A 57671-nucleotide genomic window follows, 5' to 3' on the forward strand; every position below is an offset into this window, starting at 1 on the left:
TCGCAGAGCGACGTCGAGGCGAACGATCCAACCGGCATGACAGCTATTTTCCGATCTTCCGGCCCTTCATGTCGAACGCCTCCGCACACCCGTCCGCGATCATGTAGATGCGCCCCTCTTCGAACTCGCCGCGCACAGCGGGATTCGCACCGTCCGTCGGCGGAGTGTCCTGCGTATCGAAGAGCGTGTCGAGCACATAAATTCCCGCTCGATAATACCCCGCATCGTAGCGGCAGGGAACGATCAACCGGCCGCGTCGATCCAGTACGCCCCATTTTCCATCTTTACGCACGAAGGCGAAACGATCGAACAGGGGATAGGCCAGCTCGTACTCGCAGGCGACGACCAACCGACCCCGACGATCGACACAGCCCCATTTCCCGTCGGAAGCGAGCAGGTCCCGCCCGACGCCGTGGAACTTCCGTCCGTCGTTGACGAACGACACCCCGCCAACAATCGGGGTCATGAAACCGTAGACGGGTGTGATCCGTTCGCCGTCGCGATCGATCAACGCCGTGGGACACGGCGTGTAGAGGGGAATCCGATCCCGATCCGTCCCCGTCTTCACCATCGCCACCTCCTCGTCGAAACCGTATTGGCCGAAACTTCCGGCCCAATCGTACCGGAACGGGACGACCGTTTCGCCGCTCCGGTCGATATACCCCCATTTGCCGTCCCGTTCGACGACGGCACGATCGCCGACGAACTGACCGGCCCAGTCGTAAAACTCGCGGAAGGCGAGTTCGCCGTAACGATCCGTAAAATAAAACGGTTGATGACTGCCGCCGTTACGCATGGCATAGAGCTCAGGGCGCTGCGCCGCGCAAGCCGACAGAAGCGCCGGAAGAAGAGCGGCAGAAAGGATTCGCAGAAAATGTTTCCGATTCATTCGATCCGACAATTATGGGTTCGACAGGTTTTCAATATCCGATGCACGTTTCGAAATCGCGGACACTCTCCCATTGGACAAGAATCCAACAATTACTGCCTTCGGAATTCGTATCGTATTGGTACCTCTTTCCGACGGGAACTTTTCTTCCGTCCCGCTCCTCATAGACGACCTCTCCGATTTCGGGCTTCTCCCCCGCCGAATAAATCTGCACATCCCTCACGACTTGTCCCGCGTATATGCCGAATTTCACGCGGTCCGCCGTCACGGGACCGGCAATACCGACATCGATTCCGCGAAAATGAATCGTAAATCCGCTATACCACACCTCAAAAGGCTCGTTATACTGGATATAATCGCGAGGAAGGAAATGAAGTACATCCCATGTATAAAAAAACGGCGTTTTTTTCAAAAAATGCGTAGCGAATTCGATTGCCTGCGATTCGCTCAAATTATCCTTCGTAAATAAAAGCGAGACTTCATTATCTCCTGCCCGGGTCTGCGAAACGGGGGTCGCAGTAATTTCCGCCTTCGAACAGGAGCAGAATACGGAACCCGCAAAAATCACGAAAAAAATCGCTGTACTTTTCATAACGATACGAATTAGAAGGTCAGACTGAAAGCTCGTACGAACGTATTACGAATTTACAGCAATGAGAAACGACGTACAATACCGTTTTTTAGGTATTTACGACAATCCCCCGTATGAAGGCGTGTTCCGCGAAGATACCGTGCAAACGGAGAGGAGTTCCATCACAGCTTCGCTCTCTTCGGAGGAATGCGAGTTCGGTTCCCGTCCAAAAAAAGCGGCGGCAGATAGTACATCTGCCGCCGCTATCGTCATCCCCCTCCGCAAAGCACCGTCCGCAACAAGGCGAACCTTTTCGTTAAACCGAGTGCAGAGTGGAACTTGTCCGAGCTATGCCGAAGCGAGAAAAGGCGCACGAAAATGCACCGAAACCCTGCCCCGCGGGAAGGAAAGGCTAATAGTATTTGACCGGCTCGCCGACGATCGCCGACAACAGGGCGTTGGCTACCGACGACGCACCGATACGGAAGAACTGCGGCGTGAGCCACCGCTCGCCCAGAATCTCCCGAACGACCGTATAGTAGAGCACCGCGTCGGCCGCCGAACGCACGCCGCCGGCAGGCTTGAAGCCGACCATGCGGCCCGTCTTGTCGTAGTAGTCTCGAATGGCACGGCACATCACCACCGCCGCTTCGGGAGTCGCCGCCACGTCGATCTTGCCCGTCGACGTCTTGACGAAATCGGCGCCGGCGAACATCGCCAACAACGCGGCGCGGCGGATCAGCTCGGGCGTCTTCAACGCACCCGTTTCCAGAATCACCTTCAACACCACGTCTTCGCCGGCCTCGCCGCGCAACACTTCGACTTCGTTGGCCACCTCGTCGTAATGTCCTTCGAGCATCTTGCCGACGTTGATGACGATGTCGATCTCGTCGGCTCCGTTCTCGACGGCCATCGCCGTTTCGAGCATCTTCACTTCCAGAAAGGTCTGCGACGAAGGAAATCCGCCCGCGACGCTCGTAATGCGCATCGGCGTATCGTCCACGGCGAGCCCGACCGTTTCGACGAACGGCGGATAGATACAGATGGACGCGACATTGGCGATCGCGGGATAATTCGTATAGAACTCCACGGCCTTCCGTGCAAAAGCCGTCACCGACTCCACCGAATCGCTGCACGAAAGGGTCGTCAGGTCGATGGCCGAATAGCAAAGCCTGTAAACCTCGTCCGTTTCGTATCCCTTCGCGGCTGCCCGAATGCGTGCGACCTCTTCGGCCACCTGCGCTTCGCTCGGGGCCGGAGCATATTCCGATAGATGATTTGCGTACTCCATAACAAGACAGTTTTCTCCACTATACAAATATAACCATTTTTCCGCTACACACGCAGAATTCCGACCAAAATATCAAAAAAATTCCGGGCTCGAACCGAACCCGGAATTCGTAATCCGTACATCTCCGCTTATCGGAGAGCAGCGTATTCTCAGAACTTGAAACCGCTCTTGAACAGGGGCTTGAGGTTGACATCCTTCGACGCCTTCTTCGCCAGGGCGGAATCCTTGGCGACGGCAGCCTTCAACTGGGCGCCGGCAGTCTTCATATCGCCCTCCTTGGTTGCGATCACGGCGCGCAGGTAATCCGCATCGGCCGAGTTCTCGCCGGCCAGCGCCTTCTTGGCAGCCGACAGGTCGTTGTTCATCACGGCAGCCACGGCAGCATTGTAGCCTTTGAGCTTGGCAGCGGCGTCGCCGTACTGGCCCTGAGCGGCAGCGATCAGGCTCTTGGTCTGAGCGTCTGCGGCAGCGGCGTACTTCTTCGCCTCGTCCACGTTACCGGCAGCCAGGTTGGCCAGTGCCAGGTTCGAGTTCAGCTCCTGCGTGTTGCCGCCGAGCTTCACGGCCTGCGTCAATGCGGCCAGCGCCTTGTCGGCGTCGTCCATTTGGAGATAGGCGGCACCGAGGTTGGTGTAGGCGCGCGAATCGTCGTACTTCTTGGCGGCGTACTCCAGCACCTTCGCCTTCAAGGCATTATCCTCAATCAGCGTGGCGACGTGGAGCAGTTCCTCGTTGTTCAGCTCATCGAGCTTGCCGCTGTTGACCAGCGCCTGCATCTCGGCGTCGCTCTTACCGGTGATCTCCATGTTGTTGACCAGCTGGGCGCGGCGCAGTTTCGGCAGCACGTCCTCTTTGAGTTCGCCGTAAACCGACGACATGTTCTTGATCTGGTTCTCGCGCTCGGCCGACGAATCGTACATGCTCAGCACCTGAAGAATCAGATCCTTGTCCTGGATGTTCGACTTCTCGACCATCTCCTTGAAACCTTCCCAGTCCTCGCCGTAACCGGCAGCGTCGATATTGAAACCGTACTCGGCCAGGATCTTCTCGACGGCCTTGCGACCGGTTTCGCTACGTGCGCTGGCCAGCTTGTCGTTGAACTTCTCAGGACCGTCGGGCGAAGCGTAGCCGTTCACATAGAGGCTCTGCGCGATGCGGTCGTTCTCCTTGTTGGCCACAGCGGTCTTCTCGAACTCGGAGAGCTGTTCGTTCTCTTTGAGCGCCTTCTGGTTCACCACCGAGCTGTTGATCTTGTAGAGGATCTCGGCCTTGTCTACCTGATTCGTCGTACGCTTGTAGTTGTTGGCAGCCGTAGCGGCAGCGTCGCCGAAGTTGAAATCCCTCTGCATCGTGTTGACGCCCTCGGCGATGAACACGCCGCACTGAGCGCGCAGCGCCATGGCCTCGGCCGACTTCGGATTGGCCAGCACGGCCGCTTCCTCCTTCGTCACGGGTTTGCCCGTAGCGGCGTTGAACATCACGTACTCGCTGGCGCCGTTGCACTTGCTCTCGATCAAAACGCGCAACTCGCTCTGCTCCATACGGTCGTCGTAGGGGAATTCGACATGCTGCGTGTAGGTACCGCCGTTGTCAGCCGAAATAACGGTATAGTTGTCATTCACCTTCTCGCCCTGGACGTATTTCGGAGTACCGGCCACTTCGCCGCCCTCGAACACGATCACCGGCGTCAGACGCAACGTAGCTTTCTTGTTGAAGTAAGCTGCCGGGAAGTTCACCGTAATGTCGGCGCTCACGACGCCGTTGTTGAGCGTCAGCACCTTCGGCGTGCACGAGTAAGTAACCTCATCCTGTTTCTTACCCATCTTCTTGAAACAGTTGCAACCCGACAAGGTCAAGGCAGCTGCGGCAAGAACCAAGCTAATTTTTACTAAGTTCTTCATAATTAATTAGTTATTAAAAATTGTTATGCATTGATTTCGTCTCTTTCCGTTTGCCTCCGCTCCACGTACCCCATTCCCGAGGCCGTTTGCAGCAGAATACATGCAAATATATAAAACCCATGCAGATTATGCAACTTTTTCCGTAAAAAAACCACCTCGAACTTTCGTTCGAAGCGGTTTTCGATCGCCGGCGCACGAAAACGCCGTCTATTTCGCGTCGGAACGCATCCGACGGATCAGTCGCGGTGCCGGTCGTCGCGGCGACGCTCGCGGTCGCCCCGCGGACGGCGTTCACGCTCGACATATCCTTCGGGCTTCGGAAGAAGCGCGCGGTGCGAGAGTTTCAGCTTGCCGGTCTTCTCGTCGACGCCGATGAGTTTCACGTCGATCATCTCGCCCTCTTTCAGGCCGCTCTCCTCCATCGTCTCGAACCGTTTCCAGTCGATCTCCGAGATATGGAGCAGCGCCTCCTTGCCGGGCATGATCTCGACGAACGCGCCGAACGGCACGATCGACTTGATCTTACCGTGGTAGGTCTCGCCGATTTCGGGCACGGCAACGATCTCCTTGATACGCTGCAACGCAGCGTCGATCGCCGATTTCTCCACACCGAAGACGTCGACGATACCCTTCTGGTCGTCCTCCGTAATGGTAATGGTGGTACCGGTCTGCTTCTGAATCTCCTGGATCACCTTTCCGCCCGGGCCGATCACGGCGCCGATCGAATCCTTCGGGATGTGGATCTGCACCAGACGCGGCACGAACGGCTTGTAGTCGGCGCGCGGCGCGGCGATGCAGTCGGTCAGGATGTCCAGAATATGCAGACGCCCCTTGCGCGCCTGCTCCAACGCGGCGGCCAGCACCTCGTAGGAGAGGCCGTCGACCTTGATATCCATTTGCGTGGCGGTGATACCGTCGCGGGTACCCGTCACCTTGAAGTCCATGTCGCCCAGATGATCCTCGTCGCCCAGGATGTCCGACAGCACGGCCCACTTGCCGCTCTCGGAATCCGAGATCAGACCCATGGCGATGCCCGACACGGGCTTGCGCAGTTTCACGCCGGCATCCATGAGGGCCAGCGTACCGGCGCAAACGGTGGCCATCGACGACGAACCGTTCGATTCCAGAATGTCCGACACGACGCGCACGGCGTAGGGATTCTCCTCGCCCAGCGGAATCATCGGTTTGAGGGCGCGCCATGCCAGGTGGCCGTGGCCGATCTCACGACGGCTCAGACCGCGGGCGGCCTTCGCCTCGCCCGTCGAGAAGGGCGGGAAATTATAGTGGAGCACGAACTGCTCGGTACCCTGCACGAGCACCTCGTCCTTGACCTTCTCGTCCATCTTCGTGCCGAGCGTAACAGTGGCCAGCGCCTGCGTCTCGCCTCGTGTGAAGAGGCCCGAACCATGGGCTGCGGGCAGGTAGTCGGTCTCGCACCAGATCGGACGGATCTCGTCCGTGCGACGGCCGTCGAGACGCTTGCCCTCGTCGAGAATCATGTTGCGCATCGCCTTCTTCTGCACGTAGTCGTGGAAATAGCGGTGGATGAGCGGGGCCTTCTCCACCAGCTCCTCCTCCGTGTAGCGGGCGGCGAACTCGGCCTCCAATGCATTGAACATATCCTCGCGCTCGTGCTTCATCGTGCCGCTCGTGGCGATGGCGTAGGCCTTGTCGTAGAGTTCGGCGATGATCGTCTGTTTGAGCTCCTCGTCGTTGACCTCGTGGCAGTAGGTACGCTTCACGTCCTTGCCCAGCTCCTTCGAAAGTTCGATCTGTACGGCGCAGTGCTTCTTGATCTCCTCGTGCGCGAACTTGATCGCTCCGAGCATCACCTCCTCCGAAACCTCTTTCATCTCGCCCTCGACCATCAGGATGTTGTCGATCGTACCGCCGACCATGATGTCCAGGTCGACGTCGGGCATCTGCGAGAAGGTCGGGTTGATGCAGTACTCGCCGTTGATGCGCGCCACGCGCACCTCCGAAATCGGGCCGCCGAAGGGGATGTCCGACACGGCCAGTGCGGCCGAGGCGGCCAGACCGGCCAGCGCGTCGGGCTGGATGTCCTTGTCGGCCGAGATGAGGTTGACCGTCACGTAGACCTCGGCGTGGTAGTCCGACGGGAAGAGCGGGCGCAGCGCACGGTCGATCAGACGCGCTACGAGCACCTCGCTGTCGTTGGCCTTGCCCTCACGCTTCATGAAACCGCCCGGATAGCGGCCGCATGCGGCGTATTTCTCCTTGTATTCCACCTGCAACGGCATGAAGTCCGTGTCGGGTTTTGCATCTTTGGCGGCCACGACCGTCGCAAGGAGCATCGTATCGCCCTGTTTCACGACAACCGAGCCGTCGGCCTGCTTGGCCAGTTTGCCGGTCTCGATCATGATCTCGCGTCCGTCGGCGAGCGTGATGAACTTCTGAACGGCGTTGTACAGCTTCTTTTCTTCCATAACGTCAAATAATATACTTCGAATCTTGAATTTTCATGCAAAATGGAGCGGCCACCCGCAGTGACTGCCCCATTTTCCGGCACCCGTACTATTTACGGAGATTGAGCGTCTTGATGATGGCGCGATAGCGCTCGATGTCGATCTCCTTGAGGTACTCGAGCAACTGGCGGCGCTTGCCGACCAAACGCAGCAGCGCGCGCTGCGTACCGAAGTCGTGACGGTTGCTCTTCATGTGCTCCGTAAGGTGGCTGATACGGTAAGAGAACAACGCGATCTGGCTCTCAGGCGAACCCGTGTCGGTGTTGGACTTTCCGTACTGACCGAAAAGCTCCTGCTTTTTTTCTGCTGTTAAATAAGCCATTTTGAAAGATTTATTCGTTCCACTCTACGACGCATTCCCCTTACTATGAAATCACGCCAGAGCGTGGTGCAAAGGTACACTAAATTTATTTAGAAACCAATTGTTTGGCCGAAAAAAAAGCATACTCCGCCCGCGCTTCGTGCGTCGATTCCCGCGAAATTCGCCATATTCTGCTTGCGCCTTGGATACTCCCGCCCGGCAAAATGCAAACGAGTTTGCTTTTGCCCTCGCTTATCCGTATCTTTGGCTGCGTCTTAATACTTCGTCTCGGCATAATCAAGCTGACGCTTGCTTCTGCGCTCGACTTTCCGTATCTTTGACTTCGTCGAAGACACTCCCGTTCGGCAATGTTCAAATAAATTTGACATTGCTCTCACTTATCCGTATCTTTGCCGCGGATTCAACTTTTCCATACGATGAAATTCTCCGCATACCGCCTCGTCCTGCTCCTCGCAGCGCTGCTCTGCATGGCCGGCTGCCGCCCGTCGACGCACTACGTCACGGTCGAGGGTTCCGTACTCGGAACGACCTTCCGCATCAAAGCCCGGACGACCCTGCCGGCCGACGAAATCTACACCGAAGTCATGGCGCTCGACGAAGAGATGAAACATTCGATGTCGATCTTCGACGAGACGTCGCTGCTGAGCCGCATCAACCGCGGCGAGAGCGACTCGCTCGACAGCCACCTGATCTACAACATTCTGGCCGCCGACTCCGTGAGCCGTCTGAGCGACGGCATGTACGACATCACCGTCAAACCGCTCGTCGAAGCGTGGGGTTTCGCCGGAAAAGAGGGACAGAAAACACCGAACATCGATTCGATCCTGCCGCTGGTGGGCTACCGCAAAATCCGCATCGAAGGGAACCGGCTCGTCAAGGACGATCCGCGCATCCAGCTCGACTTCAACTCGATCGGCAAGGGCTACATGGTCGACCTGATCGCCCGCATGCTCGAACGAAACGGCTCGGAGAACTACCTGGTGACGATCGCAGGCAGCGGCCGCTGCCGGGGTGTGAACGAGCAGGGCGGAAAATGGCGCATCGGCATCGAAACCCCTTACGACAACAATTTCTCGGACCGGGATCTGCAACGTATCGCGGAGGTGACCGACATCAGCTACACCACTTCGGGCAACTACCGCCGCTTCTACTATACCCCCGACGGCCGCAAGATCGCACACACGATCGACCCCGTCACAGGCCGGAGCGCCGTCTCGCGGCTGCTCTCGGCCACGGTCTTCTGCGACAATGCCGCACGCGCCGACGCGCTGGGGACGATGTTCATGTCGCTCGGCTCGGAACGCGCCGTGGCGAAGGCCCGCGAACTGGAACGCGAAGGGGTGATGGCCTACTTCATCTTCGCTACCGAGAAGGCCGACGGGCGACAGCGCGACGAATCCCCCGACGATTACGAAACATGGGCTTCGCCGGCCCTCGAAAAACTGTTGAAACGTTAACCTATCCATGCAAAAAGCGCTCTTTCTCTACAATCCCGCCGCAGGACGCGGCCGCATCGCCCGCAACGTCGGGGGCATCGTGGACATCTTCTCCGAAAACGGGTGGGAACTCACGCCCGAAAAGATCGACTTCGGACGCAACCCGTTCGACGCGCATCCCGACATCCGTATGGTCGTCGCCGCCGGCGGCGACGGCACGGTCAATTACGTCGTCAACCGGATGCGCGAACGGGGGCTGTCGCTCGAACTGGGCATCATCCCCGCAGGCACGGCCAACGATTTCGCCGGCATCGTCGGCATGGCCAAGAACCCGCTCGAAGCGGCCCGACAGATCGTCACGGGCGAGGTGCAGGCGCTCGATTGCGGCGTGGTCAACGGACTGCATTTCGTCAACATCTTCTCGTTCGGCATCTTCACCACCACTTCGCAGCGCACGCCCGACGAACGCAAGCACCGTCTGGGCAAGCTGGCCTATATCATGGAGGGCATCAAGGAGCTGCGCCATATGCACGCCATTCCGCTGCATGTGCGCACCGAGAGCGGGGAGTTCGATTTCAACGCACTCATGGCACTCGTCTTCAACGGCGAGACGGCCGGCGGGTTCCGGCTGGCCAACACGTCGAGCGTGCGCGACGGAATGTTCGACTGCCTGCTGCTCGAAAAGCGCAACTTCCTCGTATCCTGCTTCGCCATGGTACGCTACCTCTGCGGCGGCCATCCCCGCAGCGTCCGGCACCTGCGCGCAGCGACGTTGCAGATCTCCTCGCCCATCGACGAACCCACCGACGTCGACGGCCAGCGGGGCGCCCGCTTCCCGCTCGACGTGCGCTGCCTGCCCGGCCTGCTGCGCGTGGTATGCCCGCGCGACGGCAGAAGATAATCCGGCCCGGCCTCTCCCGTACCGAACGGATTCGGAGACGATTTCCGGTGAATAAATTCCGAATTCGTTCGTTAATCGCCGTTTTTTGTTACCTTTGCCGTCGATTCAGACAATCGATGAGACGAAAAACGGGCTATAAGATCCTGCTTGCCGCGATGATGGCGCTGGCCATTGCCAACGTTTACGTGGGCAAGGCGCTCGACGTGCACGCCAACGACCCGCTTTCGCGGGCCGAATGCGCCGCTTCGGGCAGCGACGCCACCGTCGAAGAGTACTGCCTGATCTGCCATTTCCACCTGGCGGCCTGTACCGAGGCGGAGTCCTTCCTGCCGACGCTCGTCACCCTCTTCGAAGAGCGTCTCTACCGATGCTATCTCGCCGGAGGCTCTTCGCCCGTCCTCCACGGGTACGGCCTGCGCGCACCTCCTGCCGCGGTCTGACATTCCGACGCCGGATGTACGCATCCGGCCCGTACAACCGATCCCGCGATCGGTATCCGGACATTCCTTATCCATCAAATCCATCGCATGAAATCATATATTCTGCTGCTGGGCCTGCTGCTCGGCGGCTTTACGGCATATGCAGACTCCACTGCCAAAAAGGAGACCGAAGCCATCCTGATCGGCCACGTCGTCGACAGCCGCAGCGGCGAACACCTCCCCTTCATCACCATCACCGTCAAGGGAACGACGATCGGCACCACGACCGACGTCTCGGGCCACTACCTGCTGGGCAACCTGCCGGTAGGACGACCGCTCACCGTCGTGGCGCAGTCGGTCGGCTACAAATCCGCCGAACGGAGCGTCACGCTCGGCGCCCACTCCACCACGGAACTGAATTTCGAACTGGAAGAGCAGGCCGTCGACGTCGGCGAAGTGGTGGTCGAGATCGACCGCAACTCGGTCATCCGCAAGGAGACGCCGTCGCTGGTCAACATTCTAAACAGCAAGCTGTTCGAACGAACAAACGCCGCCACGCTGGCCGACGGTCTGAGTTTCCAGCCGGGCGTGCGCGTCGAGGACGGATGTCAGAACTGCGGCTTCGCGCAGGTACGCATCAACGGTCTGGACGGCCACTATTCGCAAATCCTGCTCGACTCGCGGCCGCTCTTCTCGGCCCTCAACGGCGTCTACGGTCTCGAACAGATTCCCGCCAACATGATCGAGCGCGTGGAGGTGATCCGCGGCGGCGGATCGGCGCTCTTCGGCGCGTCGGCCATCGGCGGCACGATCAACATCATCACCAAGGAGCCGCTGCGCGACTGGGCCGAGATCGGCCATACGCTCATGTCCGTGGGATGCAGCGGCGCCTACGACAACAACACGACGATCAACGCCTCGCTGGTAAGCAACAACCGCAAGGCGGGCATCTACGTCTACGGGCAGAACCGCTACCGTTCGGGCTACGACCACGACGGCGACGGCTACACCGAACTGCCCAACCTGCGCAACCAGATGTTCGGCATGCGCTCCTACCTGCGCACGGGCGACCACTCGAAGCTGACGCTCGAATACCACGGCATCAACGAGTTCCGCCGCGGCGGAAACCGGCTCGACCTGCCGGCGCACGAAGCCAACATCACCGAGCAGACCGATCACAACATCAACGGCGCGTCGGTGGCCTTCGACCTCTTCTCGCGCGACGACCGTACGCGCCACCTGAGCGTCTACTCGGCCGTGCAGCAGACCACGCGCAAGAGTTACTACGGCGGCACGGGCGAAGGCGCGACCGACGAAGAGCTCGAAAACGCCCGCAAAGCCTACGGCCGCACCGACGGACTGACGGTCATCAGCGGCGCGCAGTTCCTGCAACGGTTCGAACGGCTGCTGTTTCTCCCCTCCGAACTGACGCTCGGCGTGGAGCACAGCTACGACCACATCGACGACGTGACGATCGGCTACGACATGCGCACGAATCAGAAGGTACACATCCTCAGCGGCGTGATCCAGAACGAGTGGAAGGCCCGCAAATGGAGTTTTCTGCTCGGCGGCCGGTTCGATCACCACAACATGGTCGACCACGTGATCTTCTCGCCGCGCATCAACCTGCGCTACAACCCCACCGAACAGATCAACCTGCGGCTGAACTACGCCGGCGGCTTCCGCGCACCGCAGACCTTCGACGAAGACCTGCACATCGCCCTCGTGGGCGGCGAACGCGTGGTCACGCAGCTCGACCCCGACCTGCGCGAGGAGCGTTCGAACAGCCTCAGCGCCTCGATCGACCTCTATCGCTCCTTCGGCAGCGTGGAGACCAACCTGCTCGTCGAAGGCTTCTACACCGCACTCGACCATATCTTCGCCACGCGCTACCTGCCCGAACCCAACGAAAAGGGCGAAACGGTGCTCGAACGCTACAACGGCGGCGGAGCGACCGTGGCAGGCGTCAACGTCGAGGCGAAGGCGGCCTTCTCCCGCTGGTTCGACTTGCAAGCCGGCATCACATGGCAGCGCAGCCGCTACGAACACGCCCAGCATTGGAGCGACGACGCGCCCGACGAACGCCGCATGTTCCGTTCGCCCGACTGGTACGGCTACCTGACGGCCAACTTCGTCCCCGTGCGGCGGTTCGACATCTCGCTGTCGGGCACCTACACCGGAGAGATGCTCGTCCAGCACGCCGCAGGTTCGGGCACGCCGGTCGACGTGGCGGTCACCACGCCCGACTTCTTCGCGCTGAACGTCAAACTGGCCTACGAATTCCCGATCCTCCGAACGCTCACCCTGCAACTCAACGCCGGCGTGCAGAATCTCTTCGACTCCTACCAGTCGGATTTCGACCAGGGCTGGGAGCGCGATTCCGGTTACGTCTACGGGCCGTCGCTGCCGCGCAGCTGGTTCGTCGGGGCGAAAATCCGCTTCTGAGAACCGTTGCGGCGACACACGAAAAAAGGGAGACGTGCGTACGACACGTCTCCCTTATCGTTCGCCGCCGGCGAACCCGACTTACTCCCACACCGAGAAACGGCGCACGCAGGCTTTCCGCGCAGCCTGCTGGCAGGCCGCGGCGCTCTCGTCCGTCACGGGAATATGTCCCTTCGGATCGGGACGGAACGTATTGCCTCCGATATCGGTGCGCAGACAGGGCGCCACGAGCGCCTGGAACCACGTGCAGGCCGCCGTATAACGACCGCAGCCGAAATCGAGATGGTAGCCGTCGCGCGTGAAATCCGACGGCGGATTGTTGAACTCGCCCGCCCGCAGGTTCTGGATCGCCGTACCGGTGGGAATCACCGTTTCGATCCCGCACTCCTCCGTCACGCGCCGCGCGACGTCGACGACGGCCGCATACATCTGCTGCGGATCGTTGTCGTACTTCGGGAACGCACCGTGGTCGGAGCCCGAGCCGTAGGCCCAAGTCATCTGCCACGCCACGCAGGCGCCGGCATTGGGGCAGTAGAAACGCACCCGTTCGATAAGTCGTTCGAGCCACGGATGATAAGACGTATAGATTCCCGAATAAGCCGAGGATTGCTGCACGACGAGTACGTCCCACCGCTCGTCGCCGACCGCTTCGCGCAGGGTGGCCGCCTCGGAGACCGTCGTCCAGCGGTTGCGCTCCGACTTATAATAGGTATATTTCGGTGCGTCGGCGGCATCGAACTCGCAATGCTGCCGCAGCGAACAGCCCGGGTAATAGAGCCGTCCCAGCACGACGTTGCGGATGCCGGCCGCTTCGAGCAGCTCGGGCAGGTACATCATGCCGTCGTCGGTAAAACTGTTGCCCACGCCCAGGATACGGAGCGTATCGGGCCGGACGGGCAACGGAAAGTTGGGTGCTTCGGACTGCGCGCGCAGCGTCAGCACCGCCAGCAGAGCGAATGCGCAAAGCGCGAAACGAAACAGTTTTTTCATGCCGTTGTCTGATTTAGAGGTGAAAAAGCCGTCCTTCCGCAGGGAGGACGGCCCGTAAAATCCGTTGAGAGCGGCCGCTACTCTTCGTCGGCCTCCTTCATGTTGTGGTAGACGTTCACCACGTCGTCGTCCTCTTCGAGCTTCTCGACCAGCTTCTCGATCGATTCGCGCCCCTCGGCGTCCAGCTCCTTGGTGTCGGTAGGCACCCGCAGCGATTCGCCCGATACGATCTCGAAACCATTGTCCTCCAACCATTTCTGGATCGTACCGAACTGTTCGTAGGGCGCTTCGACCGTGACCGTCGTCTCGTCCTCGGGACAGAAATCGTCCACCCCCGTATCGATCATGTTCAGCTCCAGCTCCTCGAAATCGGTGCCGGCCGGTACGCGGAACTTGAACGAGCACTTGTGCTCGAACATGAAAGCCACGCTGCCCGACGTGCCCAGCGCACCGCCGCACTTGTTGAAATACATGCGCATGCTGGCCACCGTGCGGTTGGTGTTGTCCGTGGCGGTCTCCACCAGGAAAGCGATGCCGTGAGGGCCGTATCCCTCATAGACCACCTCCTTGTAGTCGGACGTATCCTTCGAGATGGCGCGTTTGATCGCCCGCTCGACATTCTCCTTGGGCATGTTCTCGGCCTTGGCGTTCTGGATCAGAATACGCAGGCGGACGTTGGCCGTCGGATCGGGGCCGCCGGACTTGACGGCGATTTCGATCTCCTTGCCGATTTTGGTAAAAGTGCGGGCCATGTTGCCCCACCGTTTCAGTTTGCGCGCCTTGCGGTACTCAAATGCTCGTCCCATGACAGTTATCTTTTCGTTATTATCTTCAACAGTGGTGCAAAATTACGACATTTCACCGAAAAAGGAAAAAAATCGCCGGCAAAAAACGACCGCCTGCCGGCAGCGGCTCGCTCTCAGGGTTCACTCCCGACGAAGACCGGTGCGCATGCACGCCCCGACCGCACCCGGATGCAACCCCGGATCGGTCCGGCGTCGCCGGCCGCACGCAGGCGGATGTCGGGAAAACGGCCGTCGGGCGTCACGTCGATCGCCGCCCGCGGCCTGCACGAGCATCCACTCCTCGACCTCGTCGGGCAGGTAAAGCCGCACGGTGCCCGACACGTAAGGCCAGCGCAGCCGGTCGCTGCCCCCTTCCAATACGAGCTCGGCTCTTCGTGCAGACGACGGTCGACTGACCCTGATCGGCGGGAGGAATCACCTCGCCTACGTTCTCCTCCTTTTCGCAGGGACAAAGCCCGAGCAAAAGCGAGAGCAACAGCACTCCCGAATAATCAGTTCGATACGGGTACAAATACAGCGAAAAAGTTCTCGAGACAATACTTCGCCGAGCACCGACGAAACGGTCACTCCTCGCCGAAGTCGAAGCGCAACTGCACGCAGTCGGCACAGGCTTCGGGCGTGTTGCCCACCGTGAGGCCGATGAGCCGCACCTTGCGGCCGTGGAAATCGACGCCCGCGAGCAGCTCCTCCGATACGCGGCAGAGCGCTTCGTCGGAGTCGATGGCCGTGAAGAGCGTCTTCGATCGGGTGATCTGGCGGAAGTCGTCGTATTTGAGTTTCAGCACGGCGGTCTTGCCCCGGAACTCGTGACGCTGAATGCGGTTCCACACCTCCTCGCGCACGGCCGCCAGCTCCATACTCAGCCGTGTGCGGTCGTCGGTATCTTCGGCGAAGGTCGTCTCGGCGCCGACCGACTTGCGCACGCGGTGGGGCTCGACCTCCCGCTCGTCGACGCCGCGCGCATAGCCGTAGTAGGCGTGCCCGGCCTTGCCGAAGCGCTGCACGAGCGCCGCCTCGTCCCACTGCCGCAGATCGGCGCCCGTATGGATGCCCATGCGGTGCATCCGCTCGGCCGTCACGGCGCCGATGCCGAAGAAGCGCTCGACGGGCAGCGCGGCGACGAACGCCTCGACCTCGGAGGGCGCGATCGTGAAGAGCCCGTCGGGCTTGCGGTAGTCCGAGGCGATCTTGGCCAGCATCTTGTTGACCGACACGCCGGCCGAAGCCGTCAGCTCCGTCTGCCGGCGTATGCGGGCCTTGATCTCGCGGGCGACGAGCGTCGCCGAACGTTCATGCGTCACGTCCAGAAAGGCTTCGTCGAGCGACAGCGGCTCCACCAGCTCGGTATATTCGCGGAAGATGTCGCGAACCTGCTGCGAGACAGCCTTGTAGACGTCGAAACGCGCCGGAACGAAGATCAGGTCGGGGCACAGCCGCCGCGCCGTCACGGAGGGAAGGGCCGAGCGCACGCCGTAGGGACGCGCCTCGTAGCTGGCCGTCGAGACCACGCCGCGCGGCCCGTCGTGCCCCACGGCGATCGGACGGCCCTGCAGGGAGGGGTCGTCGCGCTGCTCGACCGAGGCGTAGAAGGCGTCCATGTCGATGTGTATGATCTTCCGTTGCGGCATAGTCTCCGAAGACAAAGATACGAATACGTGAGGGCAGAAGCAAGCGCCAGCCTGATTATACCGAACAGAAGTATCTAAGGCGTCAGCCAAAGATACGAATAAGCCGAGTGCAAAAGCAAACATTTCCCCCCATTTGGATCGAACCAAAAGCACAAGAAAAAGAATTTTAAGCAAAGAACAATTTCCCGATCGATTCTTCGGGAAGTATCCCCTCACCTTCGATTCGGTTTTTCCTGCGAGGAGCGGGTTTACCACCTTTTGACACCAAAAGGTGGCGCCAAAAGTGTCCGCAGGGTGAAAAACTCGGGGACCGGCCGACGGCTTGCGCCTAAAACGCTACGCGGACGAGCTCGCGCCCGCGTTTTCGACGGCGCATCCGCCGCCCGTTCTTCTTCCCGACTTTCCGCAATGCGGAGTCTGTTGTGCGCTTCGCGCAACAATGATTTATTGCGATTTGAATTCCTCTCTTCTCATTTAGCAGGCTTTCGGCCTGCGGGATCGCACTGCGAAAAGAGCGGAAAGAGTGACGACACTTGTGCGAGCGCCCGGAGCGGGTGTGCAAAACAGCGCAATCTTTTGTGCCCGCTCAGCGAGCGCGGGTGGCGGCACCCGCTGCTTTTCGCAGTGCTTGATCTTTTGGTGCTTTTGGATCAAGCCAAAAGCACAGAAGAAAAAAATACACGACAGAAGAAATCGGTTCTTCGGGAAGAATTCCGATGCGAAGATCGGCCGCACCGTATCTGCGGGTCGAAATCTGCGGAGCACGCCCACAGCGGCGGGCCTCCGCGGGCGGAGGCTTCGGCCCGCGCGGGGCAAAGGCGCCGCAACGCCCGACTCCGGCCGCGCGGCAGACCGGACAGAGGAGACATCGGCCGGAAAGCGGCGCGAAAGATGATGCGTTTCCGGTATTTTTTTCGTACATTTGTTGCTATGAACGAACGATTGATTTTTTTGACCAACGACGACGGTTTCGATTCACGCGGCATGGAGGCCCTTATCGACATCGCCCGCCGATTCGGACGGGTGGTCGTCGTCGCTCCCGAAAGGCCGCAGAGCGGCATGAGCCACGCATTCACGATGCTCTCGCCCCTCTTCATCCGCAAGGTGCGCGAGGAGGAGGGATTGGAAGTTTACGCGCTCAGCGGCACGCCGGTCGACTGCGTGAAGGTCGCTTTCGACTACCTGCTCCGCGAGCGCAAGGTCGACCTGGTGCTTTCAGGCATCAACCACGGCTCCAATTCGGCCGTGGCGCTGCTCTATTCGGGCACGATGGGCGCTGCGATCGAAGGAAGCTTCTACGACTGTCCCTCGATCGGGCTATCGCTTACCGACCATCGCCCCGACGCCGATTTCACGGCGGCCAGGATCTGGGGCGAACGCATCGTCCGCGACGTGCTGGAACACCCTGCCCCGCTGCCGCTCTGCCTCAACGTGAACATTCCGGCCGGAGCGCCCGAGACGATCCGAGGCATCCGCGTCTGCCGGCAGGCGCAGGGGTTGTGGCGCGAACAGTTCGTCTGCCGACAGGACCCGCACGGGCGCGACTACCTGTGGCTCACGGGCGAGTTCGTCAACGACGAGCACGGAGCGGAGGAAACCGACGAATGGGCGCTCACGCACGGTTACGTCTCGGTACAGCCCGTACAGGCAGACCAGACGGACTACCGGCGCATGGAGGAAATGCGGCGGCTCTTCGACCGATAGCGGGCGAACGGCGGACAGTGCCGCGAAGGCGCACCGCGCACGAAGGAGGGAACACGCCCGTCGAATACAACGTATGAAATTCGGGAAATTATGATAAAAGTCTTTCTGATCATCGCCGTCATCATCCAGACCGTCGCGACGGTCTACGCCCTGCGGCTGGTGCGCGCCACGAAGTACAATGCCGTATGGATCCTCTTCATCATCGGCTTCTCGCTGCTCTCGGTCGAACGCATCGTGCAGGTCATGGTGGTCAACGGCGGCGTGGGCATCCCGCACGACACCTTCTCGTGGCTGGGCGTGGTGATCTCGATCTGCATGTCGATCGGCGTGATGTACGCCCACAAGCTGATCCGCTACATCGACCGCCTCAACCGCCAGCGACAATTGATGCAGAAGCGCATCCTCACGGCCGTGCTGCGTACCGAGGAGAAGTCGCGTTCGCAGTTCTCCAAGGAGCTGCACGACGGCCTGGGGCCGCTGCTCTCTTCGGCCAAGATGTCGCTCACGGCGCTGTCGCGCGAAGAGCGTACGCCGGCCCAGCGCGAGATCATCGACAACACGACCTACGTCATCGACGAGGCGATCCGCTCGCTGCGCGAAATTTCGAACAACCTTTCGCCGCAGGTGCTCAACGATTTCGGACTGGCGCGCGGCATCCAGAACTTCATCTCGCGCAGCGCGGCGCTGCACAGCGTGCGCATCCGCTTCACGACCAACCTGCGCGCGGAACGGTTCGACACCGACATCGAGGTGATCCTCTACCGCGTGGTGTGCGAACTGATAAACAACTCGCTCAAACACTCGGGTTGCAGCGAGATCAACCTGTCGCTCTCGTCGGGCGGCGACACGCTGACGCTCGACTACTCGGACAACGGCTGCGGCTTCAACCCCGCGGCGGTGATGGATTGCGGCATGGGGCTTTCGAACATCGTTTCGCGCGTCCACTCCATCAACGGGCACTGCAACGTAGAGGGAGCCAAGGGCAAGGGGATGCACGCCGCCATCCGCGTCAACGTACGGGGCGAAGCCTCCGCCGCAGCCGGTGCGAGACGCCGCACCGCCGCACGCCGCAGAAAAAGACGCTGAACGGAGAACATGGAAAAAACGTGCAAAATCATACTGGTCGACGACCATTCGCTCTTCCGCAACGGGCTGCGCGGACTGCTGGCTGCACACCCGGGATACGAGGTGGTCGGCGAGGCCGCTTCGGGCGAGGAGTTCCTGACGATGCTGCCGGCGCTCGCGGCCGATGTCGCATTCATGGATATCGCCATGCCCGGAATGGCGGGCGACGAGGCGACCGTGCAGGCGTTGGGGCTGCAACCCGATCTGAAAATCATCACGCTGTCGATGTACGGCGAAGAGGTCTACTACACGCGTATGATGACCGCCGGAGCCAAAGGTTTCCTGTTGAAGGACAGCGACTTCTCGGAGGTGATCGAAGCGATCGACACCGTCTCGGCCGGGGGCAGCTACATCTGCCACGAGCTGCTCGTGCAGCTCACCGGCAGACTGCACACGCCGCAGCGTGCGCAATCGCTGCTCGACGGCGGCGAAGAGTTGTCGTCGCGCGAGCAGGAGATTCTGGTCATGGTTTGCAGGGGGCTGTCGAACCAGGAGATCGCCGATGAACTCTTCATCTCGAAGCGCACGGTAGACAAGCACCGCGCCAACATCCTCGAAAAGACGGGATGCAAGAACACGGCCAACCTGGTCGTCTACGCCATCAAGCGGGGATTGGTGGAGATTTAACCGTCCTCAGCAGCGGGATGCCGGAATTGGTCAGGCAGCCGCATTCCATTTTACATCGCCCTCCTTCAAAGCCCAGCTATCCCGGCGGAACGTGTCCGCGCCAAGGCTGGGGGGGGGCCACGGCGCAGCCGCGGGTTCGCCGACAGGCGGGACGTATACAGCGACGTGAAAACTGACGAGGTGTAAAGTTGTATATAGCTGCTATTATTTATATATTTGCACACACAACATACCGTTCCCGACGGCAGGCGGCATCGTCCCGACGGCGGGGAACGGGGATAAAAAGGAATACGATGAGCATTTTTCGATGGACGGCGCTGCTGGCGTTCTGCTGCATCTGCACGGCATGCGGCGGCAGCGACGATACGCCGGCGCCCGTACTGAGCACCGAACAGGTGGCGGGCATCTGGAAGTTGAAGAGCTGGACGGGAGAAGCGCAAAACCCAGACGGCACGAGCTATACCTTCTCCGACGTGGTCTACGTCTATGTCGAACTGCACGAGGACAATACCTATGCGCTCTACCAGAACGTCAGCGCCGTGGGCGCCGTGAAATTCACGGGCAGCTACTCGCTCGAAGCCTCGACCATCCGGGGCTTTTACAGCACCTCGGCCGGATCGAAGGCGTGGTCGGACTCCTACGAGATCGGCAACCTGTCGGGCAGTGCGATGACATGGACCGCCAGCCACGCCGCGGGCGACGTGCAACAGTTCGTCCGCGTCGAGACCGTGCCGCAGGAGGTGCTCGACGCCTCGGCCGAAGTGCGCTCCGCCGCCGTACCGGCGGCGGGAGGCATCTGGTAGGTGACAACGGCCGTTTCGGAAAGACGGGGTCGGGACTTTCGGATTCCGGCCCCGTTCATTTGCTTAGGCATACAACGGAGAGACTCTTTCTCAGAACAATCGGGCAGGCCTCTGGCCTGCCATGTGCGGACGCAAACGAATAATCGTCGTTACGCGCAGCGCACCATCGCTCCGCCTTGCGAAAAAGCGGGAAGAAGAACGGACAGCGGCTGCGCCGTTGAAAATGCGGGCGCGAGCTTGTCCGCACAGCATTTTAGGCACGGCCGTCGGCGGTTCCCTGACGTTTCGCCTGGCAGATGCTTTTGGCACCACCTTTTGCCCCTAAAATCACAACGGCTATCTACAAAAAGTATATTAAAGCATATTATCTGATATTCAGATTGTTATTCATCATATCAGTAGAAATATCGAGAGGCCGGACGACTCTGCCGAAATTATTTTTGTCCACCTTAAAAAAGCAAAGTCTATGCACAGTACTTTCAAGGTCTTGTTCTACCTCAAACGAACAAAGAACACCCCGCGTGCAGTCTATCCGGTTATGGGCCGCAGCACGATCAACGGTACGATTTCACAGTTCAGTGCCAAGATCAACGTTCCGGAACAACTGGGGAAGGTTCGTTAAAGGAGGGACGGGTCGAAGGCTAATGCGTCGAGTCGGAACGCATCAACCGTCATCCGGACAATATCCGCATTCAGATCGGCAAACATTATCGGTCGATTTGCGATCACGATGCCTACGTCACGGCCGAAAAAGGTCAAGAACGTCTGGCTGGGTATGGGCGAACGATACCGCGGACTCTTGCGGATGTTTTCGAACATTACACGAATGATCTTTTCAAACGTATCGGCGTAGATCGCTCGGAAAGTACCTGGTGGTGCTATCGGGCGGTGCTGGGTCATCTCCGAGCCTTTCTGAAACACGAGTACAACCTCCACCATATTCCGCTGCTCGAATTGGAACAGTCGTTCATCGAGCAATATCACGTCTATTTGAAAACTGTCTGCCGTTCGAAGGCGGGAAGCGTATGCCGCTACATAGATTGTTTGAACAACGTGGTGAGAATTTCGTTCAACAACGGTCTTATGCCGCGGAATCCGTTCGCACTTTACCGCTATTCCGCTCCGACGGAACCGAGAACCTTTCTCAGCGAGGAGGTACTGCGGATTTTTCAGACGTCGCGATTGAAGAGTGCCAAACACGAATACCACCGCGGCCTGTCTCTCTTTTCCTGTTTTACGGAAATCTGCTACAAAGACATGCGCTATCTGACCTGTGAACAAATCATACCGGACACGAAGGGGCACCTGCGGATGCACGGTAACCGTTGCAAGACGGGTGGAGAATATATGGTCAAATTTCTACCCGCAGATTTGCGTCTTCTGGAAAAATATCGCGGAACAGCTCCTCGTCGCTTGCATTCGATATGCCGGGACTTACCGAAAAGCGGAAATGAAGAGTGCGATTTTACGCTTTGGACCACCTGTAAGGAAAATGTAAGATTTTTATTTTTCAACAAATTGATTAGAAGCAGTTTGCGAAAATTCTGTCATTGCTATTTCATCCTCTTTTTCCGAAAAGATTTCCTATCTTTGTTCAAGGCGCATCTTCCGGTTTACGAACCGAACTCCATACACATACACATACACATTCTCATTCTAACCTAAATTCCTTCGGCTATGAAGCATCCGGCCTTTGTATGTTGCGCCGTGTCGTTCCTGTTTCTCGGAGCGACGTCCGTACAGGCGCAGGAGACGTCCGATCTGACGGACGTCCATTTCTATCCGCCGTCGGCGGTGTCGATGATGAAGTACATCGACTATCCCGTTTCGCACCGCACGGGAATTCCCGAAATCTCGATCCCGCTCTACACCGTCAGATCGGGATCGCTGGAGCTGCCCGTGAACCTGAGTTTCCACCTCGACGACTTCACGCGCGTGAACCAGCTCGCCGGCGCGGCCGGCGCAGGATGGTCGCTGAGCTGCGACTTGCAGGTCTCGCGCATCATCAACGGCCGTGATGATTTTCACGCCTCGGGTTATCTGTCTACGGGCACATCCTACACCAATATCGACAAGAATACTCCCGAAATCGTTCCTTCGGATCAACATCTCTTTTCGATGTGGATTAAGAATATAGACGAAGAGCCCGACAAGTTTTACTATAAGCTTCTCGGTAGCAGCGGTGCATTCTACATCGAGAAAGAGCTGGGGCCGACGACCGTACCGATGAACGGCGATAGGATCGATTATGCGAACCGCAACGGGAATACAGATTTTAGTATCGTGGGTAGTGACGGAACAAAATACAGTTTCTCATCGCAGTACGTCGATTGGGTGCGAGATTTCAACGCGATGGAGGCTCCGGCACCGACTGCATGGAAATGCACTCGTATCGAGAGTGCCGACGGCAGCGATGCGATCACCTTCTCGTACCTACCTTATGAATCCAATCTGGTTCGACAATTGGAGGGATCGCACGATTTGTACGACGATGCCGAGATTTCAGGTTCCGGCTCTTCAATGTTTGAATCGCTGGCTCGAGCGCCCCGACAGGAGCTGCATTACGGAATGAATACTTCGTGCGATTATTTTCTGAGAGGAGACAATGAAATTGCCGACGGTTGGGAGATGGAAACTGCGCCCGAACAGGATGAAAGCGCACAATTTGCCCGCAAAGTCCTCAATACGATACACACCCATTACATCGACAGAATCGAATTCCGCGGCGGTTCCCTGCAATTCGTCTACGAACAATACAACTCCAATCGCACAGCGATTCGCAGGCCCATTCTGACACGTATCGAGGTTTACGATCTGCAAGGCGTGCTGCGCAAGACGATCCTGCTGACACAATCCATCGATACGGGGTATTACCTCGACGAAAATTTGGCCATGATGTACGGCCGTTACCTGAACGCACTGACGATCGACGCTCAACGTTATCGATTCGAGTATGGAGCGATGCACTACGGAGATTCTTTCTCGGATTTCTGGGGACATGCGCGTATGGGCAGCTACGACCGCGGAATTCCTGCTATTGCACGCCATTATACGACGATCGAGAAAGGCAGCTCACCCCGAGACCGTCACGGTAACAGATTGATCGATACGCCTCTTTCGGAATATGAGAAATATATTCCGTCGTACTATACATCCGAGATTTATCTCTATACGGCATCCCCTAAAAAACTGCTTACGATTACCTATCCCACAGGCGGCTATACGGAGTTCCACTGCGACCACAACCAGTTCTGCGATCGTTCAGGCACAAACCGTTATATCTCGAGTTACCGCATTCGGGACATCCGTGCGTTCGATCGTGACAGTATGTTGCTCAAACAGACACACTACGAATACGGAGCCAATGAAAGCGGCAACGGCATCATTCGTCATGAACCCGATACGAGCGAGGAACAGGGTAATTGCCATACCTTACAGACGATCGTCTATTATGAGACGTACAATGGAGCGACAACGAACACCCTGCGGTTACGTTGCAGGACATATTATCCTCATACGACGTATCGCACCAACTACAACGACGGGAGCCATGTCCAGTACGACGAGGTGGCCGAATACCAAAGCGAAGGTGGAGTTCTGTCCGGAAAAACCGTCTACAAATATACGCTCGATCCGCCGCTCGAGGGCTCGCTGAATCGCCCCGCAATAGCACTCCCCGGAAGTCCCTATCCCATGGAAATGGAATCTTGGCATCAAGGAAGTCTCGATTCCGTCATCCAATACAAGTATGTCGACGGTCGTTTCGAATGGCTCGTCCGCAGAGATTATACCTATATGCCGTATCTCTCGGCTAAGAAAATTTTCAGAGGACGTGTCTGGCCAACTACCCGGCATGTACAGATCGAAGCGAATGGCTCCTTACGGGAACAACCTCGGTTGACAACTTCACCCTACGACGACAATAAAAATACATATAGTTACTCCTACAATGCCATCGACGTGGGTTGTATGCAGCTTTCGGAGGAGGTTATCGAGCAGCGCGAAGACGACGGACGCATTCTGCGCCGACGGACGAACTATTATTACGACACGAATCCCTATACCGCCAGCCGCAAGGAGACGACCTACGCCGACGGACGAACCGTCACCGAGCGGACGCTCTACGCCGAAGACTACCTGCCGTCGAGCGTGCAGACGATGCTCGATCGCAACCTTCTCTCGCTCCCGCTCGAACGGGTCGTCTATACCGACGAGACCGTCACGCACGGCGATACGTTCCGCTACGATCTCTACGGGCGTCCCGACAGCCTCTCGACGCTGGCTTCGCTCGACCTCTCGCCCGCATCGTTCCGCTTCTCGAACCGCAGCTCTACGGGCGGGAAAGGCGCCTATACGCCCGACACGCATTACATCGGACGGGCGTCGCTGCGCTACGACGCCGACGGCAACATCTGCGAGGTGCAGGCCGTGGGACAGCCTCCGATCTGTTATCTGTGGGGCTACAAGGGTCAGTACCTCGTGGCCGAAATCCGCAACGCCGCATACGACGAGGTGACGACCGCCTTGGGTGCGGCGACCGTCGAGCATATCCGTACCTCGGTCGTGCTGTCGGAGGGCGATCTTGCGGCGCTCGACGGCCTGCGAACCAGCCGCAAGGAGTGGCACGTCACCACGGCGACATACATCCCGCTGGTGGGGATGGCCTCGATGACCGATCCTTCGGGACGTGAAACCACCTACGAGTACGATGCGTTCGGCCGCCTGATCTCGGTCAAAGACGGTAAGGGCGAACAAGTCCAATCTTATGATTATCATTTTGCTACGGAAAACCGGTAAATCTGAATCACTCATGAAAAAGCTATATCTGTTGCTTGCTCTCGCAGTAGCGGGCATGCACGTATCCTTCGCCCAGTTGATCTGGCATCCGAATCTCGGGACATCGCCCTCGGAGCAGGTCTCGCTGTCCTGGAACGATACGTCCTATACGATCGTTGCCGAAGACGGCGACGAGTTCTCGCCGGGCAACGCCGTCGAGGAGATGAACCGCCAACTTCTGGATAATGGGATCCGCTGGGTTCGCGTCCTGTATATCGACAACGCCGAAACAGGAACCTATCTGGTCGAACTTCAACTCGATCCCAATACCACGAGCGGCGAACGCACGGTGGCTTTCGGCACTTATGCCAGTCACGTCTATATCAAGCAAAAACCCCAGTATTCGTATCCGTCCGTCGACTGGCCGGCCGACCGCTGTTTCTACATCTGTCCGGGGCAGTCCGCAGAAATTCATCTGCACGACACGGAGATCGACAAGAGCTATTTCCTATGGCGGACCTACGAGGACGATTCCGAGGAGGAGACTGACTTCTTCCTCGGTACGGGCGGCGACTATACCTATCGCATCTCTACTCCGGGCACGTACCGGTTCGACTTCCCAGATTCGGATTTTACGGTCAAATACTACGAAGCCTTTTCTTATGAATATCCCGCCAGCGAGGAGGCCGCTTTGATCGATGCCAACGGCGGCATCTATCGAATCTTCATGGAGGCATACCTCGACGCCGCAGGCCAGCGGCATCCGATCAATAGTATCAGCGATCTGGCATTCCTCGAAGAACCGTTCGCGGTCTACAACTCCGGCGGTTCAATAAACTGGAATCCTCATATCCGCATCTCCTACGGATTCGCTGCCGAAGGTATCGACCAGGGATACATCCAGATTACCTGTCCGCCCAATCTCTCTTCGACGAGTATCTACAACCACAGCGAGCTACGCATCAGCGACAGCATTGTTTTCTCGGTCGATCAATCCGGCGGAGGTTCGGTAGTGGCATGCCCCGTCTCCTATCGTTACAATAAATCGTCCTCCAACGTCGAAGCATGGATCAGCACGTCGCAACCCGACGTGGTCTATACGCTCTATCGCGACGGAATCGAACAGGAGACCGTGCTCGGCAACGGAGAGACCATCACGCTGTACGCTCCGAAAGCCACCGGGTATTACCACGTCACGGCGGCCTACGAAGAAAACGGACTCCGCGACGAAAAGGAACTCGACGGCGCCCGGTATGACGACGGCATACTGGCTCTCGACAAAGACGAGAACTGGATTCTGACCAGAACCTTCAACGGCGACAAGCCGGCGGCGTCCGATGTCGCCTATTACAATGGGCTGGGATTGCCCGAACAGTCGATTCAGATCGCGGCATCGCCTGACGGTCGGGATCTGGTAACGCCGATCGGTTATGACGCGCTGCTGCGTGAAGACGCCAAAAGTTACCTCTCTTATGCGGCTCGGTCGAGTGGCGGACGGAAACAGGCGTCGGCCCTGACGAACCAGCAGGCATTTTACGGCACATTGTATGGACAGGCCGATGCGCAGCGCTCCTTCACGGAGAAGGTCTACGAGGCGTCGCCGCTCGGGCGCGTACGCAAGCAGGCGTTGCCCGGTTACATGAAAGACTTCGAGGTCGTCTACACCGAGTTCGATTACCGGACAAACGACACCGACGAGGTGCGATGGCTCGCAGTGGGCGTCGACGGCGAACTGGTCTGCGAGGGGTGCCACGACGCCGGAACGCTCTCATGCACCGTGACGACCGATCCCGACGGCCATGTCGTGCAGAGCTTCACCGACGGACTGGGGCGGACGCTACTGAGCCGCACGTTCGATGACGACGAACCGATCGACACCTACTCCGTCTACGACGACTACGGCCGGCTGCGGTGGGTCGTCACGCCCGAAGGCAGTTACCTGCTCAGCGATTCGCAGACATTCCCCGTCGACGACGATTTCGCCGAAAAGTATTGCTACGTCTACACCTACAACGATCGCGGCCTCATGGTCGAGAAACGGATGCCCGGACGCGAGGCGGAGTATATGCGCTACGACGAAGGAGACCGTCTTCGAGTGTCGCAGGACGGCAATCTACGCGCGAAGAAGCAGTGGATAAGCTATTCGTACGATGCATTGGGACGGGTGCAGGAGCAGAGCCTTGCCACCGAAATCGAATGGACGCCCGTACGCCCGCTCGTCGAAATAATCGGTGAGCCGATCGAATTTCTCGAACCTCCCTATTTGGGCGCTTCGGTACCGTTGCGGAAATATGTTTACGACACCTATCCATCGGAGGTGCAGGCGGCGGGGATCGGGTTTCAGCCGATCGAAGGTCTGACGGCCACGGACGGTGAATCGCTGCGCTACGACAATGCCACGGGTTCGCTGACCTACGAGAAACTTGCTGTGCTGGCCAACGATACGATCACGGGCTATCACCAGCGCGCCTACTATTACGACTACAAAGGACGTTTGATCCAGACCGTCGAGCGCGACACCGAGGATGGCATCCTCTGCACCTCGCAGCGCTACGATTTCGTGGGAAACCTCATCGCACAACGCGAAAGCTATACCCGCGCGGGCAAGACCGACGACATCGACCGCACCTTCACCTACGACGATCGCAGCCGCTTGTTGCGCGAAACAACTCAGGTGAACGGCGGCGAATTGGCCGTGGTCGATTATGAGTACGATGAGTTAGGACGATTGTCTGGGCGTATGTTGGGCACAGTTGAAGAACAGTCGGATTACGACATCCGAAGCTGGCTGACCGAGAAAAGCAGCGAGTTGTTCTCTATGTCGCTCGGACACTCCTATACGGGAAATATCACCTCGTGGCAGTGGCAGCACAAGGGCGATCCGTCCGGCGACGGCCCGCAGAACCGGTATGAATTCACCTACGACGACCTGTCGCGGCTGACGCACACCGATCAGTATGTAAACGGCGAGAGGGTTCGTCAGAATGTCGAACGTCACCTCTCTTATGACCGTAACGGGAATTTGCTGAGCATGATCCGTTATGAGAATGGCGAGGAACAATGCAACATGAAATATCAATATCAGGGGAATCACCTTTATCGATACATGGAGGACGAGCTTGTCGACGTGGATTTCGGTGCGGATACCGTAACGATGCTCCCCTCGGTGCTGCGGTTCGAAAGCCTGAAGCCTTGGTTGGCTCTGCATGAATACGATGCGAACGGGAATGTAACAAAAGACCGGGAGCGAGGACTGGATATGTCATATAATTGTCTGAATTTGCTCGAATATGCCTCGGACAACGATGCGAATGCCATAAATTATTGTTATCTTGCAGACGGTACGAAACTTTCAGCGACGACTGGTGACGACTGCGGTTTCTCGTATCGAGGTTCTTTTACATATCGTACGGATGCCGGAGGCGACCGTGTATTCGAGAGTACGCCGTTCGGCGGCGGCAGGATCGTGGGGACGGTCGACGATGAAACCGAGGTTCGTTATTTCCTGACCGATCATCTGGGAAGCGTGCGTGTCGTGGCGACAGACAAGAACAACGTGCTCGAACGCAACGACTACCAGCCTTTCGGCAAACGTTGGGTAACGCCTTCGTTGCCTGTTTCGGACAACCGAGACCGCTTCAATGGAAAGGAGGATCAATCGTTCGCCGGCCTGCCGTTCTCGGACTACGGCGCTCGTATGTACGACCGAGAACGAGGACGTTGGCTCTCGCAGGATCCCTTGCAGCAATACCATAGTCCGTATGTTTTCTGCGGGAACAATCCGATCCGGTTGATCGATCTCGATGGAATGGAGGCCCGTGATTCAACGAGTGTGATGATTCCTCCGGTTATCGTTTATCCTTCCGAAGATGGTGAAGGAGGTGGGCACAGCAACTCTTTCTGGTGGTCTCTCATACCCGGTTATTCACTTTATGAGGCTTATGAAGCTTTTAGCGATGGGGAATATAAATCAGGCTTTAAGAATGGATTGTATGGAACAATAGATATTGGCCTTTGTTTTATCCCTGTTAGTAAGTTGAGCAACTTATACAAAGTTGGAAAGAATCTGAAAAAGGCTACCTCTATTTCAAGAATATTACCTCAATTCTCGAATAGTACAATTGAACGTGCAGTTCAAAAAATGATGCGAAATAAAGATAAAATAGATTTTCATATTTTTGTTCCCAAGCATAAATTAGAGAATGTCGTTAACACGTTAGGAGGTAAAGAAAATACGATACGTCAAGCATTAATCGAGTTAAATGGGAAATTGCCTGTTAGCGGAAAATTTGAAGCGACAATTGAGTTGGGAGGATCACAGGTGACGGTTCGAGGATATGTAGTTGATGGGCTTCCCGATATAGGAACGATGTTTGTACCAAAATGATGATAAATTTATGAGTTGGAAAGATGATTTATTGGAATTGAAGCGTCAAGAGCGCTGGATGGATATTATAGTTTCATGCGAGCAACAGATACAAAAAGATAACAATTCTGCAGATTCATATATCCAGACAATCTATTTAACCCACGACATATTGTTGGAAGAGTATCCGACACCGCAAGAAGAGCAGGAAGCACAACGATTGTTGATTCACACGTTTTCGGATGGACAACAACGCCATTGGGATAATGCGGAATATTTGTTTTTTATTGGAAGCCTGGTCCCTATTGCTGAATGGTTGTTTGGGCTAAAAGAAAGCAGTAAGCCCCTTGAAAAACGGATAGGATATGAAATGGTAAAAAAAGCGACTCTGCTGGATCCTCATAATTTATTATATAGATGGAGTTACCAAGATTATAATAGAGATACTCAATCCAAACAGCTGGCTCAGGATATATTATCGGATCAGGTTGTCGTATCCTATCTCCGTCGTCAGGGCTACGCGGGAGAGTATATGCTCGATATTCTTGGTGTTGCCAGCACTTGGGTGGATGATTGATTTGCAAAATTTATTTTAAATAAAATAATCATAAATATTTCAGTGTAAGAAAATAGGGAATATGAATAGTCTAAAAGGTTTCTATCCAACCTTTTAGGCTGTTCATATTTTATTCTTCCCATTTATCTTGGGAAGCGAATTATATCCACTTTGTAAACGGCTCATCGGGATGTAATCTGTTATAATTACTGATAAGGCTATCCCATAATGTAGGATCAGAGGCATATCCGATCCGCTTTTCGAAATCTGGCGAGGGTTACGGAGGACAATGGAACTGCCGCGTTGGATGCCGGAATCTCCATCGATACGAGTGCGGTCATACGTCCTGTCGACCCGGGGATTATCTTGCATTCACGTTATGCGCACGACCGCAACGGCAATCTGACATACGACATGGAACTGCAAACGAATTTTGCATACAACAGTCTGAATCTGTTAGAAAAAGCCATGCGGAACGATACGATTGTCGCGAAATATTCGTACCTTGCAGATGGTACGAAACTCTCTGCGGTGAATGCCGACGACTGCGGTTTTGCGTATCGGGGTTCTTTTACATACCGTGCGGATGCCGGAGGCGACCGTGTATTCGAGAGTACGCCGTTCGGCGGCGGACGAATCGTGGGGACGGTCGACGATGAAACCGAGGTTCGTTATTTCCTGACCGATCATTTGGGAAGCGTGCGTGTCGTGGCGACAGACCAAAACAACCTCCTCGAACGCAACGACTACCAGCCTTTCGGCAAACGCTGGGTAACGCCTTCGTTGCCTGTTTCGGACAACCGAGACCGGTTCAACGGCAAGGAAGATCAGGCATTCGCAGGCTTGCCGTTCTCGGACTACGGCGCCCGAATGTACGACCGAGAACGAGGACGATGGCTCTCGCAAGATCCTTTGCAGCAATACCATAGTCCGTATGTTTTCTGCGGGAACAATCCGATCCGGTTGATCGATCTCGATGGAATGGAGGCCCGTGATTCGACGAGTGTGATGATCCCTCCGGTTATCGTTTATCCTTCCGAAGATGGTGAAGGAGGTGGGCACAGCGACTCTTTCTGGTGGTCTCTCATACCCGGTTATTCACTTTATGAGATTTATGAAGCCTTTAAATCAAGTTTTAAATAGATTGATTGTCGGGAACCGTCTTTATAAACTACATAAATCTTATATCAGATACGATTATTCTCATTGAAGTTAGTAAATTTGTCAAAGCATATTGAATTTGTATAATTAAGAAGAGTCCCTACCAGGTATTAAAACATCTTTCAGATATTGCAGTAGATTTGTCAAATCAGTTTATCAGTGTCCTGATTTTAATGAAATACTGATGACATCAAATATAAACTCCTAAGATATGAAGCTCGGTATGTCGTCAGCACAAACAAGATTCTTTCACGTAGTTTTGCTGATATGTTTATCCGGACTTTCAGGTTGTTACGGTGAAAAGCCGGACGAACTGACCGATTGCCTGGATCATGCTATCGACAACAAGGTATCATTCATCCGGGAAAAAGACCGAACGATCGAAGAGGCAAAACGGATGCTTCGAGCGGATTCGCTCTCCGCAGAACATGAGTACGATATAAATCTGAAACTCTATGAGGAGTACCGAAAATACATCCTCGATTCGGCGGTGCGCTACGTCGAGCGGAATCTCGAAATCGCTCGCGAACTCAAATCCTCTCGAAAAATATATCAATCGCTGCTGCAACTGGCGCCGTTATACTCTTTCTCCGGCCGGTATATCGACTCCCAGGCGGTTCTGAAATCGATCGATCCTTCGCAGCTCCCCGAAGAGATGCTCAGCAGGTATTACGAAGTCTGCATCCAATTTTACGACCATTACGGTCTGGCCAGCTCGAACAAATACCATGATATCAAGACGGCGCTGCGCGATTCGCTAATGAAAACAGCTGCTCCCCGATCCAGAACGTATCGTTCGAATCGCGTGACACAGCTTATGAACAGCGGCGATCCGTCGAACTACGCTCTTGCCGAAAGGATACTTGCGGACCTTCTCGCTCAAACGCCGAGAGACACTCCCGATTATGCCAGTTCGAATCATCAGCTGGCCAAACTCTACCAACGGATGAACCGACTCGATCTGGCCAAGAAATACTACACGATTTCTGCCATAACGGACATCCGGTGCGCTATCAAGGAGACCTCCGCCCTTCAAAATCTAGCACTTATCTATTTCGACGCAGGCGATGAGAAACGGGCTTTCAAATATGCCCAGTCTGCCATCGAGGATGCCGTATTCGGCGGTGCGCAGGTTCGTACCACGCAAATGGCGGAGTTTTATACGATGGTCAACGCCGCATTTCGCGATAAAGAGGCCGCTGCAAAACACAACCTTCAGTGGTCGCTACTACTCATCAGTTTGTTGTCCCTATCTCTTATTTTGCTTATCGCTCAGATCCTCAAACAGATGAAAAATATATCCAAGATCAAGGAGCGACTCTCCGAGAGCAATGTCCGACTGACGGAGCAAAACCGGGAAATCATCGAAACGAATAGTCTGCTTACCGAATCGAATATGGTCAAGGAACAGTATATCACTCAATTCTTCGACCTGCATTCGAACTACATCGACAAATTCGAAACCTACCGTAAATCGTTGAACAGGCTGGCTGTAAACCGGCAAATGGAGGAACTTTTCAAGCAATTGAAATCGAACCGGTTGATCGAACATGAAATAGACGAACTGTATACCCATTTCGACAACATATTTTTGGGGATGTATCCCAATTTCGTCTCCGATTTCAATGCCCTGTTGAAAAAAGATGAACAGATCGTTCCCAAATCCGGGCATCTTTTGAACAGGGAACTTCGCATTTACGCGTTACTGCGGCTGGGTATTACCGATAGTGCCAAGATCGCTTCGTTCCTGCGCTGCTCGATCTCTACCGTATATAATTATCGCACGAAAGTGCGCAATTGCGCACTCGTCTCACGCGATGATTTCGAAATCCGGGTGCGAAAGATCGGCGGAGAACGTGTCGGCACGAGCAAGTGATCCGAACGGGAAAAGGGAATGCTGCGGGATATTTCAGAATCGAACGGCCGTATGAGCGTTCTTTACCTTCGGGCAAAGAAAAAGCGGTGCGGAGGATTCTCCGTACCGCTTTCGGGCAGACGCGTGTAGGGTTGGTGCGATCACGGGAATCGAGGCCGATCCAACCGGATCTCGATGTGTCGCCGTCCTGTCTCGTCCGCCGCGATGAAATGATTCGCGGATTTCCGGCCGTCGACCCGGAAATCGACGATTCGGTAACCTTGTCCCTGCAAGTCGATGTCGAGTGTCATCTTCCCGAATTTTAGTCCTTTGATAGACAGCCGATTGATTCCTCTCGGCAGATAGGGCCGTATCTCTATGCCGTCCGGATTTGGACGAAGGCCGCAGATACCCTGACAGACCATAGTCATGTATCCTGTCGCCGACCAAGTCTGGTGGCGGCGGGAGTGCCATACGGCGCGGCCGGCCTGATTTCCACCTTCCGGTTTCCCTGTTTCGGGATCGAATATCTCATAGAAATTGTAATTTCCATTATCTTCATCCAACGCCAAGGCCGCCATCGCCCTGAATTCGTGTTCGAAAATATCCCAGTCACCGGTCACCAAGGCGGCTTCTGCATAAAAGGCATTGACGAAGGGCCAGATCAAACGGTTGTGCCGTCCGGGACGCTCTTTGGAAAATCGCTTGAATGTCGGCGTGATCGAAGGGACTCCGTACTCGGTCGTTTCGTTTCGAATCAGCGTCAAGTGTCCTTCCAGAGGGGTTACGATACCGGAGAGAATGGCAAAGGCATTTCCCAATGCCTCCTGATGCTTATGAACTCCGCCTTGCTCGTCGATAGCATAATAGAGTTTTCCCCGCGGACTGAAGAAATTTCGGCGGATATTTTCCTTCAATGTTTCAGCTTTGCCTGCATACTCGACATGCTCGGTTTCTCCTAATATCCGGTGCATCTCGTTCAAAGCCCGATACGCCATATAATAAACACAGTTCGTGCTCAGACACTTTATATTCTGCGTATTATGCCGCATGACGCCCGAAAGGTCCGGTTTGGATGCATCGTAAATGGGTTCTTCGAATGCCGATATGCCGTCGTTGAACACCGAGGGTCCCGTGAACAGGCCGTAGCTCGGATCGTAAGCCACCGTCTCGAGCTGTTTCATCGTATTGCGCGAGCAGATATAGGCTTCTTTCAGGAAATTCGTATCGCGGGTAAGCAGATAGTGATAATAGGCTCCCTGCACCCAAATGATCTTATCCCAATATTGATGTCCGACGGTTCGTCGCCCGTCGGTTACATGCCACAGGGAGCGTTCCATCACCTCGGGGATGAACAGATCCGTCCCGTTCCATGTATTGATGGCCACATCGCGGGTCCACTCTCCGCCATAGTCGGCACCTGCCGCCAGAATGCTGTCGCGAATATTGTAACGGACCGTCTTCACGGCCAATTCCCACGCTTCGTTTACTTTTGGACAATCTGTTTCGAACATCATCCCCGAGCCGGTACGATGAGGCCTGCACGAAACCAGCACGAGGAGTGTCAAAAGAGTTGTAATGGCATTTTTCATATTTTCATGATATCGTTAAAAGTTCATAGGGGATTGTCGATCGGAACATCTGCCGTGAATTTCTCGTGGGAACCGGATGTGAGTTACGGAATCGTTAGGTATACGCTGACGGGATAGTGGTCCGACGGCAGGCGGGCTTCCCGATTTCCCGCGCAGTCCACCGACCAATAGGGGTTCGTTAGCAAACCGTAGCGGAGGACTTCGATGCCTCGAGTGACCAGAACGTGGTCGATACGCTGGCCGGTCCATCTCTGCGGGTCGAATCCGTTGACCGTTCCGGTGGCAGCCATGCGAATGGGTGCCGCTTCGAAAGAGTCCGTCAGGAATCCAGTCTTTACGAGTTCCCGGTAGCTTTCGCTGCGTTGATCCACATTGAAGTCTCCGACCAGAATCGTCTCTCCGCAGTCCGAATGCCTGCGGATCCACTTCACGATCATGCAGGCGCTCTCCTTCCGAGCCTGCTTTCCGACGTGATCGAAATGCGTATTCAGGAAGTACAGGGTATTTCCGGTGTTTCGGTCCTGCAATTGTGCCCAACTGCAAATACGCGGATATTTCGCATCCCATCCCACGCTCGGCTTATCGGGAGTTTCCGACAACCAGAAACAGCCGGAATCCAGCAGGATGAAGCGATCTTTTTTATAGAATATCGGAGCGTACTCGCCGGACGTTTTGCCGTCGTTGCGGCCGACTCCGATACAACCGTAGTCACGAGACAAACGGTTCGACAAGTCGTCGAACTGGGATTTAAGAACCTCCTGCATGCCGACCAGGTCGAACGACTCGTAGGCGATCTGATTGCAGATGACCGGACATCGCTGGCTCCACCCATTGCCTCGTTGTTCATCGGCCGGGTTCGCATACCGGACATTATAGGATGCCACATGAAGCTGCTGTCCATACGTGAACAACGTCGTGAAGACAAAGAATAAGGATGCAAGTAACTTTTTCATTGCGGGTGAGATTTGGGTCGAAGTCCGGTTCTTTTTCGAAATCATGCCGGATGGAACGATCAGGGATAGCGGGGTTTATCAATTTATCAGTTTGCAAATTTATTCCATAAAGCGCTTCGAATTCAATCTCAAGAGAAAAATAGAGTTCTTGTTACGTTGCAAAATATTAGAAGGCAGCGGATTCCTCTTTCGGCCGGCTTCGAATAAAGTAGATTCCCGCCTTCGTTTCCGCAGGCTTGCCAAACAAGGGACCGACCGGAGTTCGGACAAAAAGTCGCGAGCGTATCGCACGACAAATCGGAATTCCATCTACTATTTTACGGACGGAACAGAATATCATATCGCTTATTTTGAACAGATTAAGTCTCCTGCACGACTACTTTCCCGAACGATACCGTTATTTATGTCGTTTTATGGGATAATTTTGAATTCCGAAACACCTAGTGTAAACAACCGAATGAACCCTCTCTCTTTCTTTCGAAAAAGCGCGCCGTCGGCACCCTTCGCGGGAGACGACGCGGCGCGCATGAAACTGTATCGGAAACTCCGCTTCCAGAGTTTCATCGCCGGTACGGTCGGTTACAGTCTCTATTACGTCTGCCGCACGAGTCTCAACGTGGTCAAGAAACCGATTCTCGAAAGCGGGGCGCTCGACGCCACGCAGCTGGGTATCATCGGTTCGGCGCTGCTGTTCGCCTATGCCATAGGCAAATTCGTCAACGGCTTTCTCTCCGACCACAGCAACATCAAGCGCTTCATGGCGGCCGGACTGTGCGTCTCGGCCGTCGCCAACCTGCTGGTCGGGGTGCTGGGATTCGCGGGCGGCGCGGGCTTGGCGGGCAACATGACGCTGTTCGTCGCCTTCGCCGTGATGTGGGGCGTCAACGGATGGGCGCAATCGATGGGCGCACCACCTGCGATCATCGCGCTGTCGCGGTGGTATCCCCTGAGCAAACGCGGCACTTACTACGGTTTTTTCAGCGCCAGCCACAACCTCGGCGAATTCCTGTCGTTCCTCTTCGTCGGGGCCGTCGTCGGCATCTTCGGCTGGCAATGGGGCTTCGTCGGCTCGTCGGTGGCGGGCGTGTTGGGCGTAGCGGTGATCGTCTTCCTGCTTCACGACACCCCTGAATCCAAAGGATTGCCTCCGATCGAGGTGCTGACCGGCGAGGAGTCACCCGGACAGAGCCATGACCACGGTTCGACCTCCGACTTGCAGCGTTCGGTCATCCGCAATCCCTTCGTCTGGGTGCTGGCCCTGTCGAGCGCCTTCATGTATGTCTCGCGCTATGCCGTCAACGGTTGGGGCGTGCTGTTCTTGCAGGAGGTCAAGGGCTACTCGCTGGCTCTGGCCACACAGGTCATTTCGGTCAACGCGCTGCTGGGCATCGTCGGGACGGTCTTTTCGGGCTGGTTGTCCGATACGCTGTTTCACGGACGCCGCAATGTGCTGGCCTTCGGTTTCGGCGTGCTGAATACCGTCGCGCTGTGTCTGTTCCTCTATTCGGGCGACGGCATACTCGTCAACATGCTGAGCATGGTGCTCTTCGGTATGGCAATCGGCGTGCTGATCTGCTTCCTCGGAGGTTTGATGGCCATCGACATCGTACCCCGCGAGGCAACCGGCGCGGCCCTGGGCATCGTCGGCATGGCCAGCTACATCGGCGCGGGGTTGCAGGACATCGTGAGCGGGTGGCTCATCAACGAGGGAAAAACGGTCGTCGACGGCGTCGCTCGCTACGATTTCGAGGCCGCAGCCCTCTTCTGGATCGCGGCCTCGGCCCTTTCGTTCATCCTCGCGCTATGCGTGTCGAAGCGCTCGCATATCTGAAAATTTCCAACTTAAAATATTAACCGAAATAATTGATTGAATGGCAAATTTAGACAAGTCGAAAAATCATTCGATTTTTGGGCGGCCGTTTTCTCGCCTTGGCTTAGTCCGAGTAAGTCAGGCTCTGCACTCGACTTTACGAAAACGCTGCTCCTCATTCCGCCGCTTTACAGCCGGCGTGTTGGCAACGTTGGCTTTGGCGACGGCCGACACGGCTTTCGCCTTCAACGCCCTGTCGAAACCGCAACTCCCGCCAAAACCTTCGACGGCGAAGTCCGGGTCCGGTACGGCTGCTCCGGCACCCTCCGCACAGCGTTCGCAACCCTCCGCATCGTCGGACAAGACGGTAACCGTAACGGGTATCGTCCGCGACGAGGCTGGCAAACCGATGTCCGGTGTGGGTGTTATCGTCAAGGGCATGCTCACGGGCACGGTGACGGGTACCGACGGCTCCTATGCACTCAAGGCGCGTCCCAACGACGAGCTGTCGTTCAGCTTTCTCGGCTATAAGACGCAGGAGGTCTTCGTGGGCAGCAAATCGACCATCGACATCACACTCGTGGACGAGGCGCAGGCCATCGACGGGGTCGTCGTCACGGCTTTGGGCCTCAAACGCGACGAGAAATCGCTCGGCTACGCCGCCTCCAAGGTCGACGGTGACGTCCTCGCATCATCCGCGACATCCACCAACTGGCTCTCGGGTTTGACGGGACAGGTTGCCGGACTGACATTGCAGCAGACAGGTGCCGGCGCGGGCGGTTCGATGCGCGTCACGCTTCGCGGCGAGTCATCGCTCGACCTGAGCAACAACGGAGCGCTGTTCGTCATCGACGGCGTGCCGATGTTCAACACCTCGTCGGGCATGGGCGAGTCGGCGTATGCCATCGACTACGGCAACGGTACGGGCGACATCAACCCCGACGATATTGACAACATCACGGTGTTGAAGGGCCCTGCGGCCACGGCTCTCTACGGTTCGGAGGCCGCCAACGGTGCTATAGTCATCACCACCAAGTCGGGTGACAAGGAGGACGGCAACGTCAGCGTGACCTTCTCGTCGGATTTCGTCGCCGAGGTCGTCAATACGTCGCCTGATTTGCAGTACGTCTATGGCCAGGGCGGTACCAAAGGACACGATACGTTCCATTACGGCGAGCCGGTCGACGGCAACGAGGTTACGACCACCGACGCTACATCGTGGGGTCCCAAGATGGACGGTACGCCTTACTACCAGTTCTACGATGAGAAGCGCGGTATCGGCCTCGATCAGAACGGTCTGCGCGTCAAGACGCCGTTCGTCAGCTACGGCAACTGGTTCAAGGACTATTTCAAAACGGGTTGGACAACGACCAACTCGCTGTCGCTGTCGGCCAAGCTCAACCGCAATAACTCGATGCGGCTCTCGATATCCGACACGCGCAGCGAGTCGATTACACCCAACTCACCCGCCATGCGACAATCGATAAAGCTCAATTCGCATAACAAGGTCAACAATTGGCTGTCGATGAATACGTCGATCACTTACTATCGCCGCGATTGCGACAACCTGCCGCAAATGGGTTACGGCCAAGCGTCGGTCATGTACTCGCTGTGGTGCATGGCGCCCAACATCAACATGGACTGGGCACGCGATTACTGGATCGATCCGGGCGTGCAACAGAATGCCAACCTGACGGGCGCCAAGAACAATCCCTATTTCGTGGCCTACGAATGCCTCAATACGCTCGACCGCGACCGCATCTTCGGAAACACGTCGCTCGACCTGCATCTCTACAAAGGTCTCGACCTGATGCTGCGCGGCGGTATCGATTTTTCGCGCGACCACCGCACCATGCGCCAGCCCAAAAGCTCCTATTCGCAGCGTTACGGCATGTATCGTGAGGGAAATGTCAGTTCGTTGCAATTGAGCACGGACTTTCTGCTCAAGTACGGCCGCAAGTTGGGCGCCGGATTCGACATGAAGCTCAATTTCGGCGGCAGCATCATCAACCGCATGTTCCGCGAAACAACCCAAACGGCCGAGCAGCTCAAACAACCCGGCGTTTACTCGCTGGCAAACTCCGTAGAGCGCGTCAAGCCGAACAACTATGACTACGAACGCCAGACCAACAGCCTCTACGGTCTGATTCAAATCTCGTGGCGCGATGCCGTGTTCCTGGACATTACGGGTCGTAACGACTGGTCGAGTACGCTGCCCGTGAACAACAATTCCTATTTCTATCCGTCGGTATCGGCGAGCGTACTGCTCAACGAACTCATCGACTTCGGTGCGGCGCGCAACGTCGTCAATTTGGTGAAACTGCGCGGCAGCTTCGCACAAGTGGGACACGACACCCAACCCTACCGTACGACCGACTATCTTTCGTCGTCGGATTTCGCCGGCAATTATCAGATACCGGGTACGATGAACAATGCCAACCTCCGTCCCGAGATCGTATCGTCGTGGGAGGTGGGTCTCGACCTGCGCATGTTCCGCAACCGATTGGGTGTCGATCTGGCGTATTACAACAACACCTCGAAAGACCTCATCGTGAACATGCCGGTCAGCTCGGCTTCGGGTGTGACCAAGCGTTTCGCCAATGCCGGAACCATTCGTAACTACGGCTGGGAGCTTCAGATCAACGGTACGTTCGTCAAGACGCGCGACGTGCAGTGGAAGGCGTATGTCAACTGGTCGAAGAACCGCAACGAAGTAGTCGATCTGGGCGAAGGCGTCGATTCGTGGATCGTGGCTTCCTACTCGTCGCACGCTTACATGACCGCCTACAAGGGCGGTTCGCTCTCGGCGATGTACGGACTGGGGTACAAACGCGCTCCCGAAGGAGCGTACATCGTCGAGAAGGACGGCAGCATCACGAACGTATCGGGACAGATCATCGTCGATGAGAACGGTTATCCCCAGTACAGCGATGAATTGCAGTACATCGGCGAGTGTACGCCCGACTGGAAGGGCGGTTTCGGCACGAGTGTCAAGTGGAAGGGGTTGACCGTGTCGGTTGCTTTCGACGGCCAGCACGGCGGAAACGTCTACTCTTATACCAACGCCGTTCTCGGCACACGGGGCAAAGGCAGCTTTACGCTCGCCGGACGTTACGACGGACTGGTTCTCGACGGAGTGAACCAGTTGCCCGACGGCAACTTCATTCGCAATACCCACAAGACGGCCGACATCGTCGAGTACTACGGTCTGGCATATGCTTTCCAGAACTGCGAGCAGAACTTTGTCAGCACCGAATTCCTCAAACTGCGCGAGATTCGCATCGCATACGAGTTTCCGCGCCAGCTGTTGGCAAGGAGCAAGTTCATCAAGGGACTGTCGCTCTCCGTCTACGGCCGTAACCTCTATTGTTGGTCGAAGTTCCCGGGGTGGGATCCCGAGGGCGCCTTCATGCGCGGTGCGTCGGTAGTTCCCGGATTCGAGATGTTGCAGATGCCCGGAACAGCGACGTTCGGCGGCAACGTAAGGATAACTTTCTAACAGAGCAGCGTGATGATTATGAGAACAAAACAGATAAAATATTCGATAGCCGCACTGGTTGCATCGGTGACCGTCACAACCTCGTGTTCGCGTTTCGAAGAGATGAACATAAACCGAAACGCCGTGCAGAATACGACGGCCACTACGTTCGTGCAGCCGACCGTCTTTAACTACGAGTACCGCATGATCAACCGGTCGTTCACACTGACCTCGCAACTCATGCAGTATACGGTCGGCCACCAGCAGAATGCCGACAAAATCAGTAACTATCGCATTCAAAACAGCGTTGCGGCGGGCTATTGGAACGATTTCTATTCGGTCGGCGGCAATGCGCAGGCAATGCTCGAGCAAGCCAAGAAGGACAAGAACGATGCGGCGCTGGCCGTCGCCTCCATCATCAAGGTCATCGCCATGTCCACTCTGACCGACGCCTACGGCGATGTGCCCTATTTCGAGGCGTTGCAGGGATATACTTCGGGCGGTACGGAATTCACGCCCCGCTACGACAGCCAAAAGGAGATCTACCGCGATATGTTCCGGCTACTCGAGGAGGCCAATACGCTGCTGGCGCAGTCGAAGGAGAACTTCGACGCTTCGGAGGACTACATGTACAAGGGAGACATCAAGAAATGGCGCAAGCTGGGTAACTCGATCTATCTGCGTCTGTTGATGCGTGCGGCGCTCAAAGACGAGGTCGATGTCGAGACCGAGAGCCTCTTCGCCGTGTCGAAACTCAACCAGATTTTCTCCTATCCGGCGGACTATCCTGTTTTCGAGAGCCGCGAAGACGCTGCCGATGTGCCTTTCAACGATGCGGTAGCCGCCCAGCAGACGCCGTTCTTCTCGTGGCGTGCCGGCAGCTGGAACAGCAATATGATCTGCGAACGGCTGATGAACGAGATGTACGTGCTCGACTCCGATGAAAACGTGATCTTGTCCGATCCGCGTCTGAACTTCTATTTCGACAACAAACGCGTGGGTGCGCCCACGCAGGTTACCTATCAGGAGCTGGTCCCCTATGTGGATATCGTGGCCCACTACAACCGCGGCCTGATCCAGAATCGCGACCACTTCTCGATCATGTGCTTCTCGGAAATATGGTTCATCTGGGCGGAGGCGGCGCATCGCAAGTGGATATCGGGAACGGCCAAGAGCTACTACGACCGAGCCGTCGCCGAGTCGGTCTACGAATGGAATCCCGATGCCTCCGAGTCGATCGTATCGTCGTTCCTTTCGAATCCTTTGGTATCGCTCGACGGACTCAGGGACGATGCCGCACTCGAACGTATCATGACCCAGAAATGGATATCGACCGTTCTGGTCGGTATCGAGGCATGGTGCGACTACCGCCGTACGGGATATCCCGAGATGCCGGTCAAGTCGCTTGCGGGCAACGACAGCGTGCTGCCGACTCGCCTGCTCTATCCTGCCGACGAAGAGTTCCGCAATCCCGTCAACTACGACGAGGCCGTCAACGGCTGGCTGGGCGGGGTGAACAACATGAAAACCGAGGTTTGGTGGGCTGACCACAACCAGAAGAGAAAGAAAGAATAATCGATTGCAGCTATGAAAAAATATATTTTGATATTGACAGCAGTAGTGTTGGCGGTCATGTCATGTTCGACGGACAACATCGAGAACGGCCCTTCATCGCTCGATATAGAGATCGTACCCGCGTGGGACATAACACGCGGCATTACCAGCGCGAGTCAGACGGTGAAATTGACGGTTAATCTCAATGTGCAGACGATCCACTGGCAGGTTTCGTCCGACAGCGAGTGGTGCAAGGTCGATTCCGACCTGATCCATACGGGCAGCGACGAAGTCGAACTCGTGGTGGAATCCAATGACTCGTTCGACAAGCGCAATGCCGTGCTGACCGTCACAGCGGGGCGCTACACTAGGAAGGTCGAGATCGATCAGGCGGGCAATGTCTTCGTCATGAGCGATGTCTATAAGATTCTGGGTTCCAATGAGGCGCTTTCATACGACGTCGAGGTGCGTACCACTTCGGAGTGGACGATCGAAGCCCCCGACTGGATCGAGGCCGAGAAGGTCGGTACCCCGACAGTCGACGAGTTCGGCCAGACTACGACCGTCATGCACGTCAGCATCGACGCCAATCCCGGCGAGCAGTCGCGTTACGGAGCCGTGCAGCTGATTCCGACGGAAGGCTATAACGGCGAGTTCACTGTTTTCCAATTTGGCAGCGAAGTGAACATGACTGACGACGGCAAGATCGCCGTAGCAGCCGAGGGCAATGTCTCGTTCGAGGTCACGGCTCCGTTCGGTATCATCGAGAAGGTCGAGGTTCCCTACTGGGTTCAGTGTACCGAAACGCCGGCAGAGGATGGCCTCAACTCGGTTTTCGAATTCTGGATAGGCAAAAACCTCAGTGACACGAAGGCCGGACGCGAATGCGTTGTCGAGTTCACGGTCAAGGACAGCGGCCGGTCCATCGCGTTGCCAGCTATCACGCAGGACTTCGTGCCCGCAGGCGGCATCGTTACGGGACCCGGATTCAAGATGTTCGCCGAGGCATGGAACGCCGGCGAAGATATCTCCTACTGGACCACTGAAAACGAAGGCGGCGTGCTCGTGAACGTGCTCTCGGACATCAATATGAGCGAAGTCGAGACCTGGACGCCGATCGGCACCGCCGCGCGTCCGTTCGATGGTGTGTTCCGCGGTAACGGCTGGCTTGTCAAGGCGTGGAAAGGCGATGCGTCGCTCTTCGGACATGTAGGTGCCGGCGCCACGGTTCAGGACATCATCGTCGACGAGGATTGTTCGATAACCTTCTCGGGCAGCGTAACTTCCGAAAGCTGGTTCGGTGTGATCGCCGGCGTATCGTACGGCGTGATCGAAAACTGCGAGAACCGGGCTGCCGTAGCGGTCGAAAATCTGGACGCCTCGGCCGAAACGAGTTTCGGTGGCATTGTCGGCCTGTGCGACAACGGCACCGTGCGCAACTGCAAGAACAAGGCTTCGTTCACTGTGGCCGAGAGCGTCGTCTCGAATGCGAGCCTCAATACCGGTGGCATTGCGGGCAAGAGTCACGGCGAGAGTTCATCGATCGTTTCATGCTCGAACGATGGCAGCATGAACGTTTATGCCCGTATTTCGGAGGTCTCGTCGGCATTGCGCATCGGCGGCATCGCAGGCGAAGCTGCGGGAGTGGTGAGCGGCTGTTCGACTGGTGAAAAAATGTTGATCGTCAGCACCGACGCTTCGCGTACGGTCTATTGCGGCGGCGTAGCAGGATACTCTACGGCGGCGGTATCGGACTGCGTGAATGCACAGCCCGTGTCCACTACGCTCTATCGTAGCGGTGATGCCGTTTACAACGAGTACACCGGCGGTGTGGTCGGTTATCAGGCGTCGGGCAGTATCAAGAGTTGTACCAATCGCGGCTCGATGATTTCGTCGTCGAACCAGCAATATCTCTATATGGGCGGTATCGCGGGCGATTTTGCCGAGGGCGAGGCCGAAAACAATGTCAATGTCGCTAAACTCGATTTGCAGGGCGACGCCACGTCGGCCGTCAAGGGTGTGAGATACGCATCGGTCGGCGGTCTTTACGGTCGGTTCGGTGCCGTGCAGAGCGACTCCGACAAGAACAGTTCGAACAGCGGCCCTATTACGGTTCTTAATGTCGAGACGGCTGCCGACAATTCGACTACCCTGAATCTCGGCGGAGTCGCCGGCTATATCGATTCCGAATCACCGTTGTCGTCGCTCACCAATACGGGCGCCGTCACAGCCGATCTGGTAGCGAACTTCACCGCGTTCGCCATCGGCGGCATCGCGGGTTCGACCGAGTGCGGAATCTCCGACTCGAAAAACTCGGGAACCCTGATGATCAATAACGGCATCCTGCTCAAAAACACGTCGAGCAGGATCTGCTTCGGCGGTATCGCCGGCCGCAATGTAGCCGGCGACCTCAACACCTACTCGGGCTGCGTGAACGACGGCGAGGTGGGAATCAGCACCAAATCGAACGACTTCAACATCCTTCCCGCATTCACGGGAGGCATTCTGGGCTATACCGAGATGCCCGTAGCGGTGAAAGGCTGTGAAAACAACGGTTATGTGAACTCCTCGGGCGCCAATAACAAATACGACGGCCTGTTTTCGGCAGCAGGTGGCATCGTCGGCGCCATTGTCGAGACGGTAGCTGAGGTGGCCGATTGCATCGTCTCGGTCGATATCCGCAACTATGCCTACAACCGCAACATCGATATGGATCCGTTTAAGATGTGCCACTGCGGCGGTATCGTCGGCTGTGCCGTAGGCGAAAGCCAGTCGAACATCGTGAAGATTTCGAACTGCTCGAACTCGGGTGCGCTTGAAAACAAGCGTTCGACTGCAGCGGGCATCGTCGGTTTCGCCAAGTATGCGGCCGTGTCGGATTGCCGTTTCACCGGCAGCGTGGTTGGCAGCGGTCCCCACTTTGCGGCGGGTATAGCAGGCTGCCTGAGTGATGCCTCGGTGACCGACTGCATCGTGAAATCGCCGGATATTTACAGTCACAGTAGTTTGGGCTTCAACAGCATCAACCATTTTCCGGCAGCGGGAATCGTCGGATACCTATACGGCAAGTCATCGGTTTCGAGGTGCAAGGCTTTCGCCACCTTGATCCAGAATGTAGGTTCGACTGCCAACGAACAGATGCATGTGGGTATGGGACTGATCGCGGGCATTTCGACGGCAGGTTCGACCATCAGCGACTGCGGTGTGGGCGGAACGCTCAATACGGGGTCGGCAGGCAAGGTTCAGAATGTGATCATGACGGTTACGTCCGACAATTTCGGCAATTGCATCGTCGGCGACGGCAATGTCACGCCGAGCGGGTGTTACTACTGGAACGGACAGGAGTAAACGGATGCTGGAAATGCAAGAAACGGATTCTACTAACCAAAACTTTATATGATGAACAAAATCAAGAAGGGATACCATTCTCCCGAAATCGAATGGTGGTCGGTGTCCATCGAGGCTGGATTCGCCGCGAGCGAAGGAGAGTGGGAACTTTCGCCCGAGGAGTTGCAGGAGATCGAAGAGATAGAGAGCGAATGGTAATCGGAAGTCGAACTACAAATGAACTGAGTGTCATGAAAAAGATTTTTGCGGTATTGGGCTTGGCGGCCGTGACGATGGGTTCGTGCACCACCGATATTTCGGAAGATGTTACGAATGCCCGCGGAACGACCGAACTGACCGCCGCCCTCGAAGGTACACGTACTCATCTCGGTGACAAAGACGGGAATACGGGCCTGTACAAGGTCTACTGGTCGAACGGCGACTGCATCGCCGTCAACGGTCGTCAGAGCGACGCGCTCTCGAATGTCGAAGAGGGTACGGCTTCCGCGGCGTTCTTTGTGAACGAGGCTATTAATCCTCCCTATGACGTGATCTATCCCGCCTCGGCGTATGTCGATGGCAAGGTCGTACTGCCTGCGGTGCAGAACCGCAACGGAGCGTCGTTTGCCGAAGGGGCGGCCGTGTTGGTGGGACGCGGCCAGACGCCGTCGGTCGTGCTGAAAAACGCATGCGGTTTCGTCAAGATCCGGTTGACGAAGGGTACCGAGGGTTGCGATGCCGTGGATCGCATCCGGTTCTACGGCAATTCGCACGAGCCCCTGTGCGGCGAGTTCGATATCGATTATACCGCGTCGGCACTGGTGATTCCCGATGCGGAGGTCGAGGAGTCCCGCCAGAGCGTGACACTCGCATGCGGCGAAGGGATAACTCTCGATGCCGATGCCGAAGCGTTCGTCGTGGCGGTTCCGGCGCAGACCTTCGCTGCGGGTTTCACGGTCGAGATCGTCGATCCCGAAGGTCACCTCATGCGTATGAGGAGTGACAAGGAGCAGGTCGTCTCTGCCGGCAAGATGCTGGCGATGCCTGCCGTGGCGTTCGCTCCGACCGAAACGGTGGCCGAGACTGAGATTCGCAGTGCCGCCGACATGCTCGCACTCGCTGAAAATGTCCGCAACGGCATCCTCGGTGGTTCGTACTATCTGGCGGGAGACATCGATATGGCTGAGGTTTCGGACTGGAAAGGTATCGGAGTCGGGGATCTTAACAATGCGTTCAACGGCACGTTCGACGGGCGCGGATTCTCGATCAAGAACCTCAAATCGGCATGGCCTCTCTTCAACTTCACGCTCGGCGAATCGGTGATCAAGAATGTCACGATCGACGCTTCGTGCGAGTTTGCGAATACCCTGTCGCCCGACGACAAAATAAGTCTCGGTGCATTGGTCGGCATGGGGCGCGGTGTGGTCGAGGATTGCGTGAACAATGCCAAAGTATCTTATGCGGGTACGAGCGGCTTCGACATCTATGTCGGTGGACTGGTAGGTCGTATCTACCGCACGGGACGTATCAGCGGCTGCGTGAACAACGGCGATGTGTCGGCTGCCGCTCAGGCGTCCGGGAAGGTCGTATGCGCCGGCGGAGTTCTCGGTACGTTCGATCGCAGCGATGATGCGGGGGATACCGCCGAAGTTCACTCGAATACCAACAACGGTACGGTTACCAACTCTTCGGACGTCAAGACCCTCTGCGTCGGCGGCGTCGTGGGCCGTTCATCGAACGGCACCTGTGTAATCAGGGACTGCATCAACAAGGGCACGGTCGTCTCCAACAGCACGGCTGTGAACAAAGTCCAGGCCAACCGTTCGAATTTCGTCGGCGGCGTGTCGGGGCAGAACAGCGGTTCGATCTCGGGTTGTACAAACCATGGCGACGTCAGCTCGACGTCGTACTACTGGGAGACGCGTATCGGCGGTGTAGCCGGAACGGTTTTCGGCGGCCAGCGCATCAGCGGCTGCACCAACGAGACCGAAGCCACGGTTACTACCAAATATGAGCGCAAGTTCAACTCCGAAAACGCCGCTGTCGTCGATCAGGAGCATCTGGGCGGCGTGATCGGCCAATGCGAGGGCAGCATCATCGACTGCACGAACAGGGGTACGGTCGATCAGGCTTCCGATCCGCGTACCGTCAATGCCGGCGGCATTTGCGGATTCGTACGAAATGCTGCCGAGTCGCTCTCGGGCAACGCGAACGAAGGAGAGGTCCGTATCGGCGGTGCGGTTACGCTCGCCACGGTCGGCGGCGTTTACGGTTCGTTCGGCAAGGCACAGACGGTTGCCGATGCGGCGACGACCAACCGCGGCGGCGTCACGGTCAGCGGTATCGAAAGCATCGAAGGGGCGTATTTGCGTCTTGGCGGTATCGTCGGGTTCGCCTATCCCGGAACCGTGCTCTCGAATCTGACCAATGCCGGCGATATGACGGTCGATCTGCAATCGAAGTTCAGTTACTACGCCGTCGGCGGCATCGCCGGTTCGGTGGAGTGCGGCGCTTCGTCGTGTGTCAATGAAGGCAGCCTGAGATTGAATAACAACCAACTGCTGACCAAAGGCATGTGCAAGATTTTCGTGGGAGGGATTGTCGGAATCAACTACCGGCCGACCGACGACGGACCCCACATCTATGAGGATTGCGCCAATCGCGCCGAAATAGGCTTCGCAACCACCGATAACGCATTCAAAGTTCTGCCGTCGTTCACGGGCGGGATTCTCGGCTATACGGAACACCCCGTCGAGGTGCGGAACTGCGAGGGTGCGGCCTATATCAACGTGAACAATGCCAATGCCAAGGAGAACGGGATCTTCACGGCAACGGGCGGTATCGTCGGTGCTGTCAAAGGGACTGCGGCCCTTATCGAGAAGTGTCATGTGACGGCCGACATGCGCCACTATCAGTACAACAATACGTGGGACGATCCGTTGTCGGCTGCCAACGGCGGTGGCATCGTGGGCTGTGCATTGGGCGCCGATGAGGTCAACCGCATCGCGATTACGGGCTGCTCGTGCTCGGGCATGGTCGAAAGCAAGCGCTCGGGGGCTGCGGGCATCGTGGGCTATGCCCGTTTCTCGGATATCTCCGACTGCGGTTTCACGGGCGGAATCGAGGGAAGCGGCCCCCACTTCGCAGGCGGTATCGCCGGAACGCTGGCGAACTCGACGATTGCGGGCTGTACGGTCAAAGCCAAGAATATCTATGGCCACAATGCGTCGAGCCCCTCGTTGATCGGGGTCAGCGGCATTGCGGCATACGTTGTGGGTGTGTCGTCCGTTTCGGATTGCAAGGCCTACGCCACGCTTATTCGAAACAGTACGGTTTTAGGTACGGAGGATGCATCTGTCACGCCTGACAACCTCTTCGGTATGGGTATGATCGTGGGCATAGACGCCGGAACGACTACCGTTACGAACTGCGGCGTCGGAGGATCGTTCTATCTGGGTGCCAGCGAGAAACCGCAAGAGTTGATCCTGACGCTCGACGCCGATAGCTATGCGAAGGGCATTATCGGCAGCGGGAAGACCGCAACGGTCGGCGGCTGCTATTACTGGAACGGCGAGGAGTAGGGACTTCACGCCGTTAGGCACAGGGGCAGGCGAGGGTGATGCCTCCCTGCCCCACAATGAAACGATTGTGAGATGAAACGATTCTTCCATACGCTCGTTGCCCTGCTGCTGCTTGCGGCATGTACCGACGGTAATAACGAACTGGGTTCGAAAGATCCGTTCAGCATCCCCGACAAGGAGGGCTGTAACGTCAAGGGAACCGTCTTCGACGATTACGGAACCCCGCTCGAAGGAATTGTCGTAAGCGACGGCCTGCAAACGACCCAGACCGACCGCAACGGTCATTTTTGGCTCAGCAGCGACCTGTCGAAACGGCGTTTCGTGACGGTTACCGTTCCGTCGGGTTACGAAATCGAATCCAAGGAGGGGCTGCCGCAGTTCTTCGACCGCATTCCAGAGGGTTCGACCTCGTTCAGCACCGAATTCCGACTGCGCAGCCGGCGCGGCAATAGCGACCGCTTTACGGTCTTCATGGTAGGCGACCCGCAGATACGCGCCCGCGACAGAGGTTATGACAAGTTCGCCTATCACTCCATCGACATGTTCGAGGACATGTGCCGCGATATGAACAAGTTGTGTGCGACGATGACCGACCGTCCGGTCTATGGCATCGGATTGGGCGATCTGATCCACGAGGATGCAAACATGTGGGAGATCTATCGATCGGGGGTCAAGACGCTCTCGTTCCCGATGTTCGGCGTCATCGGTAATCACGACCATGATACCAAAGCGCCGACGGACGGCGAGGCCATACGTCCCTACGAGGAGAATATTGGTCCCACGAACTATTCGTTCGATCTGGGCAGGCTCCATTTCATCTGTCTGGACAACATCGTCATGAAGGGCGACGGCGCGGGAGGATACAGCGACGGTCTTTCGGACGAGGTCTATACATGGTTGTGCAACGATCTGAAATACGTCCCGAAGGAGAAGATGATAATGATCTGCTCGCACTCTTCGATGTTCGGCAAGCCCGGGAAAGATCCCGTCGACGTGGACAAGAACGGCCGGCTCTATGCGCAGAAGCTTTCGGAGTACAAATACGTGCATTCGTGGGCAGGACATTCGCATATCAACTTCAACAAGGTCTACTCCAAAAGCGGCGAAAACCGGCTGAGCAATATCGAAGGGCATATCGTTGCGCGTGCTACGGGAGCCTTATGGCTCAACGAGTGGGTCTGCTCCGACGGGACGCCGCGCGGGTACTATGTCGTCGATGTCGACGGCGAGAAGATCGAATGGCATTACCATCCGTGCGGCAACCAGTTGGGCGTATCCAACGGACTGGGCGACGATTACCAGATGCGCGTCTACTCTCCGTCCGACTACGGCGACGGCTATGTCTATGCCAACGTCTGGGCGTGGGACGCCCTGTGGGGCAGCGTACTCTATACCGACAACGGCCCAAATGCCGTGGCGGGCCGACCGATGGCCCGTATCGAGAGTTACGACAAGGCATACAAGGAGTGCTGCGACCGGAGCAACTCGAAACCCGGCAACCTCGCCAAAGAGGAGTTCAAGCCGGACACCAATGTCAAGCACCTGTTTCGCATCAAGCCGTCGGACGGAGCGACCTCTTGCACGGTCGAGGTTACCGACCGTTTCGGCCGCCGCTACTCCGCTTCGCTCGACTGGGATTCCGCGTCAACGTCGGATATGGCCCTGTAAATCGCAAAACTTTTAAACTTATATAATGCAAATGAAGAGAATCATTCTGTTATCGTTCGTCTCGATGTTGCTGTCGGTCGGGACGACTATGGCCGAGGGCATATCTTCGGCCTGGGAATTGGTGGCGTTCGCAACCGCGGCCAATGCCGGCGAGGATATTACCCCATGGGCCGACCGCGAGGGGGTAATAAGTCTTACGGCTGACATCGACATGGCCAAGGTGAAGGACTTTGTACCGATAGCTGTTTTCGACGGTATTTTTGACGGCGGCTGCCACACGATCTCCAACTGGAAAACGACGGCAGGGCTTTTCCATATCGTTTCGGAAAAGGCCGTCGTACGGAACCTTACGATCGACGCCTCGTGTTCGATGAAATGTACGGACAACGGCGAGGAGGAGTTCTACGCAGGATTCATCGCTGACGTGAACCACGGAACGCTGGAGGGGTGCATCAACCGCGGCCAGATTTCGCACCGGTCGGGCAAATCATTGATGTCCAACTACGTGGGAGGAATTTGCGGAATGAATAAATATATTGTCATCAATTGCGACAATTACGGCAATGTTTCGTCGTCGGGTAATTTCGGTGGCAATCTCGACAATCGCAGTGCCGGCATTTATCTGGGTGGCGTGGTCGGAGGCAGCCCCACCCGACCCCTCTCCTGCGCTTTTATCGGCTATTGCGACAATCACGGTACGATAACTTATAGCGGAGCTTTTCCCAACAACTATATCGGCGGCATCGCAGGGAGTCACACGTATGTCAAGGTCAAGTTCTGCACCAATCGAGGTAACGTTACGGTGGCAGCCAAATCGATCTCCGAATCCGATGTCCCGCAGGGATTGCAGGTCGGAGGCATCTGCGGTCTGACCAAGGGAGACATCGTTTGCAGCGACAACTTCGGCGAGATCATCGCCCGCTGCGACATCTTCACGATGGCGGGCGGCATCGCCGGTTCGACGCACTCCGCGCTGACTGTCGGCGATTGCGTCAACTATGCCGCGGTCACGGCTTCGGGATTTGCCGGCGGATCGGTCGGCGGCATCGTCGGTCAGGCGGCACGTCCGATCGTGGCAGTGCAGTGTCTGAACAAGGCCGCCGTGAAGTTCGCCGGCGAAAGCCCCAAAGTACGCACTGCCGTGGGCGGGATTATCGGCAACGCTTTTGCCAAGGGCGATGCCAAGTGGGCCGTTGCCGTGGTCGAGTGCCGTAACGAAGGCGACGTGTCGTGCGGCTATGCCGCCAACACCTACAACAGCGCCCGCGGCATTCATGTGGGCGGCCTGTGCGGCTTTATCGCCGGCAACGAAACCGTCAATGCCGTCGTGCGTTTCAGTTCCAATACGGGAGCTGTCCACAGCGAATCGGGCCGCATCGGAGGCATTATGGCGCTGGCGTCGTTCTGTGATGTGCAGGAGTGCGTGAACGAAGGTACGGTTGACGGCTCGGCTGCGGTGGCAGGCGGCATAAGCGGTCTGTTCGAGGCGGGCGACATGTACGGTTGCGTGAATGTCGGCGATGTGCTCCTCAAAGGAAGCGGCAATGCCGGAGGTATCGTGGGTACGACGCAGACCCCAAAACGGTATACAGCCATCACCGACTGCCGCAACGGCGGCGTGATCTGCGGCCGCTTCGGCTTCACGGCATCGATATTGGCCGAGAGTCGCAACGACACCGACAGGGTGGACGGTTGCGGTGTCGGCGGCGCCGTCGGTACGCCGGCGCAGGGGCGTGAGGCTCCGCGTGTGACGGCCGAAAACTACGGGATGTTCATACTCGGACGCAATACCGAGCGCAACAATGCCGAGGTCGGCGAAGTAAGACCTTGTTACTATTGGAACGGAACGAAATAATATTCATACATAGATGAAACGATTCACCCTATTATTCGCAATGCTCGTAGCGGCATGTGCCGTGTACGCGCAAATCCCCAACGTGTCGGGACGGGTTACCTCGACCGACGGAAGCCCTGTCGCTGGAGCCGTCGTCAGCGACGGACTGAACTGCACGCAGACCGATTCCGACGGCCGTTATACGCTGACGAGCGATCTCGAAAACCGTCATTTCATCATGCTGTCGGTGCCTGCCGAGTATGAAATTCCCGCTCGCCACAGCCTGCCGATTCCTTTCAAACGCATTCCCCGCTACGTCGAAACCTTCACAGCCGATTTCGTACTCGAACCGCGCAAGGAGTCGTCCGATCACCATACGCTCATCGTGCAGGGCGACCCGCAGATCAAGGATTTCTTCTGGGACAACTCGGCGGAGGCCTACCGCGATGTGGTGATTCCCGACATCATCAAGACGCGCAAGAGTATCGCTACGCCATGTTACGGCATCGAACTGGGCGACGTGATCTATAACGAGCTGACGGTCTATCCTGTCTATCTGCACAATACCGACCGTGTGAACATGGTGACTTTCAATGTCATCGGCAACCACGACCACGACCAGACCACGTTGCTGAAAGATTCGCTCGGCACGATGCACTACGAGATGCATCTGGGGCCTACGTGTTATTCGGCCAATATCGGTCGCGTGCATTACATTTTTATCGACGACATACTCTACGACCGTAAGGATGCCAAGGAATCGTATCGCCACGGCCTCTATGACGAGACCGTGCACTGGCTCATAGAGGATTTGAAATATGTGCCCAAGGACAAGATCATCATGATCTGCGCCCATGCCCAGATGTTCAACAAAAAGACGACCATGGTGCGCCGCAACAAGAACTTTGCGGCTTATAGCAAGGCGCTGCTCGATTTCAAGTATGTCTATTCATGGGCGGGACATAACCACCATACTTATCTTTATACGAGCGAACCCGAGCGGAACTACGATATCGACAACCTCACCTCGATCACCGTCACCAAGTCCACGGGGGCATTGCGCTTGAACCGTTTGCTCAACAATGACGGTACGCCGCAGGGTTATTTCGTCGTCGATGTCGACGGCGAAGAGGTTTCGTGGTACTATCTCTGCTGTGGCAAAGATCGCAACTACCAGATGAAGGTCTATCCTCCGGCACGCACCGGCGGCGAATACGTGATGGCCAACATTTGGGCGCACGATAACAAATGGGGTGCTGTCGAATGGTGGGAGAACGGAGTGAAGGTCGGCCAGATGGAGGCGCACGATGCGTTGGATCCCGACTATGTCGACCTCTACGCTACCGTGACGAACAAGACGACGCGCAAATACTGCAAGCCCGTCAATTCGTTCCACATGTTCCGGATCAAACCGTCGGAAGGAATCCGCGAGGGTGAGGTGCGTGTTACGGACAGGTTCGGAAACCTCTATACTCAAAAGGTATCGTGGTAGTCGGCCGAACCGAATGAAACGAAGTGAGATCATACATCTTCATGTCGTAATCAGGTCCAGCCCACAGACTGGACCTGATTCGGCGGCTCGCGCTTTGCACGACGATGTCCCTCTCCGAAGATAAGCAGGGCGAGACGAGACAAAATAGGAGTTACGACATTGGACGGCATATTGGCTCGCAGTAAAGTTTGTCATCCAAAACGTTCGAAATAGACCATTAGAAAGACTTCTTAGAAAAATAGCCTCGCAAAATTTATTCTGAATAAAATAGTCATAAATATTTCAGTGTAAGAAAATAGGGGACATGAACAATTTCGAAGGTCGGACAGAAATCTTTGAAGTTGTTCATGTTTTATTTCTCCCATTTATTCTCAAAAAACGAATTACATCCACCTTGTAAGCGGTTCATCGGGATGTAAGCTGTTATAATTACTGATAAGGCTATCCCATAATGTAGGGTCAGAGGTGTATCCGATCCGCTTTTCGAAATCCGGCGAGGGTAATATGTCCGCGCTGCAAACTCGTAGACAGTATTATGCAACAAAAAGGTGGTAAACCTGCTCCTCGCTGGAAATCTCCGAATCGAAGGTGCGGGATACTTCCCGAAGAATCGATCGGAAGTTTTTCTTCTCACTGAATTTCTTGTGCTTTTGGCTTGATCCAAAAGCATCAAAAGATCAAGCACGGCGATCGGGCAGGCTGCGAGCCTGCTAAAACTAAATCAAAATCATCGTTGCGCGCAGTGCAGCCGCCTTGCGAAAAGTGCGGGAAAGAGAAACGGCGGTCAAAAAATCGGGCGCCTTTCCCGCAGGAAGGCGCCCGATCGTTCATGCGCAAACCGTTGCGTTATTTCAGCCGCTCCCGGATCGCCTTCGTCTCGGCCTCGTAGCCGGGTTTCTCCAACAGGGCGAACATATTCTTCTTATAGGCCTCGACACCCGGCTGATTGAAGGGATTCACCCCCAGCAGGTAGCCGCTGATACCGCACGCCTTCTCGAAGAAATAGAGCAGTGCGCCCAGTGCGTGCGCCGAAATCTCGGGAATTTCGATGCGGAGGTTGGGAACGCCGCCGTCGACATGCGCCAGCTGCACGCCCAACTCGGCCATACGGTTCACCTCCGACAGGCGCTTGCCCGCCAGATAGTTCAGGCCGTCGAGATTCTCGGCGTCGGATTCGATCCGCACCTCGTGCTTCGGAGCGGTCACCGAGACGATCGTCTCGAACATCGTCCGTTCGCCCTCCTGAATGTACTGCCCCATCGAATGGAGGTCGGCCGTGAGGGTCACGCTGGCCGGGAAGAGTCCTTTGCCGTCCTTGCCCTCCGACTCGCCGTAGAGCTGCTTCCACCACTCGTTGATATACTGGAGCTTCGGTTCGTAGGAACCCAGAATCTCGATCTTCTTGCCCGCTTCGTACAGTGCATTACGCACCGTGGCGTAGACCGCCGCGGGGTTCTCCGCGAAGGCGACCTGCTCGCCCGTGGCACGCTCCATCTCCTCGGCGCCGCGTACCAGCGCCTCGATGTCGACACCGGCGGCGGCCAGCGGCAGCAATCCCACCGGCGTGAGCACCGAGAACCGGCCGCCCACATCGTCGGGAATGACGAAGGTGGCGTAGCCCTCGTTGTCGGCCAGCGTCTTCAAGGCACCGCGCGCACGGTCGGTAATGGCCACGATACGCTCGGCGGCCCCGGCCTTGCCGTAACGCCGTTCGATCTCCGCCTTGACGATGCGGAAGGCCACGGCCGGTTCGGTCGTCGTCCCCGACTTGGAGATGACGATCGCCGCGATCGAATGGTCCTTGACGGCATCGAGCAGTTCGTAGGTATACTCTTCCGAGAGATTCTGACCGGCGAAGACGACCACCGGCTCCTTGCGCGGACGCAGCGCGGCGAACGAATCGCCCATCGCCTCCGCAACGGCTTTGGCACCCAGATAGGAACCGCCGATACCGATGCAGATAATCACGTCGGCACACTCGCGCAGCTTCTTGGCTTCGGCCTCGATGCGCGACAACTCCTGCGGCGCGATCGACGAGGGAAGGGTCACCCATCCCAGGAAATCGTTGCCGGCGCCCTGCTTCGAATAGAGCAGCGAGAGCGCCTCGCGGGTGCGCTCCTCCATGCGGGGAGTGATCTCCACGCCGGCCTTCGAAATATCAAGTTTCAGTGTTTTCATAACGAAATCAGAATTAAATTCGACACTTTGCAATGACACGGCAAATGTAGTTAAAATTCTTAAAAATTGTTGCAGCGATATTCCGTTCTTTTTCCTATCTTTGCAAGTGAGATCCCCAGACGCCGGCCGTACCGGCGCGAAACCCGCTTAAAATACTGATAATAAATAGAAAAAACATATGGGACTTTTTTCGTTGACACAGGAGTTGGCCATCGACCTCGGTACGGCCAATACCCTGATCATCCACAACGGCCGCGTGGTGGTGGACGAGCCTTCGATCGTCGCCATCGACTCCCACTCCGGCAAGCTGGTCGCCATCGGCGAACGGGCGCGCGCCATGCATGAGAAGACCAACCCCAACATCAAAACGATCCGCCCCCTGAAAGACGGCGTGATCGCCGATTTCACGGCCACCGAACTGATGCTGCGCGGCATGATAAAGAAGGTCAAGAGTTCGGGGCATCTCTTCTCGCCCTCGATCAAAATGGTGATCTGCATCCCGTCGGGATCGACCAACGTCGAGATCCGCGCCGTGCGCGACTCGGCCGAACACGCAGGCGGGCGCGAGGTCTACATGATCTACGAACCGATGGCCGCCGCGCTGGGCGCGGGGCTCGACGTCGAAGCGCCCGAAGGCAACATGGTCATCGACATCGGCGGCGGCACCTCCGAGATCGCCTGCATCTCGCTGGGCGGCATCGTCTGCTCGGAGTCGGTCACCGTGGCGGGCGACGTCTTCACTTCCGACATCCAGAACTACGTCCGCCAGCAGCACAACGTCCGCATCGGCGAACGCACGGCCGAAGCGATCAAATGCGCCATCGGTGCCGCCATACCCAAGTTGGAGGAAGAGCCGGAGGATTTCACCGTCACCGGTCCCAACATGCTGACGGCACTGCCGCAGAGCGTCACGCTCAACTACAACGAAATCGCCTACGCACTCGAAAAATCGCTCATCAAACTCGACGCCGCGCTGATGAAGGTGCTCGAAACGATGCCGCCCGAACTCTATGCCGACATTGTCAAGAACGGCATCTACCTGGCCGGCGGCGGCGCCCTTATCAAGGGCCTCGACCGACGTCTTACGGAGAAGACGGGACTGCCGTTCCATATCGCCGAAGATCCGCTGCGTGCCATCGCGCGCGG

38 protein-coding genes (1 of these 38 running past the window's edge) are annotated in these 57671 nt (G+C 56.7%); 25 read left to right on the forward strand and 13 right to left on the reverse strand.

The genetic code is table 11. From position 1 onward, the window contains the following. Positions 1-43: 43 nt before the first annotated feature. The 6 genes from FMF02_RS03990 to rpsO form a co-directional block, all read right to left on the reverse strand. Entirely contained in the window at positions 44-889 is an 846-nt protein-coding gene (locus FMF02_RS03990; protein ID WP_141412278.1) for a WG repeat-containing protein, read from the reverse strand. Positions 890-920: 31 nt separating this feature from the next. Continuing rightward, positions 921-1481: a hypothetical protein gene (locus tag FMF02_RS03995; RefSeq protein WP_141412279.1), complete on the reverse strand. Its 561-nt coding sequence runs from the start codon at positions 1479-1481 to the stop codon at positions 921-923. Positions 1482-1872: 391 nt separating this feature from the next. Next, complete coding sequence (gene deoC / locus FMF02_RS04000) at positions 1873-2751, reverse strand: deoxyribose-phosphate aldolase (RefSeq protein WP_019131577.1); 879 nt, start codon at positions 2749-2751, stop codon at positions 1873-1875. A 149-nt stretch (positions 2752-2900) separates the two neighbouring features. Further along, entirely contained in the window at positions 2901-4574 is a 1674-nt protein-coding gene (locus tag FMF02_RS04005; protein ID WP_244611627.1) for a tetratricopeptide repeat protein, read from the reverse strand. A gap of 314 nt (positions 4575-4888) precedes the next feature. Next, complete coding sequence (gene pnp / locus FMF02_RS04010) at positions 4889-7099, reverse strand: polyribonucleotide nucleotidyltransferase (RefSeq protein ID WP_019131579.1); 2211 nt, start codon at positions 7097-7099, stop codon at positions 4889-4891. A gap of 88 nt (positions 7100-7187) precedes the next feature. Then, a complete protein-coding gene (gene rpsO / locus FMF02_RS04015; RefSeq protein ID WP_019131580.1) occupies positions 7188-7460 on the reverse strand; it encodes a 30S ribosomal protein S15 in 273 nt (90 codons plus the stop codon). Between the two features lie 416 nt (positions 7461-7876). Between rpsO and FMF02_RS04020 the strand changes: the two genes are divergently transcribed. The 4 genes from FMF02_RS04020 (at position 7877) to FMF02_RS04035 (ending at position 12661) form a co-directional block, all read left to right on the forward strand. Further along, entirely contained in the window at positions 7877-8917 is a 1041-nt protein-coding gene (locus FMF02_RS04020; protein WP_141412281.1) for an FAD:protein FMN transferase, read from the forward strand. A gap of 7 nt (positions 8918-8924) precedes the next feature. Beyond that, entirely contained in the window at positions 8925-9797 is an 873-nt protein-coding gene (locus tag FMF02_RS04025; protein ID WP_141412282.1) for a YegS/Rv2252/BmrU family lipid kinase, read from the forward strand. Between the two features lie 116 nt (positions 9798-9913). Next, a complete protein-coding gene (locus FMF02_RS04030) occupies positions 9914-10237 on the forward strand; it encodes a hypothetical protein (RefSeq protein WP_141412283.1) in 324 nt (107 codons plus the stop codon). Between the two features lie 87 nt (positions 10238-10324). Next, a complete protein-coding gene (locus FMF02_RS04035) occupies positions 10325-12661 on the forward strand; it encodes a TonB-dependent receptor (RefSeq protein ID WP_141412284.1) in 2337 nt (778 codons plus the stop codon). Between the two features lie 81 nt (positions 12662-12742). Here the strand turns inward: FMF02_RS04035 and FMF02_RS04040 are convergent, their stop codons facing one another. The 3 genes from FMF02_RS04040 to dinB all read right to left on the reverse strand — a co-directional run bounded on the left by FMF02_RS04040 (position 12743) and on the right by dinB (position 16085). Beyond that, positions 12743-13651, reverse strand: coding sequence for a DUF4886 domain-containing protein (locus FMF02_RS04040; RefSeq protein WP_141412285.1), 909 nt, complete (start codon positions 13649-13651; stop codon positions 12743-12745). A gap of 77 nt (positions 13652-13728) precedes the next feature. Continuing rightward, complete coding sequence (locus tag FMF02_RS04045; RefSeq protein WP_019131586.1) at positions 13729-14457, reverse strand: YebC/PmpR family DNA-binding transcriptional regulator; 729 nt, start codon at positions 14455-14457, stop codon at positions 13729-13731. A gap of 563 nt (positions 14458-15020) precedes the next feature. Then, positions 15021-16085 (reverse strand): DNA polymerase IV, encoded by a 1065-nt coding sequence (gene dinB, locus FMF02_RS04050; RefSeq protein WP_141412286.1) that lies wholly within the window; start codon positions 16083-16085, stop codon positions 15021-15023. Between the two features lie 930 nt (positions 16086-17015). Here dinB and surE point away from each other — a divergent pair. The 5 genes from surE (at position 17016) to FMF02_RS13735 (ending at position 20966) form a co-directional block, all read left to right on the forward strand. Further along, complete coding sequence (surE, locus tag FMF02_RS04055) at positions 17016-17789, forward strand: 5'/3'-nucleotidase SurE (protein ID WP_019131588.1); 774 nt, start codon at positions 17016-17018, stop codon at positions 17787-17789. Positions 17790-17876: 87 nt separating this feature from the next. Beyond that, entirely contained in the window at positions 17877-18875 is a 999-nt protein-coding gene (locus FMF02_RS04060; protein ID WP_026075132.1) for a sensor histidine kinase, read from the forward strand. Positions 18876-18884: 9 nt separating this feature from the next. Further along, positions 18885-19541 (forward strand): response regulator, encoded by a 657-nt coding sequence (locus tag FMF02_RS04065; protein WP_141412288.1) that lies wholly within the window; start codon positions 18885-18887, stop codon positions 19539-19541. A 293-nt stretch (positions 19542-19834) separates the two neighbouring features. After that, complete coding sequence (locus FMF02_RS04070; RefSeq protein ID WP_141412289.1) at positions 19835-20344, forward strand: lipocalin-like domain-containing protein; 510 nt, start codon at positions 19835-19837, stop codon at positions 20342-20344. Between the two features lie 466 nt (positions 20345-20810). Further along, positions 20811-20966, forward strand: coding sequence for a hypothetical protein (locus FMF02_RS13735; protein ID WP_162852310.1), 156 nt, complete (start codon positions 20811-20813; stop codon positions 20964-20966). On the opposite strand, the gene FMF02_RS13870 is transcribed toward FMF02_RS13735, so the two are convergent. After that, positions 20963-21283, reverse strand: coding sequence for a hypothetical protein (locus FMF02_RS13870; protein WP_244611628.1), 321 nt, complete (start codon positions 21281-21283; stop codon positions 20963-20965). The genes FMF02_RS13735 and FMF02_RS13870 overlap by 4 nt on opposite strands. Between FMF02_RS13870 and FMF02_RS14040 the strand changes: the two genes are divergently transcribed. From FMF02_RS14040 to susR, 6 genes are all read left to right on the forward strand, one after another. Next, positions 21188-22009: a phage integrase SAM-like domain-containing protein gene (locus tag FMF02_RS14040; protein ID WP_394344404.1), complete on the forward strand. Its 822-nt coding sequence runs from the start codon at positions 21188-21190 to the stop codon at positions 22007-22009. The two genes, FMF02_RS13870 and FMF02_RS14040, sit on opposite strands and share 96 nt — an antisense overlap. A gap of 12 nt (positions 22010-22021) precedes the next feature. After that, a complete protein-coding gene (locus tag FMF02_RS04080) occupies positions 22022-25141 on the forward strand; it encodes an RHS repeat domain-containing protein (protein WP_141412290.1) in 3120 nt (1039 codons plus the stop codon). A 13-nt stretch (positions 25142-25154) separates the two neighbouring features. Beyond that, on the forward strand, positions 25155-29507 hold the full coding sequence (locus tag FMF02_RS04085) for a DUF6443 domain-containing protein (RefSeq protein ID WP_162502268.1): 4353 nt from the start codon (positions 25155-25157) through the stop codon (positions 29505-29507). 10 nt (positions 29508-29517) lie between these two features. Next, positions 29518-30063: a hypothetical protein gene (locus FMF02_RS04090; protein WP_141412292.1), complete on the forward strand. Its 546-nt coding sequence runs from the start codon at positions 29518-29520 to the stop codon at positions 30061-30063. Between the two features lie 393 nt (positions 30064-30456). Then, positions 30457-31185 carry an RHS repeat domain-containing protein gene (locus tag FMF02_RS04095; protein WP_141412293.1) on the forward strand — a complete coding sequence of 243 codons (729 nt, stop codon included), beginning with the start codon at positions 30457-30459 and terminating at the stop codon, positions 31183-31185. A 229-nt stretch (positions 31186-31414) separates the two neighbouring features. Then, a complete protein-coding gene (gene susR / locus FMF02_RS04100) occupies positions 31415-33079 on the forward strand; it encodes a SusR family glycan utilization regulator (RefSeq protein WP_227044872.1) in 1665 nt (554 codons plus the stop codon). Between the two features lie 140 nt (positions 33080-33219). On the opposite strand, the gene FMF02_RS04105 is transcribed toward susR, so the two are convergent. Both FMF02_RS04105 and FMF02_RS04110 read right to left on the reverse strand, forming a co-directional pair. After that, entirely contained in the window at positions 33220-34650 is a 1431-nt protein-coding gene (locus tag FMF02_RS04105; protein WP_141412294.1) for an MGH1-like glycoside hydrolase domain-containing protein, read from the reverse strand. An 83-nt stretch (positions 34651-34733) separates the two neighbouring features. Next, positions 34734-35603 (reverse strand): endonuclease/exonuclease/phosphatase family protein, encoded by an 870-nt coding sequence (locus tag FMF02_RS04110; RefSeq protein WP_141412295.1) that lies wholly within the window; start codon positions 35601-35603, stop codon positions 34734-34736. Between the two features lie 457 nt (positions 35604-36060). On the opposite strand from FMF02_RS04110, the gene FMF02_RS04115 reads away from it, so the two are divergent. The 9 genes from FMF02_RS04115 to FMF02_RS04150 all read left to right on the forward strand — a co-directional run bounded on the left by FMF02_RS04115 (position 36061) and on the right by FMF02_RS04150 (position 54347). Further along, the gene (locus FMF02_RS04115) at positions 36061-37434 is read left to right on the forward strand and encodes an MFS transporter (protein WP_141412296.1); all 1374 of its coding nucleotides are present in this window, start codon (positions 36061-36063) and stop codon (positions 37432-37434) included. Between the two features lie 181 nt (positions 37435-37615). Next, positions 37616-40912 (forward strand): SusC/RagA family TonB-linked outer membrane protein, encoded by a 3297-nt coding sequence (locus FMF02_RS04120; RefSeq protein ID WP_232044711.1) that lies wholly within the window; start codon positions 37616-37618, stop codon positions 40910-40912. 102 nt (positions 40913-41014) lie between these two features. Further along, the gene (locus FMF02_RS04125; protein ID WP_244611629.1) at positions 41015-42466 is read left to right on the forward strand and encodes a SusD/RagB family nutrient-binding outer membrane lipoprotein; all 1452 of its coding nucleotides are present in this window, start codon (positions 41015-41017) and stop codon (positions 42464-42466) included. A gap of 12 nt (positions 42467-42478) precedes the next feature. Beyond that, entirely contained in the window at positions 42479-45793 is a 3315-nt protein-coding gene (locus FMF02_RS04130; protein WP_141412298.1) for a BACON domain-containing protein, read from the forward strand. 51 nt (positions 45794-45844) lie between these two features. Next, a complete protein-coding gene (locus FMF02_RS13635; RefSeq protein WP_162502214.1) occupies positions 45845-45991 on the forward strand; it encodes a hypothetical protein in 147 nt (48 codons plus the stop codon). Positions 45992-46023: 32 nt separating this feature from the next. Then, positions 46024-49353, forward strand: a complete 3330-nt coding sequence (locus FMF02_RS04135) for a GLUG motif-containing protein (RefSeq protein ID WP_141412299.1) — start codon at positions 46024-46026, stop codon at positions 49351-49353. Positions 49354-49425: 72 nt separating this feature from the next. Next, positions 49426-51021 (forward strand): calcineurin-like phosphoesterase C-terminal domain-containing protein, encoded by a 1596-nt coding sequence (locus FMF02_RS04140; RefSeq protein WP_141412300.1) that lies wholly within the window; start codon positions 49426-49428, stop codon positions 51019-51021. A 31-nt stretch (positions 51022-51052) separates the two neighbouring features. Continuing rightward, a complete protein-coding gene (locus FMF02_RS04145; protein ID WP_141412301.1) occupies positions 51053-52876 on the forward strand; it encodes a hypothetical protein in 1824 nt (607 codons plus the stop codon). A gap of 13 nt (positions 52877-52889) precedes the next feature. After that, positions 52890-54347 carry a calcineurin-like phosphoesterase C-terminal domain-containing protein gene (locus FMF02_RS04150; RefSeq protein WP_141412302.1) on the forward strand — a complete coding sequence of 486 codons (1458 nt, stop codon included), beginning with the start codon at positions 52890-52892 and terminating at the stop codon, positions 54345-54347. An 846-nt stretch (positions 54348-55193) separates the two neighbouring features. On the opposite strand, the gene FMF02_RS04155 is transcribed toward FMF02_RS04150, so the two are convergent. Beyond that, positions 55194-56525, reverse strand: a complete 1332-nt coding sequence (locus tag FMF02_RS04155; RefSeq protein ID WP_141412303.1) for a glucose-6-phosphate isomerase — start codon at positions 56523-56525, stop codon at positions 55194-55196. A 178-nt stretch (positions 56526-56703) separates the two neighbouring features. Between FMF02_RS04155 and FMF02_RS04160 the strand changes: the two genes are divergently transcribed. Beyond that, on the forward strand, positions 56704-57671 hold the 5' portion of the coding sequence (locus tag FMF02_RS04160) for a rod shape-determining protein (protein ID WP_019131593.1). Its footprint extends 52 nt past the window's final position; 968 of the gene's 1020 nt are visible here — the first part of the coding sequence; the start codon lies at positions 56704-56706; its stop codon lies off the right edge, out of view.

It is taken from the genome of Alistipes communis (genome assembly GCF_006542665.1).
Lineage (GTDB): Bacteria > Bacteroidota > Bacteroidia > Bacteroidales > Rikenellaceae > Alistipes > Alistipes communis.

Coding starts and splice junctions, on each gene's coding strand:
- FMF02_RS03990 (WP_141412278.1), bottom strand. CDS start 889: ATGAATCGGAAACATTTTCTGCGAATCCTTTCTGCCGCTCTTCTTCCG.
- FMF02_RS03995 (WP_141412279.1), bottom strand. CDS start 1,481: ATGAAAAGTACAGCGATTTTTTTCGTGATTTTTGCGGGTTCCGTATTC.
- deoC (WP_019131577.1), bottom strand. CDS start 2,751: ATGGAGTACGCAAATCATCTATCGGAATATGCTCCGGCCCCGAGCGAA.
- FMF02_RS04005 (WP_244611627.1), bottom strand. CDS start 4,574: ATGGGTAAGAAACAGGATGAGGTTACTTACTCGTGCACGCCGAAGGTG.
- pnp (WP_019131579.1), bottom strand. CDS start 7,099: ATGGAAGAAAAGAAGCTGTACAACGCCGTTCAGAAGTTCATCACGCTC.
- rpsO (WP_019131580.1), bottom strand. CDS start 7,460: ATGGCTTATTTAACAGCAGAAAAAAAGCAGGAGCTTTTCGGTCAGTAC.
- FMF02_RS04020 (WP_141412281.1), top strand. CDS start 7,877: ATGAAATTCTCCGCATACCGCCTCGTCCTGCTCCTCGCAGCGCTGCTC.
- FMF02_RS04025 (WP_141412282.1), top strand. CDS start 8,925: ATGCAAAAAGCGCTCTTTCTCTACAATCCCGCCGCAGGACGCGGCCGC.
- FMF02_RS04030 (WP_141412283.1), top strand. CDS start 9,914: ATGAGACGAAAAACGGGCTATAAGATCCTGCTTGCCGCGATGATGGCG.
- FMF02_RS04035 (WP_141412284.1), top strand. CDS start 10,325: ATGAAATCATATATTCTGCTGCTGGGCCTGCTGCTCGGCGGCTTTACG.
- FMF02_RS04040 (WP_141412285.1), bottom strand. CDS start 13,651: ATGAAAAAACTGTTTCGTTTCGCGCTTTGCGCATTCGCTCTGCTGGCG.
- FMF02_RS04045 (WP_019131586.1), bottom strand. CDS start 14,457: ATGGGACGAGCATTTGAGTACCGCAAGGCGCGCAAACTGAAACGGTGG.
- dinB (WP_141412286.1), bottom strand. CDS start 16,085: ATGCCGCAACGGAAGATCATACACATCGACATGGACGCCTTCTACGCC.
- surE (WP_019131588.1), top strand. CDS start 17,016: ATGAACGAACGATTGATTTTTTTGACCAACGACGACGGTTTCGATTCA.
- FMF02_RS04065 (WP_141412288.1), top strand. CDS start 18,885: ATGGAAAAAACGTGCAAAATCATACTGGTCGACGACCATTCGCTCTTC.
- FMF02_RS04070 (WP_141412289.1), top strand. CDS start 19,835: ATGAGCATTTTTCGATGGACGGCGCTGCTGGCGTTCTGCTGCATCTGC.
- FMF02_RS13735 (WP_162852310.1), top strand. CDS start 20,811: ATGCACAGTACTTTCAAGGTCTTGTTCTACCTCAAACGAACAAAGAAC.
- FMF02_RS13870 (WP_244611628.1), bottom strand. CDS start 21,283: ATGGTGGAGGTTGTACTCGTGTTTCAGAAAGGCTCGGAGATGACCCAG.
- FMF02_RS04080 (WP_141412290.1), top strand. CDS start 22,022: ATGAAGCATCCGGCCTTTGTATGTTGCGCCGTGTCGTTCCTGTTTCTC.
- FMF02_RS04085 (WP_162502268.1), top strand. CDS start 25,155: ATGAAAAAGCTATATCTGTTGCTTGCTCTCGCAGTAGCGGGCATGCAC.
- FMF02_RS04090 (WP_141412292.1), top strand. CDS start 29,518: ATGAGTTGGAAAGATGATTTATTGGAATTGAAGCGTCAAGAGCGCTGG.
- FMF02_RS04095 (WP_141412293.1), top strand. CDS start 30,457: ATGGAACTGCAAACGAATTTTGCATACAACAGTCTGAATCTGTTAGAA.
- susR (WP_227044872.1), top strand. CDS start 31,415: ATGAAGCTCGGTATGTCGTCAGCACAAACAAGATTCTTTCACGTAGTT.
- FMF02_RS04105 (WP_141412294.1), bottom strand. CDS start 34,650: ATGAAAAATGCCATTACAACTCTTTTGACACTCCTCGTGCTGGTTTCG.
- FMF02_RS04110 (WP_141412295.1), bottom strand. CDS start 35,603: ATGAAAAAGTTACTTGCATCCTTATTCTTTGTCTTCACGACGTTGTTC.
- FMF02_RS04115 (WP_141412296.1), top strand. CDS start 36,061: ATGAACCCTCTCTCTTTCTTTCGAAAAAGCGCGCCGTCGGCACCCTTC.
- FMF02_RS04125 (WP_244611629.1), top strand. CDS start 41,015: ATGAACATAAACCGAAACGCCGTGCAGAATACGACGGCCACTACGTTC.
- FMF02_RS04130 (WP_141412298.1), top strand. CDS start 42,479: ATGAAAAAATATATTTTGATATTGACAGCAGTAGTGTTGGCGGTCATG.
- FMF02_RS13635 (WP_162502214.1), top strand. CDS start 45,845: ATGAACAAAATCAAGAAGGGATACCATTCTCCCGAAATCGAATGGTGG.
- FMF02_RS04135 (WP_141412299.1), top strand. CDS start 46,024: ATGAAAAAGATTTTTGCGGTATTGGGCTTGGCGGCCGTGACGATGGGT.
- FMF02_RS04140 (WP_141412300.1), top strand. CDS start 49,426: ATGAAACGATTCTTCCATACGCTCGTTGCCCTGCTGCTGCTTGCGGCA.
- FMF02_RS04145 (WP_141412301.1), top strand. CDS start 51,053: ATGAAGAGAATCATTCTGTTATCGTTCGTCTCGATGTTGCTGTCGGTC.
- FMF02_RS04150 (WP_141412302.1), top strand. CDS start 52,890: ATGAAACGATTCACCCTATTATTCGCAATGCTCGTAGCGGCATGTGCC.
- FMF02_RS04155 (WP_141412303.1), bottom strand. CDS start 56,525: ATGAAAACACTGAAACTTGATATTTCGAAGGCCGGCGTGGAGATCACT.